Annotated in this window: 29 protein-coding genes; 10 read left to right on the top strand and 19 right to left on the bottom strand. The window is 64.4% G+C overall.

All coding sequences use genetic code 11. The features are described 5' to 3' along the window. From I5M_RS12055 to I5M_RS12025, 7 genes are all read right to left on the bottom strand, one after another. The coding region (locus I5M_RS12055) for an enoyl-CoA hydratase/isomerase family protein (RefSeq protein ID WP_244431986.1) at nt 1-449 on the bottom strand (449 nt) is incomplete at its 3' end. Continuing rightward, entirely contained in the window at nt 421-1140 is a 720-nt protein-coding gene (locus I5M_RS12050) for an ABC transporter ATP-binding protein (protein ID WP_022721637.1), read from the bottom strand. The genes I5M_RS12055 and I5M_RS12050, both read right to left, overlap by 29 nt. Further along, the gene (locus I5M_RS12045) at nt 1133-1858 is read right to left on the bottom strand and encodes an ABC transporter ATP-binding protein (protein ID WP_022721636.1); all 726 of its coding nucleotides are present in this window, start codon (nt 1856-1858) and stop codon (nt 1133-1135) included. The genes I5M_RS12050 and I5M_RS12045 overlap by 8 nt, the downstream gene beginning before the upstream one ends. Continuing rightward, nucleotides 1855-2886 carry a branched-chain amino acid ABC transporter permease gene (locus I5M_RS12040; RefSeq protein ID WP_083909567.1) on the bottom strand — a complete coding sequence of 344 codons (1032 nt, stop codon included), beginning with the start codon at nt 2884-2886 and terminating at the stop codon, nt 1855-1857. The genes I5M_RS12045 and I5M_RS12040 overlap by 4 nt, the downstream gene beginning before the upstream one ends. After that, entirely contained in the window at nt 2870-3739 is an 870-nt protein-coding gene (locus I5M_RS12035) for a branched-chain amino acid ABC transporter permease (RefSeq protein WP_022721634.1), read from the bottom strand. Before I5M_RS12035 ends, I5M_RS12040 begins: the two co-directional genes overlap by 17 nt. 207 nt (nt 3740-3946) lie before the next feature. Beyond that, a complete protein-coding gene (locus I5M_RS12030; protein ID WP_031336150.1) occupies nt 3947-4477 on the bottom strand; it encodes a flavin reductase family protein in 531 nt (176 codons plus the stop codon). An 88-nt stretch (nt 4478-4565) separates the two neighbouring features. Next, on the bottom strand, nt 4566-4910 hold the full coding sequence (locus I5M_RS12025; protein ID WP_244431985.1) for a VOC family protein: 345 nt from the start codon (nt 4908-4910) through the stop codon (nt 4566-4568). Nucleotides 4911-5477: 567 nt separating this feature from the next. On the opposite strand from I5M_RS12025, the gene I5M_RS12020 reads away from it, so the two are divergent. After that, nucleotides 5478-6101 carry an Lrp/AsnC family transcriptional regulator gene (locus I5M_RS12020; RefSeq protein WP_022721631.1) on the top strand — a complete coding sequence of 208 codons (624 nt, stop codon included), beginning with the start codon at nt 5478-5480 and terminating at the stop codon, nt 6099-6101. A 164-nt stretch (nt 6102-6265) separates the two neighbouring features. Next, complete coding sequence (ribB, locus tag I5M_RS12015; protein WP_022721630.1) at nt 6266-7342, top strand: 3,4-dihydroxy-2-butanone-4-phosphate synthase; 1077 nt, start codon at nt 6266-6268, stop codon at nt 7340-7342. Here the strand turns inward: ribB and I5M_RS12010 are convergent. Next, on the bottom strand, nt 7301-8239 hold the full coding sequence (locus I5M_RS12010) for a helix-turn-helix domain-containing protein (protein ID WP_022721629.1): 939 nt from the start codon (nt 8237-8239) through the stop codon (nt 7301-7303). The two genes, ribB and I5M_RS12010, sit on opposite strands and share 42 nt — an antisense overlap. A gap of 91 nt (nt 8240-8330) precedes the next feature. Here I5M_RS12010 and I5M_RS12005 point away from each other — a divergent pair, with 91 nt between their 5' ends. The 3 genes from I5M_RS12005 to I5M_RS11995 are packed head-to-tail and all read left to right on the top strand — an operon-like array spanning nt 8331 to nt 11499. Next, nucleotides 8331-10406, top strand: a complete 2076-nt coding sequence (locus I5M_RS12005) for an FUSC family protein (RefSeq protein WP_022721628.1) — start codon at nt 8331-8333, stop codon at nt 10404-10406. Next, the gene (locus tag I5M_RS12000; protein WP_022721627.1) at nt 10403-10621 is read left to right on the top strand and encodes a DUF1656 domain-containing protein; all 219 of its coding nucleotides are present in this window, start codon (nt 10403-10405) and stop codon (nt 10619-10621) included. Before I5M_RS12005 ends, I5M_RS12000 begins: the two co-directional genes overlap by 4 nt. Before the next feature lie 14 nt (nt 10622-10635). Then, nucleotides 10636-11499: an HlyD family secretion protein gene (locus I5M_RS11995; RefSeq protein WP_244431984.1), complete on the top strand. Its 864-nt coding sequence runs from the start codon at nt 10636-10638 to the stop codon at nt 11497-11499. A gap of 9 nt (nt 11500-11508) precedes the next feature. Here the strand turns inward: I5M_RS11995 and I5M_RS11990 are convergent, their stop codons facing one another. The 4 genes from I5M_RS11990 to I5M_RS11975 all read right to left on the bottom strand — a co-directional run bounded on the left by I5M_RS11990 (nt 11509) and on the right by I5M_RS11975 (nt 32204). After that, entirely contained in the window at nt 11509-12240 is a 732-nt protein-coding gene (locus I5M_RS11990; RefSeq protein ID WP_022721625.1) for a hypothetical protein, read from the bottom strand. Between the two features lie 38 nt (nt 12241-12278). Further along, nucleotides 12279-13856 carry a ShlB/FhaC/HecB family hemolysin secretion/activation protein gene (locus I5M_RS11985; RefSeq protein ID WP_307705638.1) on the bottom strand — a complete coding sequence of 526 codons (1578 nt, stop codon included), beginning with the start codon at nt 13854-13856 and terminating at the stop codon, nt 12279-12281. Nucleotides 13857-13961: 105 nt separating this feature from the next. Beyond that, nucleotides 13962-27134, bottom strand: a complete 13173-nt coding sequence (locus tag I5M_RS11980; protein WP_148287864.1) for a hypothetical protein — start codon at nt 27132-27134, stop codon at nt 13962-13964. A 24-nt stretch (nt 27135-27158) separates the two neighbouring features. After that, the gene (locus I5M_RS11975) at nt 27159-32204 is read right to left on the bottom strand and encodes a leukotoxin LktA family filamentous adhesin (RefSeq protein ID WP_159103993.1); all 5046 of its coding nucleotides are present in this window, start codon (nt 32202-32204) and stop codon (nt 27159-27161) included. A gap of 320 nt (nt 32205-32524) precedes the next feature. Here I5M_RS11975 and I5M_RS11970 point away from each other — a divergent pair, with 320 nt between their 5' ends. Beyond that, nucleotides 32525-34252: a winged helix-turn-helix domain-containing tetratricopeptide repeat protein gene (locus tag I5M_RS11970; RefSeq protein WP_022721621.1), complete on the top strand. Its 1728-nt coding sequence runs from the start codon at nt 32525-32527 to the stop codon at nt 34250-34252. A gap of 584 nt (nt 34253-34836) precedes the next feature. Here I5M_RS11970 and I5M_RS11965 read toward each other — a convergent pair. Further along, a complete protein-coding gene (locus I5M_RS11965; RefSeq protein WP_022721620.1) occupies nt 34837-35043 on the bottom strand; it encodes a hypothetical protein in 207 nt (68 codons plus the stop codon). Nucleotides 35044-35125: 82 nt separating this feature from the next. Here I5M_RS11965 and I5M_RS11960 point away from each other — a divergent pair, with 82 nt between their 5' ends. The 4 genes from I5M_RS11960 to I5M_RS11945 all read left to right on the top strand — a co-directional run bounded on the left by I5M_RS11960 (nt 35126) and on the right by I5M_RS11945 (nt 36679). Further along, the gene (locus I5M_RS11960; RefSeq protein WP_022721619.1) at nt 35126-35428 is read left to right on the top strand and encodes a hypothetical protein; all 303 of its coding nucleotides are present in this window, start codon (nt 35126-35128) and stop codon (nt 35426-35428) included. A 19-nt stretch (nt 35429-35447) separates the two neighbouring features. Continuing rightward, complete coding sequence (locus I5M_RS11955) at nt 35448-36125, top strand: SprT-like domain-containing protein (RefSeq protein WP_022721618.1); 678 nt, start codon at nt 35448-35450, stop codon at nt 36123-36125. Next, complete coding sequence (locus I5M_RS11950) at nt 36122-36385, top strand: hypothetical protein (RefSeq protein WP_022721617.1); 264 nt, start codon at nt 36122-36124, stop codon at nt 36383-36385. Before I5M_RS11955 ends, I5M_RS11950 begins: the two co-directional genes overlap by 4 nt. 96 nt (nt 36386-36481) lie before the next feature. Next, the gene (locus tag I5M_RS11945; RefSeq protein WP_022721616.1) at nt 36482-36679 is read left to right on the top strand and encodes a hypothetical protein; all 198 of its coding nucleotides are present in this window, start codon (nt 36482-36484) and stop codon (nt 36677-36679) included. On the opposite strand, the gene I5M_RS11940 is transcribed toward I5M_RS11945, so the two are convergent. From I5M_RS11940 to I5M_RS30910, 6 genes are all read right to left on the bottom strand, one after another. Further along, nucleotides 36676-37194: a dATP/dGTP diphosphohydrolase domain-containing protein gene (locus tag I5M_RS11940; RefSeq protein WP_148287862.1), complete on the bottom strand. Its 519-nt coding sequence runs from the start codon at nt 37192-37194 to the stop codon at nt 36676-36678. The genes I5M_RS11945 and I5M_RS11940 overlap by 4 nt on opposite strands. Before the next feature lie 143 nt (nt 37195-37337). After that, nucleotides 37338-38564, bottom strand: coding sequence for an oxidoreductase (locus tag I5M_RS11935; RefSeq protein WP_022721614.1), 1227 nt, complete (start codon nt 38562-38564; stop codon nt 37338-37340). Next, nucleotides 38564-38968 carry a hypothetical protein gene (locus I5M_RS11930; RefSeq protein WP_022721613.1) on the bottom strand — a complete coding sequence of 135 codons (405 nt, stop codon included), beginning with the start codon at nt 38966-38968 and terminating at the stop codon, nt 38564-38566. Before I5M_RS11930 ends, I5M_RS11935 begins: the two co-directional genes overlap by 1 nt. Beyond that, a complete protein-coding gene (locus tag I5M_RS11925) occupies nt 38968-39183 on the bottom strand; it encodes a hypothetical protein (protein WP_022721612.1) in 216 nt (71 codons plus the stop codon). The genes I5M_RS11930 and I5M_RS11925 overlap by 1 nt, the downstream gene beginning before the upstream one ends. Beyond that, complete coding sequence (locus tag I5M_RS11920; protein ID WP_022721611.1) at nt 39173-39622, bottom strand: hypothetical protein; 450 nt, start codon at nt 39620-39622, stop codon at nt 39173-39175. Before I5M_RS11920 ends, I5M_RS11925 begins: the two co-directional genes overlap by 11 nt. Nucleotides 39623-39628: 6 nt before the next feature. Next, a partial coding sequence (locus tag I5M_RS30910) for an N-acetylmuramidase domain-containing protein (protein WP_022721610.1) occupies nt 39629-40597 on the bottom strand: 969 nt, incomplete at its 5' end.

Raw genomic sequence — 40597 nt, 5'->3', positions numbered from 1 at the left:
CCCACCGCATAGCCGCGCACCGCGCAGACGATCGGGCCGGGATAGTTCTCCATTGCCACCAGGAGTTCGTGGAAGAGCCGGATGCGCGGACGCGCGACATCGATGCCGACGACTTCCTTGATGTCGCCCCCGGCGCTGAAGAAGCGATCACCACTCCCAGTGAGAACGATACCCGGCGGGTGCTCGTCTTCGGCAAGGCCCTTGATAGCGTCCAACAAGGCGACGATGAGCTGCGCGTTCAGCGCGTTGGCCGGCGGCCTATTCATGGTGATCGTGGCAATGTCACGATCACGTTCGATATAGAGAGAACCTTCGGCACTCATGATGGGGACCTCAGCAGGAGACGGCAGGATCTGCCGTGAGGGAAAGTCGATCGGTAACGGCGGTGCGCAGCGCTCGACGTCAAAGTGACCGCGCGCCTCACATGCCGAGGTAGGCGCGCTGGACATCAGGATTTTCGAGCAGTTCGCCACTCGATCCGTGCAGCACCACCGAGCCGTTCTCGAGCACATAGCCGCGGCTGCTCAGCGCCAGCGATTTCGCGACGTTCTGCTCGACGAGGAGCACCGTGATGCCCTGGTCGTTGAGGGATTTGACGACGCCGAACATCACGTCGGTGAGAGCCGGTGACAGCCCGATCGACGGCTCGTCGAACATCACTACTTCGGGCTTCGACATGATCGCCCGGCCGATCGCCAGCATCTGTTGCTCGCCGCCGGACAGGGTGCCGGCGAGTTGATGTCGGCGCTCGCGGAGCCGCCCGAACAACTGATAGACGAAATCCAGAGTGCCCGCCCGCTCTTGTTTGGCTCGCTTGAGCGAGCCGCCGATGAGCAGATTGTCCTCGACCGAGAGCGCGCCGAATATCTGGCGGCCTTCCGCGACCTGAGCGATGCCCAGTTCGCAGATGTCCCAGGGCGGTCGACGTGAGATTTCGATCCCGTTCATCCGGACGGAGCCACGAGACGACGGCACGATACCCGCGATCGACCGGATCAGCGACGTCTTGCCGGCGCCGTTGGCTCCGACAACACAGATCAGTTCGCCCCGGCCGATGTGCAGCGACACGCCGTTCAGCGCATTCGAGCCGTCATAGGCCACGCACAAATCGTCGATGGTGAGAAGCGCATCGTCAGGCATGGAAGCCGGCTCCCAGATAACTCTCCAGCACGGCAGGATCCGCAACGACCTGCGACGGCTCGCCCTCGGCGATCTTGGCGCCGTGGTGGAGCACCACGACCGTCGAGGCCACGTCCATCACGATCCGCATCACATGCTCGACCAGCAGGATCGTCAGTCCGTGCTCCGCGAGTTTGCGCAGTACGCCGACGACACCCGCCGCTTCGGTCGGCCGGAGCCCGGCCATCACTTCATCGAGCAGCAGCAGCTTGGGCCGGGTCGAGAGCGCCTTGGCCATCTCCAGCATTTTGCGATCAGGCAGTGTCAGTTGATCGGTGCGGGCACTGGCCTTGCCGGCCAGCCCGACGCGTTCCAGCGACTCATAGGCCTTGGACCGCGCTTCCTTGACGTTCGTGGTCCAACTGAAGGCGCCCACCATGGCGTTCTCCAGCACCGACATATCCTTCATCGGGCGGACGATCTGGAAAGTCCGCGCAATGCCCATGCGGCAAACCGCTTCGGGCGGGTTGCGCTCGATCGCGCGCCCCTCGAACAGCACTTGCCCTGCGGTCGGGCTCAGCGCGCCGGCCACGAGATTGAAGCACGTGGTCTTGCCTGCGCCGTTCGGGCCGATCAGTGCGGTGATGCGCCCCGCCTCCAGCGAAAAGCTGACGTCGTTGACCGCGACCAAGCCTTGAAACGACTTGGTCAGGTTCCTCACTTCGAGCAGCGCGGTCATTCCTCGACCTTCCGCAGTTGTGAAATCCGGCTGCGCGCCGGAAGCTGAACCGCCTCATAGAGGCGCACGACGGCCGGCCAGATGCCGTCGGGGAGGAACCAGACGACCAGGATCAGCACAGCGCCGTAGGCGACACTGTTCAGCCCGGGAATGCCAAGGCTGTCGCCGAGCGAACCCATGGCATGGTGCAGCGGAATTGCCGCCATCGAGCCGATCAGCGGACCGAAAGCAGTGCCCAGCCCGCCGACGACGGGGCCGATCAGCACATCGACCGAGATCCCCATGCCCATGATCGAATCCGGAAAGATCGAGCCTTGCACCAGGCCGAGCACACCGCCGCCGATCGCAGCCCCGGCCGCCGATATCGAGACCACGAGAACCTTGTGGCGAAAGGTCCGCACCCCCAGCGCCCGCGCGGCCTCGTCATCGTCGCGCATCGCCCGCCAGACGTAGCCCCAGTAGGACCGAGAGATCAGCTCTGTTCCCGCCACGCCGACGGCCGCGAGCACGAGCGCCACGAAGTAGTAGAACTGCGAGTCGCCGCGGAGCATCGCAAGGTCCATCGTCCCGCTCGGCGCCGGATAGAACAGCCCCTGCATGCCTCCGACATAATCCCATCCGCCGAACATGATCCGGGCGAATTCGGCGGCTGCGATCGTGAGCAGCGCGAAGTAGATGCCACGAACCTCGAAGCGGAAGCTCAGCCACGCCAGCACTGCGCCGACGACACCTGCGATCGCCGCCCCAAGCAGCAGACCGATCCACGGGGTGATGCCGTATTTGATGTTCAGGATCGCGACCGCATACGCGCCGATGCCCACGAACAAGGCATGGCCGATCGACAACTGGCCGCCGATCCCAAGCATGAGGTTCCACGATTGCCCCATGAACGTGAATAGCAGCACGATCGTCAGAAGAGAGATAACGTAGGCGCTCGAGACGCCTCCCACCACGGCGAGGACAGCAAAGACCGCAACGCCGGCGCCCCACCGCTTCGCGTCGCTGGCTTGATCAGATGTCCTTTGCACCGAAAAACCCCCTCGGACGGAAAATCAGGATGATGATCAGCAGCGCGTAAGGAAGTGCCGTCTTCATCGACGGCGTGAACATCAGCGCCGCGATCGCTTCGGCGACCCCGATCGTGAGGCCGCCGAGAAGAGCACCACCGAAGCTGCCGAGACCGCCGACGATCACGGTCACGAAGGCCAGCAACGTGAAGTCGACGGCCAGATACGGCTGCGCATCGAACAAGGGAGAGATCAACGCGCCGGCGACGCCAGCGCAGGCCGCTCCGATCCCAAAGGTCACGGCATAGACGCGAGGGATGTTCAGCCCGACGACCAGTCCACCCAATCGATTATTGGCCGCGGCGCGCAGCGATCGGCCAAATGTCGAATACTTCAGATAGGCGCCCAACGCGGCAATCAGCAGACCGGCGGTGGCAGCCGCTTGAATGCGTGCCCAATCGAGTGTGAGCGGCCCGACCTTGACCGTCTGGAACGAAAGCTGAGAGGCTGTCGGCCGCGGGTCCGGGCCAAATGACATCAGAAGCACGCCGCTGAAAAGCAGCGAGAGGCCGATGAAGACGATGAACTGATAGTGGTGCGGCCGATTGACGAACCGCTTGACGACAAGAGTCTCCAAAAGATAGCCGAACAGAAACATCACGACTGCCGCAATGGCGGCGGCGACAATGATCGGGACGTCCCAAATTCGTACGGTCCAGTATCCGATGTAGACCCCGAACACGACCATTTCGCCATGCGCGAAGTTGACCACGCGCATGACACCGAAAATGATCGTGAGGCCGAGCGCGACAAGCCCGTAAACCAGCCCGATCAGTACGCCGCTGGCGAGGACGTTGAGCCACAGCGACAGCATCACCGAAGGCCCGCCGACGGAAGCGCAAGGCGGCCTTCTGAAGTACATCCTCTCGCATGACGGCACATCGGCGCTGCCGTCTCGCGATACGCATGATCGAGCATCTCGCGACTGGCCCGACTGGAAAGGCCTGTTTTCCCGTGCATATCAATCGGCTCCGTTCAGACTGTAGCGGAAGCAGTATCGCGTCGAGGTTCGTCGCGTCGCTCAAAGAGCTCTTGGGGCTCCGAACGATCCATCGACATAAACGAGCGGTTCGCTGCCGGCTCTCGTGGTCTGAGCCACGACCTGGCCGGTGAAGATGGTGTGACTACCTGCGCTGTGCGCATCGACGACGCGGCAATCGAAACTGCAGATCGCTCCGATCAGACTTGGCGCGCCGGTTTTCAGACTGCACCACAGGCCGTCGCCGAAGCGGATATCGCCCTTGCTGCCATCCTGACCGGAAAAGGTCCGCGCCAGTCCGAGGTGCTCGACGCCCAGGATATTCCAGCAGAACGACTCGCTGCTGAGGATCGTGTCATGAGCTCCCGCAGACCGATTGACGCAAACGAGCACGCTCGGGGGAGCTGTAGACAGCGAACAGCCCGCCGTCAGCGTCAGACCATGGCGGTTCGGCGCCTGGCCCGTGGTGACGATCGACACGGCCCCCGGCACATGACGCATCGCAGAGCGGAAGTCAGCGGCATCGAACGGAACAGGCTCGGGCAGCAACGAGGCAGGCGCTGAGTTGGGCATGGCTCTCTGATTCATAGCAAGGATGCACTCTCTGTCGTCGATGGACGGGACGCGGGATCGTGCGCGCCCGCCCAGACGAACGTCTGGTCTATCTGGCGGCCTGGTAGAACTGGATGACGTTGCCAGCCGGATCGCGCAGCTTCACCGCACGGCCGTGACCGGCCATGTCTCTGACCGCATCGACTTGAGCACCCGCGGCTGCGGCACGCTCCATCGCAACCTCGAGGTTGTCGACATCGAAGACGAGAACAGCATCTTTCAGTTGTTCCGACACGGACTCCGATGGCCCGGCGACACAGAAGGCAGCGGGGTCGCTCACGAACTGAATCCACTTGTCCGGATCGGCGAAACGCACCCGCAGACCCAGGCCTTCGTAGAATTCGGCCAAGCGTTTGGGGTCGTCAGCTGTCAGATAAACTTGCTTGAGTTTCACGCTCGACAATCCAATCGTTCGCCGCCCAATGCGATCGATGAATAGTCGGCCCAACCTGTCAGCATTACTGCTTGAACAGCGGGTATCGCCGATCGTTCGTCAGCATATTATGCCGCCGCCACCTCCGGTCCGCGTGAGCTCGCTTTCCAATTGAACTCGGCGCCCCTGCCGACGACCGGGCGTCAGTTCAAATCGACCGAGGCCGCCGCTTCGCTTAGTCCAACGCGGCGGCGTGGTCGAAATCAGGTGTGATGCCGAAGGCCATCGGGCAGCGGGCCATCGCGGCCAGGGGCGAGTAAGAGACAAGCTCGCGCGAACAGCGCTCCTAATCGGTGCTCGATAGTCAATCTGCATCTCGCATGTGCAAAAAATGTTTCGAAATTAGGCAATCAAGTCTTTGGCCGCAATGCACAACGCTTAGTTTGACTGTTTTTCGATACAAGTCGGCGATTTGTCGAAATCCCACAAAAGGAATTGCGGTTAGCGTTTACCGCGGAATTGTCATCAACCCGTCAAGGCGGGGGTGGTGCAAGCCGAGAAAAGACTGCCAGACTTGGGAGACACGCGATGACCACAACCTCTCTTGATAGAATCGACATCAAGATCCTGACCGAGCTCCAACAAAACGCCAGTCTGACCAATGTCGAGCTCGCATCACGCGTCAATCTCTCGCCGTCGCCGTGCCTTGCGCGCGTCAGAACACTCGAAAAACTCGGCGTCATCGACCGTCGCATCGCCCTTCTCGATCCCGCCGTGCTGGGGATAGGCGTGACCGCTTTCATACAAATCAAGCTGGAAAAACAGATCCAGACGTCGCTCGAGAGTTTCACGCGGTCCATCGACCGTCTGGCGCAAGTCATGGAATGCTATCTAATGACGGGTGACAGCGACTACATGCTCCGCGTCATGGCCTCCGATATCGAAGATCTCGAGGACCTCATCGTCAATAAGCTCTCGCGCATTCCCGGCGTTTGCAGCATTAAGTCGAACCTCGCCCTCAAACGGATTTCCCACAAGACGGTCTTGCCACTCGACACTAATCGACCGGTCACCGTGAAAGCCTGCGGCAATCCATCTCGTCCGCTGGAGCGCACCGCGAGACCTCGATACGATGCAACCAGCGCGTCTCCACCCGAATCCCCTGTCGGTCTCAGCGCTCATTATCCCAGCTACAGCGTCGAAAGGCTCTGATGCGGCTGGGAGGCCGATCCGCGAGCTAAGGCCACGCGTCAATGATAACGACGACAGATCAGCAAGCGTGCCCGAGTTGCACTCCGCGCCTGAGAACCCGGACGTCGCGTCGACGAAGCACACCTGAACGTCAGGGATCGGAGTAATTTGGAGTGACTGCATCAATGACTGCATCGGTGAAAGCAGCACTGGCGGCATTCGCCGCGGGCGAAATTCTTGTCGTGACCGACGATGACGACCGTGAGGGCGAAGGTGACCTCGTTGTCGCCGCTTCGCTGTGTACGGCCGAGAAAATGGCCTTCATCATCCGCAATACATCGGGAATCGTCTGCGCACCCATTACGGTCGAGGACGCCAGACGCCTGCGGCTTGATTTGATGGTCCTCAACAACGACTCGGCGCACACGACTGCGTTTACCGTGTCGGTGGACTACAGACCGGATAACGGAACGGGAATCTCGGCCGAAGAGCGCGCGTCGTGCTGCCGCGCCCTCGCTAATCCCAACGCCGGCGCCAGCGATTTCTGCCGGCCGGGACACATTTTCCCCCTGATCGCAAAGGAGGGAGGCGTGCTGATGCGCTCCGGCCATACCGAGGCCGCCGTCGATCTGTGCAAACTGGCCAACCTCGAGCCGGTCGGCGTGATCAGCGAGCTGATGAACGACGACGGCTCGGTGATGAAGGGACCGCAGGTCGCAGCCTTTGCCGACAAGTATAAGCTGAAACACGTCACCATCGCCGATCTCATCCGCTTCCGGCAGGCTCGCGAGACGCTGATCGAGCGCGTCTCCAGCGTCACCGCGGACAGTCCCATCGGTCCGCTCCAGGGCTACTCCTACCGCTCACCGTTCGACCCCATCCACCACGTCGCCTACATCTATGGTGACTTGGGCGACGGCACCAACGTACTCACACGCTTCTACAAGCCGAACATTCTGCGCGATCTGTTCTCGGGCCAGGAACAGGCGAAGATGAATGTCATTCTGCAGCGTTTCAAGGATAACGGCAGCGGCGTGCTCGTCTATCTGCGCGACGGCGCAGCGGGTGTTCCGTCGGCGCCGCTGCGGCCGGTCGCCTCCCGTGAGGATGATCGAAACCGGGAATGGCGAGAGATCGGCGTCGGCGCCCAGATCCTACGGGATCTGAAGATCACCTCGATCCGTCATCTCACGTCTTCAACGCATCATTTCAAGGGATTGTCAGGCTTCGGCATCGAGATCATCGGAAACGAAGCGCTGTAGTTGCTGCAAGCGACGTTGCGAAAGCCCGTTGATCGCGTCGCGCATACCGGGCATCCGGCGGAGCTTGCAGTCGGTCTCCGGGCAAGTCTGTCCCGGGTTCGTCTGACCGGCTTCGCGCTCGGAGAAGTAGCGCGCCGGCGATTTTCCCAGCGCCTTCTTGAACATGGTGATGAAGGCGCTCACCGATTCGTAGCCCAGCGCCCCTGACACCGACTGAACCGTGTCACCGGCAGATAATCTCTGGATGGCGACGATGATCTGCAACTGTTGACGCCAGCGACTGAAGGTCATGCCGGTCTCGGCGAGCACGATGCGCATCAGCGTCCGCTCGCCGAGCGCGACGGCTTGCGCCCACTCCGCTACGGTCCGGCGGTCCGCCGGATCGTCCATCAAGGCATCGGCGATGATGCGCAGTTTCGAGCTCCGCGTGATCGGAAGATGCAGCCGTTCGGTCGGCATGGCGATCAACTCGTTGAGCAGCACCGCAGCGATCTGGGCGGTGGGGCCTTGAGGATCGTAGAGCGGCAGCAATGTCGCCATCCGGTGGATCAGTTCGTGCAACAACGGCGAGATCGACAGCGTGCAGCATTCCTGCGGCACGCTCGCTGCATCCATGTCCACATAGAGAAATAGCAGGCTGGCATTGCCGCTGACGCGATTGCTGTGGGGCATGCCGCCGGGGATCCAGACGCCGCAGCGTGGCGGGACCATCCACAGACCGCTCGGTACTTCGCACGTCACTCCGCCGCGCAGCGCCAGGACGAGCTGCCCCTTGCGATGGGTGTGAACCGGCAACTCGTCTTCCTGCTCCTGCGTATCCACCATCACTGCCACGATCGGACGGTCCAGGAGGTCAGGATCGAACTGTCGGTAGTGGTGGTGAAGCGTGCCGCGCATTGTCATCTCTTAGCAATTAATTGGCAGAGTATCGAAATTCTTGCGAGGCGCCAACCCCTATGGTCTCCGTGGTTCACGGACGATCAGCCCCATGCCCTCACCCTTTCTGTCCCGGTTTCTTGCAGCAGTCGCGCCCGGCCGGCTCGATCCGAAATGGGCGCTGTTCTCGGCGAACTCCTTCATCGCGGCGATGCTGGCGATCTATCTCGCCTTCCGTCTCGGCCTCGAGCGGCCGTATTGGGCGATGCTCACCGTCTACCTGACCGCACAGCCCTTCGCTGGAGCGGTCAGATCACGCGCGGTCTATCGTTTTCTAGGGACATTGCTCGGCGCCTGCGCGGCGCTGGCGCTGGTGCCGGTCCTGGTCGATCAGCCCATGTTGTTATCGGTTGCTGTCACGGCCTGGGCCGCGCTCTGCCTTTATATCTCCCTGCAGGATCGCACCCCGCGCAGCTATGCTTTCCTGCTGGCCGGCTACACCGCGACTACCATCGCGTTCTCGAGCGTCAACATGCCGGCGATGGTGTTCGAGACGGCGCTGTCGCGGGTCGAGGAAATACTGCTCGGCATCGGCTGCGCGACCCTCGTGCACACTCTGCTGTTTCCGAGCGACGTCACGACTCCTGTTTTGAAATCGCTCCGCACCGCTTTGTCGGACGCCTTCGCCCAGACCACCGACGTGTTGTCCGCGCGAGCCGGCAAAACCCCGGTGACGGATCGCTGGAAGCTCGCCGCCGACATCACGCAAATCGAAATCCTGTCGACGCATCTGCGTTACGACACCGCCGCGAGCAAGCCGGACCAACGTGCGATTAGCGCCGTGCAGGACCAACTTTCCTTGGTCTTGCCGCTCCTGCTGTCGGTCGAAGGCGGCCTCGCCGCGTTGAACCATCAGCGCTCGGCCAAGCTGAACGACCTGCTGGTCGAGCTCGCCGACTGGACGCGCGCGCCGGATCGGTCGCCTGACCGTGCGGACGATCTGATCAGACAGTGCACTTCGTTCGAAGCCGCCGACCGGGACGATCGCAGCGAATGGGATCGTCTGATCGAAGCCGGAACGGTGGCCAGACTAGCCACGCTGATCGAAGCGCTGGCTGCCGCGCAGAGCCTGTGCGGCGCGCTGCAGTGCGGTCATCGAACATCCGCCTGGAGCAAAGCTGGCCTCAGGCATCGTTCCGGACGGCGACGCCTGCACAGCGATCCCGGCCTCGCCGTTCTGTCGGTCGTGGCTCTTGTTGTCGCCGTCCTCGGCTGCTGCGTCGTCTGGATCGCGGCGGCATGGCCGGAAGGCGGCACCGCTGCGCAAATCGCCGCGATCGCCGCGGCACTCTACAGCAGTCTCGACGATCCCGCGCCGACGCTGATCTCCTACGCGCTCTGGACGTTGGCTTGCCTGCCGATCGCCGCGATCTATTTGTTCGTGATCTTCCCGGCCATCACCGGCTTTCCGATGCTGGTGTTCTCGCTGGCACCGACCTTTCTGGTGATCGGCTATCTGCAGGCCAATCCCCGGCATTTCATCAAAGCGCTGGCGCTCGGCCTCGGCCTAATTGGCGCGCTCGACCTTCAGAACAAATTCAACGCCGACTTCGCTGTGTTCATCAACAGCAATGCGGCTGCGGTCATCGGACTTCTCGCTGCGTTCGTTGCGATCAGGTTGCTGCGTTCACTGCCCGCATCAGGCGCGGCGCAGCGTCTGCTGCGCCATGGCTGGGCCGATCTGACGAGATTGGCCAACGCACGGCGGCCGATGAGCCGTGCCAGATGGACCGGCATTATGCTCGATCGATTTGGTCTGCTTATCCCGCGCCTCGCCAACTCGGGTGCGAAGATCGAGGTCGAGGCCCCTCGCTCACTGGCCGCATTGCAAATCGGCCTCGATCTGCTCGCGCTGAGACAATCCGCAGAGCATGATGTCACGCGCAGCGATCCTGGACTTCAGCAGCTTCTACCCAGGCTGTCGCGCGCATTCCGCTGGCTGGCGCGCGACAACGCAAAGCTGAAGCCCGACGATGCTCAAGCCCTTCTCGCCGCGATCGACAACGCCCTACGCGACACACCCGGCGACCCGATCAACCGCCGGCAACGAAAGCTCGCGTTGATCGGCCTACGCCGCACGATGTTTCCCGATGCCCCTGCCCCATCGTCCGGCGGGGCCTTGCGATGAACGAGGAAATCGCCATCGCCGGCGTCTACTTTCCGACGTTTGCCCTGGCCTGTGCTTGCGCGCTCGCGGCCTGCCTCATCGCCTCCGTGGCGAACCGCAAATTCATCGGCATCGATATTCGAAAGTATGCGTGGCACCCCGCGCTGTTCGACTTCGGCATCTTCGTCATTCTGGTCAAGATCTTCTACGTCGTTCTGGGAAAGCTGCCGCTATGACAATAATGAGTTCCATGTTTCCCCGTGTGATGCTCACTGTCCTGGTGGTGAGCGTCGCGGCACCGGTCGGCATCGGTATGTGGGAGCATTACGAAACGGCCCCGTGGACTCGCGACGGCCGCGTCCGCGCCGACATCATCGCCGTCGCTCCGGACGTATCGGGTCTTGTCGACGAGGTCCTCATCAAAGACAACCAACTCGTCCACAAAGGCGACGTCATGCTGCGGCTGGATCCCGAGCGTTTTCGCCTCGCGGTGAGCCAAGCCGAGGCCGCCTTGGCCAGCCGCAAAGCCGCAGCCGAAAAGGCCGGCGGCGATCGCGCCCGATACGAAAAGCTCAGCGAGGGAGTCGTCTCGCAGCAGCAGCGCGAGGCGGTCCGCGCCGCGGACCTGCAGGCAAAGGCGCTGTACAATCAAGCTGCCGCCGATCTGGCGATCGCACGTCTCAATCTCGACCGATCCGAACTCCGGGCGCCCGCAAGCGGTCGCGTGACGAATTTCGACTTGCGACCAGGCGCCTATGTTGCCGCCGGGCGCGGCATCATGGCGCTGATCGATACCGAAACCGTGCACGTCGAAGGCTATTTCGAGGAAACCAAGATTCCTCGAATTCATGTCGGCGACGTCGTCGATGTGAAGCTGATGGGTGGAGCTAAGCTGCGCGGCCGAATCGAAAGTATCGCCAGGGGTATCGAAGATCGCGACAGAACCCTCGGCTCAAGCCTGCTTGCCAGCGTCAATCCATCATTCTCGTGGGTCAGGCTCGCCCAGCGCATCCCGGTGCGCGTCCGGATCGAGAGCAAGGATATCGATCGTCTGATCGTGGGAACAACCGCAACGATCCAAGTCCATGTTCAAAATCGCGTACCACCGGGGTGACGAACGGACTCAGAACGAGCCCGCTGGCAGCCGATACACGTCCGGTGCCTTGGCGTCGGCGATATAGAACAGCAGGAGATTGCTCGGCGTCAGGATGCGCTGATTGTCGGTGCCCTGGGTCATCGCGCCCTGCAGAATCATCATGACGGTGCGATCCTTGGCGTCGCTGCCGCGGAACATCAACAGGCCGCCGGCGATCGGCATGTTGGTGGCGATGGTGTCCGGCTTGAACCCCTCACCGACGAAATGCGAGCGCAGCACACTGGAATTGGAGAACAGCTGCTCCGGCGTCATCTTCTCGTCGGTGGCCTTGGACCACGCCAGCGACACCTGGATCAGCTTCTTGGTCTGATAGCCGATCACATAAGACACTTCAGCCGTGCCGCCACCGGGCAGCACTTCCGGCACTTTGACGATCAGCACCTTGGTGCGTTCGCCCGGATTAGCCTGCTCCTTGATCGCATCCGGCTTGACGCCGAAGTCCTTGACGATCGCATTCTTCACTTCGGCCTCGTTCATGCCGAATTTGGCCGAGCGGAATCCGTCGACTTCGGCCTCCGCTCCGGCATCGACACGGGTCGGAGCGGACGGCGTCGCCGCGGAAGCCGCAGGCGCGGCCTGCGCCGGACGCTCACGCTTGACCGCCGGTGCAGCAGCCTGGCTCCGCGCCTCGCTCTGGATCCCGATCACCAGCGCCGATGCGGCGATCAGCAGGGACAGGCGTGAAATCTTCATGGTCATTGGTCGTTTCCTTTCGGTGGTTGCGCGCGAGCGCGCGATCATTTGACGTTCAGCAGGGCCAAAGGCCGGAAGCTGACGCGTCCGTAAAATTCGCCATGTGATTGATTGGGGACGACGGGCCGCCAAGGCACGCCGAAGCTCGCCTCCAGCGTCAGCGACTCGACCGGCGTCCAGGACAGCCCGGCGCCGGACGAATTCAGGATGGTTCGATGCGGCGCGGTCGAATACACCGAGCCGCCGTCGATGAAGACGAAGAGATCGAGCCCCTTTATCACGTCCGACATGTTCCGGTGCAGCTCGGCGTTGTAGTAATAGCCGCTGTCGCCGGCGACCACGTTGGTCGGGAAACCGCGCACCGTGGTCGGGCCGCCGACCGAAAACAACTGATCGCCAGGGACCAGCTTGGCGTAGGTGTACTGATAGCTGCCGAGCCCGACGGCGTAGAAGTCGAGCGGAAATTTCACGGTGCCGTTGAGCGTGCCGGTCGTGGTGTCGAAATTGCGCACGCCGCCGAAGATCTTGTCGGTCCAGACCACGTTGTTATAGGCCGGCGCGAAGGTGAACGAGTAATTGTCGCCGATGGCGCTGATCGAAACGCCGCCCGTCGCCTTCTGATAACGACCGCTGGTGATTGCCACGCCGGTGAAATCGGTCTCCGAGTTGCCATAGGCGTAGGCGCCGATCGCCTGCATCAGCCAATTCTGATTGGCGATGAACGGCTGCGACACGTTCACCGCCGCCTGGTCGGACTTGCCGGTGACGTTGAAGGATTCGAACGGACCGCGGATGACCTTGATTTTGCCGTCGGTGTAGCTGACGCCAACCCGACCACCCCAGGGATTGAACGGCATGTTGTAGGCGACGTTGCCGCTGAGATTGCCCTCCGACTTGATGCCGTAGAACGTGAAACGGTCATCGATGCCGGCGAGACCATGCAGCTTGTAGTAGACGCCGAGCTGGCCGCGGCCGGTGGTCTGAACGCCCTGGTTGTCGGCGAACAGCTGCAGCGTGTTGCGTGCCGGCTCGATGGCCGCGAGTTGCAGATCGGTGAGACCGAAATCGGCGCCCGGCTGCAGCAGTGCCTTGATCTGGACGTCGTTTGTGCGGTTGAACCAGGTGACGTCGTTGGTCAGCTTCGGCACATCGAGCACTTCGCCCGGCGGCGGATGGATGCTCCACTCGATGTAGCGCGTCGAGGTCTGCTTGTTGCCTTCGATGACGGCCTTCTGCAGCTTGCCTTCGGTGAGCGCCACCTTGATGGCGCCGGCAGTCGCAGTCTGCGGCGGCAGCGTCGCGATCGCGGTGACGATGCCGCGGTCGACATAAAGCTTGTTGACCTCGGCCACCATGGTCTGCAGCCCGGCGATATCGATCTGCTGGCCGATATACTTGGCGGCGATCGCGGCGAGTTCTTCCTTGGACAGGAATGCGGAGTTGTCGAACTCCACGTTCTTCAGCAGAAAACGCGGGCCGCCGCCGGGGATGACGATCGCGGGCGGCCGCGCGGGGCCGGTCACCGCCGGCCCGAGCTGCTTCGGCGCCTGTTGCTGCTGCTCGATGCGCTGGCGCTGACGTTCGACATCGCGCTCGATCTGGCCGGGATCGACCTGCGGCAAGGCCGACTGCGCCGATGCGGCGCAGCTCCACAGTGCGGCCGCTAAACCGACAAGCGGCCCTGCTCGCACGGGCCGCTGGATGGTTCGATGTGGCGACATCGTCGTCTATCGCACGGCGAATGCGACGTGCGCATTCCCCGGTTTCGGTTTACTCGCGCGCCGATCTCGAACCGGCCTGCGCTTCTCGCTCGGCCGGCCTCCGAGGTTCACCGCCGGGCCGCCGACCGGCGCCTCAACCGGCATCGCCAACGGCGACCGGAACAGCCCTTGCGGCCCGAGCAGATACAGAGTCGCAAGGCCTCCCTTCGCCTCGTTGCCGGCATCGAAGGCACCACCCTGGCGCATGTCCTGCACGGCGTTGCGGATGAACGAGGTGCCGGTGACGTCACCGCCGCTCCCAGCGTAGTTGATGATAATCGACGCTACTGCCGGGTCGTACCAGACGACCTGCGCATCGCTGATTGTGGTGCGACCAAGCTGACTCAAAGTGAACAGGTGACTACGCTGATACAATTGAACATTGACGTTATTGACCGGCGCCAGGCTGCGGTCGTCAAGCAGGATTAGTCCGACGGGCGCGGCGAGTAGCATATGTCCGTCGACATTGCCCTGTTCGAGAACGAATTGCTGGGCCGTCGTCGCGATTGTCGAGTCCACGACGCGGTAACGGCTGATCGTGACGGCACGCGTATCGATCGAGAGGTTAGCCGAGGTCGCCGCAACGTCGCCGAAGCCCGTCACCATCATCTGCAGCGGTGTCGGCGACGCGAGCTGCGACGCCGCGACGTCCATCGTATCGGCTGCCAGTTGCAGCGAGCGGCCCACTCTCAGCGAGCGAACTGAAATGTTGCGCGGTGTCGCAAGCTCCACGACATCGCCCTGCAGCAGGTCGAAGTCGATATCAGTCGCCGAGGCAATGCCGACCCCGCCATGCGCGAGCAGCTGTTTGCCGAGCACGTGGCCGCCCAGCGAGTGAATCGTGATCGCGCCCGGATCAGTGGCGGTGCCATCGGCCTGCAGCCGGTCGAAGGTGATATCGCCAGAGGCCAGCAGAACCTGACTACCCGCGCTCACCGCGGTGCCGAGTTCGATCGGACCGCCGGAGGCCACGGCGCCGAAGCGTCCGCCCGACTGGATGTTGTTCCAGCGCAGCAGACCACGGGCGAACAGCGCCGCGTCGCCATGCGTCGTTGTCAGACTGTTGCCGGTGTTGTCGCCCCTCCCGGCCGTCAAGGTCGCCGCGCCGTTGGCCGACACGCTACCGCCGGCGATCGAGGCATTGTCGGAGGTCACGTTGATATCGCCGGCATCGGCATTGGTGCCGGTGGTGGTGAGCTGGGCGAAGTTGATGCCCTGCGAGGCGTGCAAATTCTGCGTGCCGCCGCTGGAGGCGGTGCCGAGCTGAATCGCGGCTGCGGTCGAGTTGACCGCGAGCGCTGCGCCCGCGGTCAGCGACGTCCAAGTGATCAGGCCGCCGGCAGTCAAGCTCGCCGAGCCGCTCGCCACGCTGAGCGTGGTGCCGGTGAGCGTCGTCGCCGCGGCGAGATTTGCCGAACCGCTGGCCGAGACGCCGGTGCCGGTGATCGACGAGTTGTCCGAGGTGACGTTGATGTCGCCGGCGTCACCACCGGCGATGCCGGTCGTCGTCAGCTGAGCGAAGCTGATCGCCTGCGCGGCATGCAGCTTCTGCGTGCCACCGCTCTGCGCGTTATCGAGCTGGATGGTCGCTCCGGTCGAATTCACACCGAGCGTCGTCCCGGCAGTGAGCGATGTCCAGTCGATCAGCCCGCCTGCCGTGAGGCTCGCCGCCCCTGTGGCTGCGGCAAGCGTCGTGCCGGTCAGCGTGGTCGCTGCCATCAGCGTCGCCGAGCCATTGGTCGTAATACTGCTACCAGCGGGTGCGCCGGTGATGGCGCCCTGGTCCGACGTCACGTTGATATCGCCGGCGTCACCGCCCGGAATACCCGTCGCCGCTAGCCGCGTGAACGTCACGTCGTTGGCTGCGCGCAGAGTCTGGGTGCCGCCGCTCGACGTCGTACCGAGCTGCAGCGCGCCTGCGGTCGAGCGCGCACCGAGCGTGGTGCCGGCGGTGAGCGAAGTCCAGTCAATCAAATCACCTGCCGTCAGGCTGGCGAAACCATGCGTCGCGGCGAGCGTGCTGCCCGCGAGCGTCGTCGCTGCCGTCAGCGTCGCGGAACCGTTGGCAGAGACGCTGCCGCCAGCGATCGCCGCATTATCAGAAACGACATTGATGTCGCCCACGTCACCACCGGTGATACCGGTGGTCGCAAGCTGCGTGAACGTCACGTCGTTCGCCGCCCGCAGTGTCTGAGTGCCGCCGCTCGAGGTGCTGCCGAGCTGGATTGCGCCGCCGGTCGAGCGCGCGCCGAGCGTGGTACCGGAGGTCAGTGTCGTCCAGTCGATCAGGCCACCGGCTGTGAGGCTGGCAGGCCCATGGGTCGCGGTCAGCGCGCTGCCGGTCAGCGTGGTCGCCGCGATCAGCGTCGCCGAGCCATTGGCCGAGATGCTGTTGTTGGTTGCGCCGGTGATAGCGCCGTTCTGCGCCGTCACGTTGATATCGCCCACATCGCCGCCGGTGATGCCGGACGTCGTGAGCTGAGTAAACGTGACGTCGCCCGCCGCGCTTAGCGTCTGCGTGCCGCCGCTCGAGGTACTCACAAGCTGAATTGCACCGCCCGTCGAGCTTGCGCCGAGCGTGGTGCCGGCGGTGAGCGACGTCCAGTCGATCAGGCCGCCGGCAGTGAGGCCGGCGGAGCCGTGCGTCGCGGCCAGCGTGGTGCCGGTCAGCGTGGTCGCTGCAGTCAGCATCGCCGAGCCATTGGCCGCAACGCTGCCGCCGGTGACGGCGCCGTTATCGGACGTCACGTTGATGTCGCCAGCGTCGCTGCCGGTGATGCCGGTGGTCGCAAGCCGCGTATAGGTTACATCGTTCGCTGCCCGCAGCGTCTGCGTGCCGCCGCTCGACGTGCTGCCGAGCTGCAACGCGTCGGCCGTCGAACGGGCGCCGATGGTCGTGCCGGCGGTGAGCGTGGTCCAGTTGATGAGGCCAGCGGCCGTCAAACTCGCGAGGCCATGAGTTGCGGTCAAGGTAGCACCCGTCAGCGTCGTCGCAGCCGTCAAGGTGGCCGAGCCGTTGGCCGCCACGCTGCCGCCGCCGATCGAACCGCCATCGGAGGTCACCGTGATGTTGCCGAGATCGCCGTTAGCACCGGCGATGCCGTTGGTCGTGAGTTCAGTGAACGAGACGCCGCCGGTGGCATGGAGGATCTGCGAGCCGCCGCTCGACACCGTATCGAGCGTCAGCGTGCTGCTGCCGGCAATCGAAACCTGCGTGCCCGCCGTGATCGGATCCAGCGTCAAGGCGCCCTGCCCGTACAGCATGAACGAACCGCTCGCGGTGGCGCTGGTGATGTGGAGGCCTGACAGCGCGATCAGATAGACATCGGCTCCGCCGGAGAGATGCGTGAGCGGTGACGACATTTGCAGCCACGCTGCGCTGGTGCCGATCGCCCCGCTGGCCGTGAGCGACACGTCGGCGCTGCTGCCGGTCGCCACCAGATTGGCGCGGCCATCACCGTTGATGAAGATGCCGCCCGTGGTCGACGGGCCGCCGGCGACGATAGTGATCGCATCACCCGTCGCCAGAGCCGACGTCAGGCGGCCGATCGTCGCGTCGCCGGTGGTCGTCACTGAGATCGCGCCCGCGGCAGCGATGTCGGTGTAGTTGCCCATCGACAGCGTCGACGAAATCAGCGTGACCCCGGCGCCGGTGCTCTGCAGCGTCACCGGGTCAGTGACGAGGCCATTGCCGAACAGGATGGCGCCGTTGGCAATGATCTGCACCGCGCCGCCACCCTGAACGTCGCCATTGATGGTGATGCCGTTGCTCACCGAGTTGAGCGTGAGGGCGCCGCCGGCGGTCAGCGAGCCGCCGGTGGCGGTGCCGACGATCATGGCGCCGGTCGCGCGCAGGCTGAGCAGGCTGATGGCGCCGACGGCCGAGCCGGTGATCGGTCCGGAGACGTTGAGCTGCAGCGGCTGGAACGACGCGCCGTTGAAGCTGATCGAACCGCCGGCCTGCAGATCGAGCGAAGTCGCGACGATGTGCACCGCGTTGCGATCGGTGAAGCCGGCCTCGGCGTAGATGCTGCCGCTCGCCGAGAACTGGACGTCGGCGGCGTTGACGTTGCCGAGGATCAGGTCGCCGGTGGTCTGGCGCAGGTACACGCCCTGCCGCGCCTGGACCTGATCGACGACACCGTTGGTCGATCCGGTCAGCGCCAGCAACAGCCTGCCGTCGGTGGTGGAGGTCAGAGCCTGACCGATGCTGCCGGTGTCGGCGATCAGCGTCAGGCTGGCGATGTTTCCGGAGATCGCGACCTGCCCCGGCGTGCCGCCGAGAATGCTACCATGGGCCTGCAGCCGGACCTGACCTGGCTGCGTAGTCTGCACGCCGGCCGAATAGGCCGCGGTCATCGGACCATAAGACGACGTCGGAATGCCGCCGAGCGGCATGTCGCCGGCGCTGCCGAGATAGACCTGCGCCAGTGCCTTGGCCGACACCGGGCCGACGGCGTTGACCATCAGCAGGCTCTGCTGCTGGATCGTCACCGTGTACTGGCTGACGCCGCCAGCCCCCGCGACAGGCGCGGTCGTCACCGACAACTGGCCAGGACCGGCGGAGGCGAGCAGCGCCTTTTGCGCATCCGTCAGGTTGGAGGCGTCGTCGCTGCGGAAGCTGAACGTCACCGGCGTCGCCAGGCTGCCGATATTGCCGTTGGGGCTATAGAGCATCACCTGACGGCCGCTGACATTGAGCGGCAGGTCGCCGATGGCCGGCGCGGACACGCCGTTCTCCGGATTAGCGCCGGGGCTGACCGTGTAGGTGAGCTGATCGAGCGTCCAACGCGAGCCGGAGGTCAGGCTAGCGTAAAGCGTCGAGGTGGTCGGCAGCGTGTACGAGAACGTTGCGCTGTAGCCGCCCGGCGCCAATGCCGCCGTCAAGTCAGCAGTCTGCACCGCCCATTGGAACTGCGAAGTCTGGCCTGCCGAAGTGCCGAACAAGACGTCCAGCGACACCGGCAGCGCCGCCGCCACCTGCGCCTGCGAAACCTGAGCGACCGGAATGCCGAGCTGGGCCGCGACCTTCTCCGCCGTGATGCCGAGCAGATACTCGTCCTTGGCGAAGCGATTCATCGCCTCGGTCTCGATTTGAGCCGTGCTGATATGGCTTGGATCGACACCGAGCTTAGCGGCCAGCTGGGCGGCGATCGTCTGCGCGCCGAGCGGCGTGATGCTGTAGGTGCCGTCGGCGGCGAACGCCATGTTGCGCAGCTGCCAGTAGTCGTTATAGGCGGCGTTGATCATCGCCTGATACGACGTCACCGCGCCCGCAATGCCGGTGCCGAGCAGGTTGAGGTTCGCCCACACGCTGGCCAGATAGGCGCTCTGGTCGGCAGTCAGCCCACCCGTGGTGACGCCGTTCAGAATGCTGGCGGAGCGGCCGTCGGAGCCCATCGCGGCGAGGAACACCGCGCCGTGCGACGTCACCTGGCCGATGCGCAGGTCGCCGGACGACTGCACCAGGTATGTGCCGTTCTCCGACGTGCTGTTCAGCAAGCCGCCATCATAGTTGCCGTTCGACAGCGCCGTGCCGGTCGCCTGGATGACGATCGGATTGATGTTGGTGAGGACCAGCCCGGTGCTGTCGGTCGAGGTGCGGGCACCGATCGCGCCACCGGTCGTGTTGATGGTGATCGAACGACCGGAGATGACCGGATTGCTGACGTTGTAGGCCGACGCCGCGGTGATGTCGCCGGCCGCCGTGATGTAGACGTCGCCGCGCGGCGCGTTCCCGCTCACACCTGGATTGACGCTGACCTGGTTGATGTTCAGCGCGCCGGCCGCAGTCACCGCGATTTCGTGGTCGATCGAGCTCGCAGAGAACGTGCTGCCATAGGTCGCGATGGGGATGGGCGCGGTCGCGGTGCCGACGCCGCCCTGGCCGTTCAACGCCACCGACACGCCGGAGACGAACGGCGCAGCGCCGGCGACGATCGCCGAATTGGCGCCCGTGGTGGTGATCGCGGTGTTACCCTGCAGGTTGTTGATCGAGGCGTTGACGATCACGCTGGCGTTCGACGTCACCGCGATGTTGCTGGTGCCGCCGCCGGTGAAGCTGATGCCGATCGCGTAATTGGCCTTGACGCTGTTGGTCATCACCAGCTGCAGATGATCGAACCGCTCCTGGTACCAAGTGCCGTGGAAATCGGTGCCACAGCATTTGTCGGACCCGGTAGAGACCTGATAGCCGGTGTACGACCCGGTCGCCCACACGCTTTCCTGGAAATTGGCGCTCTGGGTGCCGGCCACGATCTGCGGCGCCGACCGCGACCAATAATTGTCGATCGTCTGGTACACCGATCCCGTCTGGTCGAAGTGCCAGCCGAACACCGACATGTCGTTGGTCGCGGTCCGCGACAGCGAGGCCGAGTCGGTCCATTGATACAGCAGATTGGCCGGCTGGTAAGTCAGCCCGGAATTGGCCGTGGTGACACCCTGCAGACCGGCGTAGCTGCCGGCAGTGATGCCGTTGGCCACATAGATCGTCACCTGTTGATCGGCCGGCGCACCGGCATTGTAGACGTACCACTTCGTCTGGTTCTGCCCATGATCGACGATCTGCACGACGCTGGCGGCGCTGACGCCGGTGTTGATCGTATTGGTGACCAGCGTGGTTCCGGTGGTGTTGTTGACGGTCACCGTGCCGGCTCCGCCGTGCACGATGATGTTGCCTTGGCTCGACCCGGAGGTCGATGTGCTGAGGATGGTGCCGTTGAGATAGACGTAGCCGCCGGTGCCCTGCACGACTGGACTCAGCAGGATCTGGTTGGTCAACGCGTCGTAGGATGCTGTGACCTTGACGTCGTTGGCATTGACGGTGGTGATGTAATTGGTGAGGTCGTAATACTTGCCGGCCGCGGCCGATGCTTGCGCGGCGGCCAGACGCGCCGGATCCGCATTGATCCATGCGATCTGAGTCTGCGCCGACGATCCGATATTGACCGAGTAGTTACTGCTCTGGCCGACTTCCAGGGTTCCGTTGACGTTGATGGCGGACGCCGACAGGATCAGAGCCTTCCCGGCCGTGACCAGCGACCCCGAGCTCGCAGTCGAAGTCGATTGAGCCTGAACGCCATTCACGACCTGGTTCTGGATCTGGACGACCTGGAAGAAGTTGCCGCCGGTCGCGTAGTTGATCGGTCCGCTGTCGCCCGAATAGGCCTGGTTCAGGTACTGGTTCCGAACCCACGACGCGGCGGTGCCGCCGGAGCTCGGCGTCACGCCCTCGCCCACCGGCAGGAAGATCCACGAGTACAGTGACGGGCTGCTATTGTTCGCGCCGTCGTAGTAGGCGGCCAGCATACGTGCGGTGAACACCGTGCTGGCATCGCACGCGCCGTTTGCGCAAGTCGAGGTAACGGTTGCTTGCGTGCCCGAATAGCCTTGCTGGTTGGTGTAATAATAATACGGGAACATGCCCCAGTTGCCGCCGATGGCGAGCGTGCCATCGCCGGTGCCGTACATTCCCATGTAGGTCGCCGCCGCATAGACCGCCGTCAACACGTCGGTCGGCCGATATTCCACACCGGTCCACTGCGCCGCGACGTCGTAGTTCGTGTTGTAGACGCTGTTGGCGCCGAGATTGCCGCCGATCAGGCCGTTCGGCACCGTCATCACCACGGTGCCGGCGCGAACGTCGCGGGTGATCAGCACATTGCCGAGCTGATCGACGATATTGAGCAGGCCGCTGACATTGGTAACGGTACCGCCGAGATAGATGTCGGGAGTCGTCGTCAGCAAATTGCCGTTCTGATCGACCGGCTGCCGGGCATCGTTGGTCGCACTCCAGCTCGCGGTGAGCGAAATCGTCGGCGTCTGCGCGCTCTGATCACGCACGATGGTGATGCCGTGGGTAGCGTCGCGGACGATGTTGCTCTCGTTAGCCAGCAGGAAATTGACGTTGCCGCCGGTGATGCTGCTCAGCGTCAGCTGCGACGTGAACAGGAAGTCGAGCCCCTGATTGTCGATGCTGATCTTGGCCGAATCCCGCGCCATCACGGTCGGGGTCACGCCGTTGACAATATCGCCGTGGAGCGTCGTCGCCAGGATCGAGACGTTGCCAGCCGAGCCAAGAATATTGCCGAACGCGTAGGCAGCACCGGTCTGGTCCGACATATACGGTAGCTGCTGGAGATAGGTCGCAATCTGCCGTTGCTTGGTGCCGGCGGCATCATCGTTCACGGCCGCGATGCTCTGGCCCGCCGCGACCGCGCTCTGCACCTGCGCGACCGTCAGACCGCTCAGGCTGGCGATCTGATTGAGGACGTCCTGCTTCGGATTGAAGCCGGGCACCAACGCATATTGGATGGTCTGATTGTTGTAGCTGACGATCGGATTGAACTGGGTCGGGTCCGACACCTGCACGAGGCTGAGCGCGCACAACAGCGCCGCAGCATCGCAAGGCGAACCGCCGGACGAATAGGTCACCTGGCCGCCGTAGCTGATGGTGATGATCTGCTGGTTGTGGATACCGGCCGCGACCAGGCCATCCATCATCACGTCGCCGGACGTGACCGGCGTCGCGCTCCTGTTGTCGCGATCGACCGAGGAGAAGATCGACAGGAACGGGCTGTACAGCGAACCCGAACCATTGGTGATCGTCGCGCCCGGATCGGCCCCGAGGAACACATTGTTGGCGCCGAGCACGGCGGAACCGGTGGCGAGATTGAGATTGGTGTAGCTGTTGGCCGTGGCCCCGCCCCAATGCGCGACCGAGGCCGAGACGATCGACGAGACGGTGTAGTTGTAGACCACCGTGGTGCCGTTCGATTTGATCTTGGTGGTGTAGCTGCCGTCGCCGCTCTGGCCGGCGTAGATGTTGATCAGGCCCCACGCCTGGATGTTGGCGGCGCCGACGTTCACCGCCTGCCAGGCGTTCTGCACCGCGTTGGCCGAAGCCGATCCGCCCGACACCAGACCGTAGAAATTCGCATTGGCATTGTTGTTGGCGGTCATGTTCGCCGCCGTGCCGATGGCGATGCCGCCGGCGCTGAACAGCCGCACGCCGTCCGAGATGGTGACGGTGTTGTGGGTCGTGGCGTCCATCGTCGAGGACGCTCCGCCGCCGGCGAACAGACCGCCGACGTTCATGCTGACCGTGTCGGTGGTGTTGAGGAAGTTGTACGCCTCGATATTGATCAGCGCGATCGAGGTCGCCGGATTGTCGTCCAGGCTGAGAATGGTGTTGTTTCCGATCAGCGCGTTGACCGTCTGAGTCACTGTGGCCTGGCTGATCGTCGCCGCGCCGGCCAGCACGCCGCCGGAACCGGCCCGCGCGCCGCCGCTGGTCTGATTGACCGAGTCGGAGGCGATCACGTTCATGTTGCCGCCGGCGGAATGCACGATCAGGTTCGGCCCGACATTGGCGTTGACGGTGGAGGTCACCGTGTTGGTGCCCTGCCCGCCGCTAGCGCCCACGGCTGACGCCTGATAAGCGTCGCCATTTGCCGCGTAAGTGGCGGTGTGCTGCGCGTTGATGCCGAGACCGGCGAGATACAGCGTGTTGGTCGAGCTGCCGCCGCGCAGCTCCGCAGTGGTGATGTTGTCGGCGCTGGTGGTGGCGACCGCAGCCGCGCCGGCGACGAAGCCGCCGGAGCCGGCGATCGAGTTGGACGTGTTGCTGTCGGCGCCGGTCGCGCTGATCGACAGCGCGCCGGTAGTGTTCGTCACGGCTCCCGTGTCGAGATAGGCATTGGTGCGCGTGTAGGACGACGTCTCCGCGACCGTGGCGCCGGCACCGATATAACCGCCTGCGATGCCCGTACCTGACGCATACTGATTGGTGTCGTTTTCTGCCGCGATGGTGACGTCGGCAGTCGGAAGATGAAGGTTCTTGCCGCCATACGCGTTGACGCGTGACGTGTTGGATGCCTGCACGTAAGTCGCCTGCAGGCCCAGCATCATGCCGCCGCCGCTACCGACCGCGGAAGCACTGGCCGAATGTTCGGACGTCGGCACCAGCGCCGAGGCGGTGATCGACAGCGGACCGCCCGAGATCGTCGAGTTGTCGTCGACGAAGGCGTTGACCTGAATATCGACGTTCGACATCGCCACCGAGGCGCCGATGCCGACATTGCCGGCCGCGACACCAATTGACGAACTCGACACGACCGGGGCCGCCGAGGCGCTGACCAGGAGGCCGGCATCGCCGGCTGTGATCGTCGAACCGGCGCCGACCTTGGCAAGAACGGTGACGCCATCGGTCGAGGTGGCCGAGGCGCCGGCGCCGCTGATGATGCCGGCTGCGCCCGCGACCGTATTCGAACTCAGCCCGCCGCCAGTGCTGGCGATGACGGTGACGCCTTCGAAATTGCTCACCGTGGTGGCGGCGGCGATATCCGCCGTCACCGAACTCGTCCGCGTCGCGGTGGCGAGCGACAGGCCGACTGCGCCGAGGCCGACGCCGAGGCCATAGCCCGATGCATTCGCGGTGGAATTGTCCGACGCCGCGACCGACACCGAACCGGAAGCAAGCCCCGTGGAGCCGCCGTTGGTCGTCGAGCCGAGTTCGGCAACCACCGTGTTGTTGATCTGCGCCTTGCCGACCGCAGCGCCCATGCCGACGTAGAATCCGCCGGCGCCGGCCGCTCCGATCGAACTGGCCGCGTAACCACCATGATTGCCGGCCGTGGCCTGGATCATGATCATCGGGGCGGTCAGTGTGCCGCCGCTTGTCTTGGCAGTGACCTGCTGGTCGACTTCGGTGATGGCGACCGCAGCGCCCTCGCCGGTGACGCCGACGCCGATCGCAAGCGCGCCGACCGCGTTCTGAACCGAAGTCCGCGCCGTTGCGCCGACGCCGATCGAGCTGGCCGTCACGTTGCTCGACAAGATCTGAGCCGAGATGCCGTCGACACCTCCGCTGACCATACCGACCAGATTGGTGCCGGTGGCGGCGCCGGCATTGCCCAGCGTGCCGCTGTTCGGGTCGTTGGAATTAGCGCCTGAATTAAGCACGCTCATGTCGTCGGTGGTGGCGCCGGAGCCGACCCGGACGATGCCCACGGTGCCGGCGAGACCGACCTGGCCGCTGAGACTCGCCACCACCGTGACCGGGTTGACGTCACGCGTGCTGAGCGCGCTGACGACGACCGCGCCGGGCGTGTTGAGCGTCGAACCGGCGATCTGCGCGGCCGTGCTGCTGTTCAGCATCACCAGATTGACCGCGGCGCCGACGCCGACCGTTCCCCCGCCCGACAGACCACCGACCACTGGGGCAATCGAGTCCGTTTCCGTCGCCGCGACTGTGGTGACAGGAGGCTGCGCGGCCGCTGACGTGATCGTAACCGTCGCGTTGTCCAGTTCGGCCGAGACGTTGTTGTCGACGAAGATGCCGGAGAATTGCGCGGCAATGCCAGCAGTGCCCCCCAACGCGCCGACGATCGCGTAGCTGTTCATGTCGGTGGTGTTGGAGGCGAGCACGCTCAGCGCGCCCGTCAAATTGATCGTCGTCGCTGCCGTCGAGGCGTCGCGGTCGCCGACCCGCGCCGTCACGGTGTTATCGAACAGCGCCACCAGCACGGTGGCGCCGATGCCGGCGGTCGAGCCGGCCGCACCCGCGCCGAGCGCACCGAAGAACCCGTTCTTGCCGTTGGCAATCACCGACAGGCTGCTGGCGTAGGTGGTGCCGTGATCGAACGTCGCGATCGTCGACGCCTGGAATTGGTTAGTCAGCGCCGAGCCGGCCAAGGCTCCGCTGCTACCCGAGCCGGCCGCGCCGACCACTTCGGTCGCCGTGCCCTGGAACGCGTTGGCGAACACGCTGACCGCCCCTGCCGCTACGGCAGCGGAGCCGATATTAGTGGAATCGATTTTTGCATAGGTGGTGCGGTTCATCATGTTGATGACGAGCGCAGCGGTGCCGCTGGCTCCGGAGCCGGAGGCGGAAATGCCGAGATCGAGATTGTTGCTGAACGACGCGCTCGACGCGAGCACGGAGACCGCCGAGACTTGGCCCGCGGTCAGATTGGTGTTGATGCTGGATGACTGGATCGACGCCTGCGTAAGGCCGCCCATGATACTGGTGACAGCGTTGGCCGATATCGCGAGGCCGGCGGTCGATGCAGCAGCGACCAAGGAGATCGTCTTCGCAGTCTGCTGCGAATTCGCCACCACGGCGACGCCCTGAACCGTGGTTGTGCCGTCCGCCAGTGACGGCGCGCTACCAGGATTGACGACCGCACTCGGATCGATGTCGGTCGCAAGCATGCCGTTGTCGATCGTCGCTGCGCTGCCGGCGGCATGCGCATCGACCGTCGAATTGGCGATGCCGGCGCTGGTCATACCGTTGATCGTATTGACCACGACGGACGCGCCGATGCCCTTGCCCGAGTTGATCGAGATCGCGACCGCGCCCGCATAGGCGGCGATGGTGTCGACGTTGGCGGCGGAGACCACGACGTTGTTGTTGGCCGCAACGGTCGAGCCGCGATTGTGGCCGCCCTGGTCGATGGTCGAGATCACGGCGGTCGATTCCGTGCTCATCGCCAGCGAGCCGGCGCCGGCCAGGCCGTTCGACGGCGGCTGCGGCGTGGACGGGGGCTGAGGCTGTGTCGGCGGCGTAATGCCACCGCCGCCGTAGCCGACCAGCGAGGTCGGCCGCGTCGGCGCCATCCGCTGCACCAAGCTCGCCAGATTCGCCTGCGGCGACGCTTGAGGCGAGCTGTTGCCGACCGACATCGCGGCGCCGATCGATACGCTGATGATGTCGGCGGTCGAGGCAGCGCCGACGATCACCGAGCCGGCCTGCAGATTGCCGCCGACAAATGCGGTGTCCGTCATGGCGTTGTCGGCCGTCACCGTCGCACCGAGGATCGAGGCCGACACGTAAGTGCCGATCTGGTCGATGGACGCCGACAGGCCGACCGCATTGGCGCCGCCGAAATTGACCGAGATCGCGCCGGCCGCCCCGCGAATTGTCGCGCCGTCTTGAGCGGTGACCGACACCGCCGCGGCGTCGACGGTCGCCGTATCGACACCGCTCGGATCGCTGCTGGTGACGCCGTGGCCGATCTGCGCCACGACCGCGTTGTTGATCGCGTTGTAGGCGATGGAGCCGTTGCCGGCGACCGAGCCGGTCGCCGCGCCGACGCCGATCGCGATGCCTATGATCTCGGAGTCATCGACAGCCGACACCACGACAGCGCCCGCGCTCGAAGTTCACGACGTGCTGTCGATCAGCGCCAGATGGCTGGTGCCTATCCGATTGACGACGATCGACACGCCGACATTGCTCTTTCCGAGCTGCACCAGGCCCGCGACCGCAATGATCGCGGCGCCGGTGGCGTTCGACGGCGACACCGCGCCGCCGCTGAAGTCGAGGCCGGAATTCCCCGCCGGCGCCAGCCCGCCATTGGCAGCGAGCGCAGCGCCGGCGATCAGCGCGTCGAGCGAGGGGATGGACGCGCCCGATGCGTTGACCAAAACATTGCCGCTGACATTGACCGTTCCGCCAGTGATCTCGGCGAGAACCGTCGGATCGATGTCGTTGACGATCACCACGCCGGCAAAGCCGTTGGCGTTGGCACCGCCGCCGACCGTCGCCGCGCCGGAGGCGATGCGGCTGGTCATCAGCGCCTGCACGGTGAGATCGTCGACGTTGCGGATCGTGGAGTTCGACAGCACGGCCGAGACGCCCGCGCCGCTCGACGGATCGCCGATCGACGCGTAGGTCATCGCCACGCCGACGCCGGTGCTCTGGCTGTTCGGACCGACCGTCAGGCCGCCGTACAGAGAGCCCGCGCCGATGCCGATATTGGTCTTCTGATCGGCGATGATCGAGACGTCGCCGACGCCGCTGCCGGTCGTCTGACCGACGGTCGAGCCGTCGATGCCCGCCTGCACGCCGTTGCTGATCATCGCGGCCGAGACTGAGGCCGCGAATTGCAGGCTGCTGTTGGAGGAGCCGCCCGTCACCGCGATGGCAAGTCCGATCGACGTATTCTCGCCGCCCGCCAGCGCCTGAACCGTGGTGTTGTGCGCTGAGACGGCCGACTGCGCGATGTTCGCCGTCGTCATGTCGCTGCTCATCGTGACCGCGACTGCGCCGGCCAGGCCGACGGTGTAGTCCGTCCCCGGCGCGCCCTTCGACAGCGCGGCCGAGCCGCTCGCCGTGTCGATGATCGTGTTGTTGAGCGCCTGCACCGAAACGCCGTTGACGTTGCCGGTGCCGTTCTTCAGCGTCGCGCCGCTGATCGAGGCGTGGGTGCCGAGCGATGTCAGCGCAACCGCGGCGCTGCCGGCGCCGGCGACGACGTTGCCGCCGTTGACCGGACCGGACACGTCGCTGGTCAGCTTGTTGTAGGTGTTGGTCAGCTTCAGCAGCACCGCGATGCCGCCATCGACGAAGAACGCCGCAATCGTCTGCAGATAGTCGGCGTCGCTCGGCTTGGTCGAGATGAAGGCCGGCGGGTCGGTGACGCTCGGCAGATTGTTGGCGGACTGCGCCGCCACGGCGACCGTGGTGAGGCGGCCGACGGTCAGCGCCGACACCGCGACGTTCTGTGCATCGACATAGCCGCTCGTTGCCGAACTACTGCCGGCGATACCCGACGCGCCGGTCAGCGACAGCACGGTCGAATTGTCACCGATGAAGGCGTTGGTGTCGGTCGACATCTGCGCCAGCGCGACCACCAGGCCGACGCCGGTCGCGGTCGACGAACCGACACCGCCGCCGACATCGAACGACGAAATACTCTGCTGCGCGTCGACCTCGAGCCGCTGCGCCGTGACCTGCGCCAGGTTGCTGACCGACGCCGAAGTGTGGTTGTCGATCTGCAGCACCGAAGCGATGCCGTTGAGGCCGAGGCCGGAGCCCGAGCCCGAGGTCGGCGCCACCGCATAGATCAGGTCGCTGGTGGTCGCCGTCACGTTGACGGTGCCGAGCGCACTGATCACCGCGCCGGCGCCGATGCCGGCGACTGTGTTGGTGTTGAAGATGTTGACGTTGGCCGATCCGCCGATGGCCGTGCCGGTCGGTCCGCTGGTGGTGCCGAAGAACTTCAGCCAGGAGAAATTGCCGCCGACGTTGATCGACTCGGTCGTGGTCGTCGCCGTCACGGCGACGTTGTCGCCCCAGCCGATCGAGGCCGGCGTGCCGCTCAGACCGGTGTTGCCGAGGTTGGTGGTCCAGCACGATCCGGTGCTTTGTGCGCAGGAGCCGGCGCCGGTCTGGTTGATGTGGGCGCCGCTGGCGATCCACGCGGTCGTATTATTGGTGATTTCGAAGTAGTTCACCGCGCCGGACAGCGAGGTCGGCGACGGTGCCACTGCGGAGCTGTCGAAAGTCGCGTTGGCGTAGCTCGTCAGCACCGTGCCGGACACGCCGAAGCTGCCGCTGATGTGAGACGTCACCGCCGAGAACGAATCGAAATCAAGCCAGGTGATCGTTATCGGAACCGTCGTCTCGGCGTGCACGCCGACCTGCGGCGCGGTGATCGTCACGCCGGACCCGATGTAAGCCGTCGAATTATGCGTCAGCTGATCGACATTGACCGCCATCGAGACGCCCGACGCGCTGCCGGAGCTGCTCGACGTCGGATCCGGCGAATTCACCGCCGAGCTCGCGCTGCCGCGAACGCCCGCGTCGGTTAGGCTGCTGATCACGGCGACGTTGCCCGAATTGATCGTCGGCGCGTTGCCGGCGGTGATCATGTCGCCGTTGGCATCGGGGGCGATATTCGCAATCGACGCCGACGAACTCGCCGATGTCAGATTCAATGCCAGCGTAATTCCGCCGCGCACATTGGTCAGGGTGCCCTGACGAGCAGCCGCCTGCCCGGCGCCGGTCGAGTCGAACGCACCGCCCGAGGACACCACGTTGCCGATCGAGGTCGGGCTCGAGAGCACACTGGCAAACCCGCCAGTGAACGCGTTGCTGCCGATAGTGGTCGAGGCAAACACCGCGTTGCTCGACGTGTTCGAGCCGGAATAGACGGTGACGAGCCCCGCATTCGCGGCCTGCGGCAGGCTGGCGCCGAGATTGGCGACCGCATTGGTGGTCACATCGCTGATCGCGACCGCAACGGCGGCGACGCCGGTGCCGGCCGCGATGCTGCTCGCCGAGGTCGAGAAGTTGTTATTGTTCTGCGCCGCGACGGTGACGTTACCGACCTTGTTGAAGACCACGCCCGGATCGACGGTGGCCTTGGTGTTGACGGTGCCGGTCGTGTAGGCCAAAGCGCCATCGATGCTGGCGCCGAACGTCACGACCTGGGCCAGCACATTGAGCGTGGCCGCGTTAGTGGCGGTCGCCGTGAAATTTCCGCTGGAAATCGTCGCGCCCGAAGCCACCTGGGTGGCGATGTCGGCGTTGACGATGCCGACCACCACGGCCGCTCCCGCCGTGCTCTGCAGCCCGGCGATCGCCGGATCGGTGGCGTTTTCAGAACCGACCGACGACAAAGTAATGGCGTTGGTCGCGGTCAGATGCGCCGTGCTCTGCACCGTCACCTTGGCGGTCGCCGTCGCCTTGATGTAACCGCCGGCAAGGCCGGAGACGGCACCGAACGCAACACCGGCGACAAGTTGCGCCATCGACTGCAGTGGATCCGAATAAGACGAGGTAGCGGTCGCCGTGGCTGTTGCGGAGATGTTGGCGGCCGTCATGGTGCCGCCGATGGTGATCGAAGCGCTGGCATTGGCCTCGCCCACCGTCTGGGTATCGCTACCCGTGGCAGTCATGGTGATGTTGCCGGCGGTGTAGCTGGTTCCGACGTTGTTGACGTCGGCGTAGATTTTGCCGGTGCTGCCGATATTGATCGTCGGCGCGTTCAGAGTGACGGACTGCGAGTTGCCGGTCGAAGCGCGGTTGGCCGATGACAGCAGGCCGTCCACCAGCGCGCCCGAATAGGAGCGCGTGTCGATGGTGCCGTAGATGTCGATCTCATTCGCCGCGATGCTGACATTGACGACGCCGCCGGAGCTGGCGGTGCGCCGGGCGTCGAGCGTGGTGCCGCTCGCCAGCGTAAAGGTGCCGTTGCACAGGCCGCCGCCGGTGCCGGCGCATAGAATCAGCGTGCCTCCGGCGTCGATCGCGTTGACCCAATTAGCGACGTCGGCCGTGGTGTAGTTGCCGCCGCTGCCGATGCCGATCGGGCTATCGGTGATCGTCATGGTGGGCGGATCGATCAGCAGCGTGCCGGCTTTGCCGTTCGGCGCCGTCAGCTTGACCTTGACGCCGCTCGGAATGTTGAGCCGGCCGAAGGCGCTGAGTTCGACCAGGCCGCCGTTGCCCTGCGCCGATGTCGTATCGAACGTCGCGCCCGGCTCGACAATCAGATCATGGTTGGCGACGACCCGGATGGTCCCGGCGTCGCCTTTCTTGCTCTTGGCGGACAGCACGCCGTAGCCGGCGACCTTGATATCATTGCCTGCATTGACGGCGATCGAACCACCCGGCCCGTTGCGCGAAGCCACTGATATGTCGGCACGATTTCCGATCGTGACGTTGTGGCCGGCGCGCGCCGAGATCGATCCGCCGCGGGCGTGAAGCTTGCCGTTGATGTGCGCGTCGTTGGCCGCGACAATCTGGATCGAGCCGTTACGCACCACGATCTTGCCGCCGGTCTGCAACCCCTTGCTGTTGACCGACGACGCAAACCGCGCCGCCTGCTCGCGGCTGGCTTCGCGCGGACCGACGGACACGTTCTGGCCGGAGAGCCGCACCGCATCCAGCGCGTTGACGCGGCCGCGAATGCGGATATTTCCTTCGGGCGAGATCGGCACGGTGCCGGCCAGCAGATTGTCGACCGCGCCCTGATTGATCTGTCCGGACTTGCTGACGACGCCATCGACGAATTCGCGCGTCGGTGTCGTAACGTTCAACGAGCCGACATTGACGGTGCCCGACGAACCGACGACGAAGCCGCCCGGTGCGGCGAAGTAGACGTTGCCGCCGATCTTGCCGTCCTTGTAGGAGTTCATCACGCCATTGATGACGGCCGGGTCGCTGCTGTTGATCAGGTTGATCAAGTTGCTGGTGCCGTTGGGCAGCACCAGATTCCCCGTCGCCCCCCGCCCGATCTGAAATTTCGAGAAAGAGTTGAAGGCGTTGGCACCGGATATCGTATTCGTTGTGACCGTGCCGACCGCACCATTGGTGGCGACCGAGGTCGCGGTGCGGCCGTCCGGAACGATGTTGACCGCGCCCGGCGGCACGCTCTGGGCGAAGCTGATGGCCGGCGCGAGCGTCATGACGAAAGTCATTGCCGCCGCCGTGACCCGGAGCGAAATTGCGTCGATGCACATCCGGGGCGCCGCCGGCGCAGCCACGGCGGCGCGATGCATCGCATCGCGGCCCGCAGCTCTTTGCAACCGTTCCTTGGCTCCGTTCGGAGTCTGCAACTTCGAACTCCCCCCGCCCGGTTGTGCACAGCACCGGGACAAAATGGCCGTTAACCTTTTGTTAACAGGGTGATAGTTGCAGGAAACGGGGTGGGAAGTCCTGAACCAGTTGCGATGACTTTCTGAAAAGATTCTGATATTACCGCCCAAAAGGGGCACAAACAGACGGTTTTGGAGGATTTGTGCTTCAGTTCGCCGGCTTCGAGCTGGACATCGAACGGGTCGAACTACGCCCGGCGAACGGCGAAGTCATTCGCCTGCGCCCGAAGACGTTCGCCCTGCTGCACCTGTTTGCGACCAACGCCAATCGCCTCCTCAGCAAGCAGGAGTTGATGACGGCGGTCTGGCCGAACGTGCATGTCGGTGACGACAGCCTGTTTCAGTGCATCCGGGAAATCCGGACCGCGCTGGGCGACAAGGACCGCCAGATCGTCAAGTCGGTGTCCGGGCGCGGCTATCTGTTCGATGCCGACGTCGTGGTCGTTAACCGATCGCCGGCCGACTCGCCCCCGCATACAACCCCGGAGGCGGAAGCAGCCGCCCTGTCCGACGAAGACGTGCCTGCCCCCGTCTTACAGCCGCCGCCGCTCGCCCCAAAAGAAGACGGTTCTGCTGCTGCGGGCGCCATCAGTCGGCCGCGCCGGAGGCTGATCGCCGCGGTTGTGGCCGTCGTGGCCATCGGCGTCACGCTCACCGCTACATTGTTTATCCAACGTGCCTCGACTCCAGAGACGCGGACGATTGCCGTCCAGCCATTTGAAATCAAAACGTCCGACCCGGCCGCCGCCGCGATGGCTTCGACGGTGTCCGACCGCCTCACTGATGGGCTGTCCAAGATCAGCAACGTACGCGTGCTGGCTCCGGAGGCGCAGCCGGTCGTCGCCAACGTCGCAGCACCGCCCAGCGCGAAGGCCGATCTCGTCGTTCGCGGCGAATTGCAGCGCGAAGACGGCAACTGGCAATTGCAGGCCCGGCTGATCGACTCGCGCACCGGTCAGGTGCAATGGGCGGGCGGCATCCGTGTCCCAGTCGATACGATCAGCGAACGTTTGCAGCAAAGCCGATTGACGGCTGGCATCGGCGCCCCGCTGGCGCTGCGTATCAACGCTCTGACTCAGCGCGCGATGCCACCGGAATCCAAGATCATCGCCGAACAGGCCGCGGCATTTTTGAATCAGACCAATCGCGAGCGCTTCAAGGTCGCTCAGGAGCTGCTCGAGAAGTCGCACGCTGCCGCACCGAACGACGTCGAGATATCGGCAGCGCTGTCGGCCCATCTGATGCGCGGCGTGGCGATGGTGTGGTATCCGCCGTCCGAACTCGAAGGCATCGAAAAGCGCGCCAGAGATCTGCTCCGAGACGCAGTGAAGACCGAGCCGAGCTACATTCCTGTGCTTCAGGCGTATTGCCGGCTGCTGCAGAACACCAACCAGTTTGCCGAAACGCTGGTGGCCTGCGAGAACGCGCTGCGGTTCGATCCGTGGGACGGTCTGGTCATGTTCCAGATCGGCATGGCCCAGCTTCGCCTCGGCCGCTATCAGGATGCGCTGGCGACCTTCGAGCGGGCCGACGCCGCCGATACGCCCGAGGTGTCGCGCTGGACCTGGCTGCTCGGCGCCGGCCTCACGCTTGTTTTGATGGAGCGTTACGACGACGCGCTGACATGGCTGCACCGCTCGCGCGCGATTACTCCGGCGACCGGCCGCACCGACTTCATGATCGCAACCTGCTATCAGGCCATGGGGCGCCATGAAGAGGCTCGCGTCGCCGTCGCCACCGGCCTGCGGCTACGGCCGGGCACGACCGGCGAAACAGTCGGCCTGCCCCCTAAAAACGAAAGCCCGCGCTTTCTCGCCGACTCGGCGAAGGTTCGCGAGTTACTTGTGGCGGCGGGTCTGCCGCCGAAATAACAAGCTCAACCTATCAACTCGTCATTCCACGTTCGCGCTTTCGGCGCGCCCCTGAATGATGACTGTTGAGGACGTGAATTTGCGCGAATGGGCCTAGCGCAGCCCAACCCCTTCCCATTGATCGGGAAGATCATTGATGGCCTGAAGGGCAGACCTTCATCGGCAACGAGCGGCGGCGAGGCCGGGGCGAGGCCGGGATGTCGATCGCGGAGGAATCGAAAGCGGCCTCATCGGCGCTTTCAACATTCCTGTTTCGGACAACAAGGCCGAACCGGTCGAGGTCGGAGCCTGGGGACCCAGCCCGTTTGGCCTTCAGAACCACGTCGACGTGCCGCCCACGTCCGGACCGCGCTGTACGTCCTCCTTCAGCCAGCCGAATAGGTCAGCAGCCATCGCCCAAGCCGCCGCTTCGTAAGGGCAAGCTCTGAGAACGACGCCGACTTGATCGTGACCAGTTACGGAAGATGTCGTACAGGACTTCGTCCGGGCCGGCTGAGCGGATTCCGCGAAAGCGCTCAAATCAGAGCTAAGTATTTGATTTTGCTTTGGTAGCGGGAGAGCGCTACCGCCTAGACCCCCCCGCCCTATTCGTCATTCGCGCCGCTTGATAGAGCGCGCCGAATTTCCGACAGCGCGACGGCGGTGATGGCTATGGCGAACATGCACGCGCCAAGGCCAATCAACGCGCCGAGCGGGCCAGCTATTCCGGCGGCGCCGGCAATGATTGCCAGGGCACCGAGCACGATGCCGAGGCCTGGGCCGACGTAACTTTCAGATTTATTTTTTGCCATGCCGGCAACTTAGCACCGGAACGGTTGACGACTCGCTGCGTTTTTGTTTTTGTATCGTACGAAACAAAACGAGGCCCGACCAGTGAACACCATCGCGCAAACGATCCTTGAACAGCTCGGCGGCCGGCGCTTTGTCGCCATGACAGGCGCTAGGAATTTCCTCTCCCACAATGACGGCGCGCTTTCCTTCGCCCTGCCGTCCAACTTCGCAACCGCCGGCATTAACCGCGTCAAGATCACCCTGACGCCGACCGACGACTACACGATCGAGTTTGCGAAGGTCCGCGGCGTCTCGATCAAAACCATCGCCTCGGTTGACGGCGTTTATGCCGATACCCTGCGGGACGTGTTCACCGATCGCACCGGCCTTGATACCAGCCTCTAAGGGAGCCGCAGCCGTGACCATGCAAGCCGCCCTGCCCTTGCCGCTCGCCGACAACCCGACGGCGCACACCTACGGCGGCCTTGATCGCGCCTATGCGTTCTTCAACAAACGGCTGTTCGGCGACACCCTGCCGCCGTGCCTGATCACGATGCAGCGCCATAAGGGCGCCTATGGTTACTTCGCCCCGCAGCGGTTCGGATCGCGCGACGGCGGCACCATCACGGACGAGATCGCCCTCAACCCGTCGCACTTTTCGGAGCGCGACATCCGCGCCACCTTGTCGACGCTGGCGCACGAGATGGCGCACCTCTGGCAACAGCATTTCGGCAAGCCGTCCCGGTCCGGATATCATAACAAGGAATGGGCAGCGAAAATGCGCGAGATCGGCTTGCACCCGTCGAGCACCGGCGAGCCGGGCGGAAAAGAAACCGGGCAGCGCGTGTCGCACTACATCGTCGACGGCGGCGGTTATGATCTGGCCTATGCGGCTTTTGAGGCCGAAGGCGGCGCCGTCGACTTGCTCGGCGACCGATGGAGCGAAGACGAAAAAGCGGCCAAGACGCGCGCCAAAAAGGCCGCCAGCAAAACCGCCTTCGAATGTCCTGACTGCGGCCTCAAGGCGTGGGCGAAGCCCGACGCAAAGCTCATGTGTGGCGAGTGTGAAATCCACATGGAATGTGAGGCAGTGGAAGCATGACGCCGCCAACCGAGGACGACCTGCTCGCCGCCGCTTACGAGGCGGCAGCCCGGATCAACACCGAAATTGCGGCCGCCGAACTGGCCGCTTTCGACGACATCCGCCGACACGGCGACCACAATCGAACCTATCGCGCCGCCCGGCGCGCAAGGTTCCTCACCGAGACAGCTACACTGCGCCGCGAGCTGGAACGTGTGACCGCCGCAATAGTCGATCATCGCAATTCGGCAAACGCGCTGCGCTGGCCGCTGGCGCGATAAAACGGCCCCGGTCGCACCGACCTAGCTTGCACCCGGAATTAACGCACAGCGGGCCGCCCTATTGAGGCGGCCCGATCGTTTTGTTACGCGTGGCACATGGCGACAGCACCCGACCCCTACGTCCGTTATTCCTTCACCATGCGGATCGCCGAGGCGCGACAGCGCGCGCGCGCCTACTTCAAAGAGTTCCCAAAAGAGACCTTTGAAACGATCGTTGAGCACCACGAGGATTTTCAGGGCAGCAATATACGCGTGACGATGCGCCGGCTCAAAGTGCCGCGACCCTCTCCCTAATCCGGAAGGATACGGCCCGGCCCGCGCAAGCCGCCGGCCAGATAGCGCGCCACGGGATCTGCGTGCGTCTCGCCGAGCCGCTTCATCTTCTCATTGAGATCAGCCAGGAAGCCCGCCGGCGCCGGCGGCGGGCGATCGTCGATATAGCGGCCGTGGATTTGCGCCGCCCGCAGCACCGCCAGCGATGCAATCGCCTTCGAAATGTGGTGCAGCCCCGCGCCGCTTTCGGCGTCCGTTTCCTCGCCCAAATTCCAGAACTGGAATACGTGCCGCGCGCAGGCGTCGACGTACACGCTCGCGCGAGGCTCGGCGACAAGGTAGTTGTGACCGCCGTACTTGAACCCGCCCTCGGCGAAGGCAAGGGCCAGCTCGAAAATCACTTCCATCGGAATCCACGACAGACACGCCTTGAGCGTGCCGAACGCGTCCTTCGGATTGCTCGCCTTGGCAGCCGCCGGGGCGCCAGGCGACGCCGGCGACACCGCAAGATCGGCGAGCGGGCAGAACGTCGCCATTCGCGCCTCGGCGTCGGCCGCGGCCTCGAAATCCGCAGGCGGCATCACGCTGGTTTCGGCATGACGCGGCGGCGGCGCGACGGTGAAATCCGGCAGCGGGGTGCGGCTGCGCAAATCCTCATCATCCCATTTTGCCATTGTCGTTACCTCATACTCGGCGGCGGAATGTTGACGCGCTGGCGGCTATCCTCGCCGTTACGTCTGTGCAGCGTGATCACTTGCAACGCTTGCGCGGATCGCCAGCCGCCGCCGGCGGCGTGGTTGTCTTTGTCGGCGATCGTCGAGAATGCTTCGACTCGCACGTCGCCGATCGTGTCGAGCTTGTCTTTGTGGATATGCCCGAACAGAAACCAGTGATAAGCGGTCGCGCCCCATGCTTCGCGCTGATCGACCGCCATCGCCATCGCCATGCGGCCAGGCGTGAGCTTGTCGCCATGCGCGGCGCCGAATAGCGTGTTGCCGAAACGGCGGTAATAGAGATCGGCCGGGAACGTGATTTTGACTCGGCGGTTGCGCTCGTAAAAACCCGACAGCGCGAGCGCAAGCGCGGCGCCGGCCTCAGGATCGTGGTTGCCCGGAATGTTGACCACCTCGACGCGCTCGTGCTTGGCAAGCGCCATATCGATGATCGAGCGAAACACCCGGACGCCGGCGCGCTGCACCTTGAACCAACGACCGTCAACGTCGAGCTGATGCTTTGACTTCGGCGTCACGTTGCGCTGATCGTTGGCGTGATACCAGTCGCCGAGATTGATGATCGTCGCCTCGCGCGCGCGGTCCGCCTTCGCCACGATCGACGACGCACAATCGAGCATGCGCTCGGATGCAATCTTGAGATCGTAGTCGGCGCCCGTCTGCGGCCGCCATGACAACATGCCGATATGCGGATCGGCGATCGGATAGACGGCCAGCAAGTCGCGTTCGGTGCGGCGCGGTGCCGGCACGATATGCGCGCGGCCGCGATAGGCTTCGAACTCGGCTTTCAGCGCGCCGATCAGCTCGGGCGCGGCGCTGTCCGTGCGCGTCTTGATCCATCCGGACCGCCACCGCCCCTCGTCGTCGACGTAGGCCGATATACCCTTAAGGATTTGCCCGCTTGGGATTTCGAACTTGTCGCCCGATTCCTTTCGCTGCTGAATCCATTCGCTCTTGGTGCCCCCGTCGCCGTTGCGATTAGTCGCAATTTGCTTGATGGCGAAGCCGGGCAACACCGGCTTAAAGCCAAGCATGCCGCGCTCAGCCGCGCGGTGCAGATGCAGCTTGAACGTCGAACGCGGCAAGCCGAGCGCCGCCGCCGCCTTGCGCTCCGATCTGTGCTCGGCCTGCGCAGCGGCCGCGCGTCGGCACTGTTCGTCTGATAGCGATTGCATTACGAAATCCTGAGAACGCGCAGGATCAGCGCCTTAAACTCGGCGCCGAACATATGCACGAAGTACATGATAAGCCCGATGGCGCCGGTTGCGATTGCAACAGCGGTCGCGGCCTTGCGCGTGAGGTCGGAAACTTGCGGCTCGATCTTGGCGAGCCGGGCCGCCAGCGACCGCGGGTTTTTCGGATCGTCGATCGCGGCGACGCGTTCGGCGAGCGGATCGATAGCGCCGACTTTCATCGACATATTGGCGAGCTGGTGCCGCACCTCTTGGCGGTACTTCGCGCTTTCCTGCCGGTCCTGTTCGCGCTCGGCGCGATCACGTCCGACCGCGTCAATGTGAGACTCCAGCTTGCCTTTCAGCTCACCAAGTAGCAGCACCAGGCTTTGCGACTCGTCCGCCATCAGGTGCCGCCACTTTCCAGCGCGTCGCGCTGTTTATCTTCGCAGCGATCACGCGCCACGATGCGACCGTTAGCCGTGGCGGCCGCGGCGCGGTTCTCGGCCGCCAGCACGCCGAGATCAGCCTTGCGCGGCGCCGGCAAAGGCACCGGCTTGCCCAGCGCCTTGCATTCGTTCGGCAGGCGCGGTGCCGGCGGCGCCGGACGATCACCGGGCAATATCGCGCAGCCGGCGAATGTCGTCGTCAGTAGCAAGGCGGCAAGCCTTGCCGTCAGTTGCTTTCGCATAGTCGGACACCTTCGTTTGCATTGCGTCGGCGTGTCGCTCGATCGCAGTAATCGCGAGATCGGTTTCGGTGCGCGCCGCGGCCTTCGCCGCGGCCTCGCGTTGACGTTGCGCGGCGAGGCGCAACGCATCGGCGTCGCGCCAGGCGGCGCGAACCTCGGCTGATCCGTGAATGTCGCCGGACACGTAGCCGGACGCGAACAGCACGAACGCCAGCGCCGCCGCGCCGGCGATCTGCCCAAGCGGCGAGCGCAGAAACTCGATCGCCGTCTTGAGGCCGAACGCCACGCTCGGCAGATACATGGCGGCGAGCGCGAGCCCGCCGCCTCCCGTCGCCAGTCCGGCGACGGTGGTGAGAAGCGAGATCAACATGCGCGATTACTCCGCAGGCCCGGCATGCACGCCGCTGATATGGTCGGCGACGCGGCGCGCCTTGATGCGCTCGGCGATCCAATAGACCGCCGCACCGGAGCCGATCAGGATCACGCCGGCGACAATGATCGCCGGATCGGCGAGGATCGGGCCGACCAAATCCTTGAGCGCCTGCATGATGCCCTTGGCTTGGTTGATCTTGTCGATTCCGTTCTGCGCGGTATCGAGCAAGCCCGTCACCTGTTCGGCGCCGCCGCCGGCGACGAGCAAGCCGCCGATCAGCACCTTGCCCTTGCCGATCAGTCCGCCAGTGTTCGCCGCCTTGACCGTCTGCGATCCGGCGGCCGCCAGATCGTCGGCGGTGACGAGCTGGCGATCGACCGGCTGCGGCACCGGCACCGCACTGCGCAGCGCCTCGATCGTCGCACCGTCCGCCGCGCCCGTGACCGGCAGGCCTTCATGCGCTTGGAATTGCGACAACGCCGCAACCGTCTTGCCGCCGGGGCTGCCGTCGGGCTTGCCGACGGCGACGTAACCGAGCGCGCGCAGCTTGGATTGCAGCACCTTGATTTCGGCCGCCGACAAGCCCGGCGCCGGATCGTGAGCCGCCGGCAGCGCAAGCTTGCGCTGCCAACGCTTATCGGCATCGGCAAGCCGAACGTCGTAGTTGTTCTCGGCATACTTCGGCCCGTTATAGGTCCGCGCGACGGCGCGCCACTCACCGCGGTTGAGCGCGTCGACCAGGTGCTTGTTCTGCAACTCGCGCACCATCGCGTCGATCTGCACCCGCAGATTGCCTGTCATGCGATCGACCATGTCGCAGGCGCTGGCGAACCCCAGCTCCTCGGCGAGAAATCCCATCGTCTGCCCGGCGCCCCACGACGCCGATCGATTGGCAACCTCGGCGTCGACGCTACGCGCCTTTGCGATCAGCGCCAGGCGGCCCGCGCTGGTGCCTTCATCCTTGTACTGCGT

Source organism: Rhodopseudomonas sp. B29 (assembly GCF_000333455.1).
Lineage (GTDB): Bacteria > Pseudomonadota > Alphaproteobacteria > Rhizobiales > Xanthobacteraceae > Rhodopseudomonas.
The sequence above is the reverse complement of the archived record's forward strand: the minus strand, read 5'-3'. Positions and strand labels throughout refer to the sequence as shown.

Excerpts from the sequence above, each read along its gene's own strand:
- I5M_RS11990 (WP_022721625.1), bottom strand. The coding sequence starts at position 12,240 with ATGACCATGAAGATTTCACGCCTGTCCCTGCTGATCGCCGCATCGGCG.
- I5M_RS11995 (WP_244431984.1), top strand. The coding sequence starts at position 10,636 with ATGTTTCCCCGTGTGATGCTCACTGTCCTGGTGGTGAGCGTCGCGGCA.
- ribB (WP_022721630.1), top strand. The coding sequence starts at position 6,266 with ATGACTGCATCGGTGAAAGCAGCACTGGCGGCATTCGCCGCGGGCGAA.
- I5M_RS11940 (WP_148287862.1), bottom strand. The coding sequence starts at position 37,194 with ATGGCGACGTTCTGCCCGCTCGCCGATCTTGCGGTGTCGCCGGCGTCG.
- I5M_RS12035 (WP_022721634.1), bottom strand. The coding sequence starts at position 3,739 with ATGCTGTCGCTGTGGCTCAACGTCCTCGCCAGCGGCGTACTGATCGGG.
- I5M_RS11935 (WP_022721614.1), bottom strand. The coding sequence starts at position 38,564 with ATGCAATCGCTATCAGACGAACAGTGCCGACGCGCGGCCGCTGCGCAG.
- I5M_RS11945 (WP_022721616.1), top strand. The coding sequence starts at position 36,482 with ATGGCGACAGCACCCGACCCCTACGTCCGTTATTCCTTCACCATGCGG.
- I5M_RS11930 (WP_022721613.1), bottom strand. The coding sequence starts at position 38,968 with ATGGCGGACGAGTCGCAAAGCCTGGTGCTGCTACTTGGTGAGCTGAAA.
- I5M_RS11975 (WP_159103993.1), bottom strand. The coding sequence starts at position 32,204 with ATGACTTTCGTCATGACGCTCGCGCCGGCCATCAGCTTCGCCCAGAGC.
- I5M_RS11965 (WP_022721620.1), bottom strand. The coding sequence starts at position 35,043 with ATGGCAAAAAATAAATCTGAAAGTTACGTCGGCCCAGGCCTCGGCATC.
- I5M_RS12045 (WP_022721636.1), bottom strand. The coding sequence starts at position 1,858 with ATGACCGCGCTGCTCGAAGTGAGGAACCTGACCAAGTCGTTTCAAGGC.
- I5M_RS12020 (WP_022721631.1), top strand. The coding sequence starts at position 5,478 with ATGACCACAACCTCTCTTGATAGAATCGACATCAAGATCCTGACCGAG.
- I5M_RS11950 (WP_022721617.1), top strand. The coding sequence starts at position 36,122 with ATGACGCCGCCAACCGAGGACGACCTGCTCGCCGCCGCTTACGAGGCG.
- I5M_RS11920 (WP_022721611.1), bottom strand. The coding sequence starts at position 39,622 with ATGTTGATCTCGCTTCTCACCACCGTCGCCGGACTGGCGACGGGAGGC.
- I5M_RS12050 (WP_022721637.1), bottom strand. The coding sequence starts at position 1,140 with ATGCCTGACGATGCGCTTCTCACCATCGACGATTTGTGCGTGGCCTAT.
- I5M_RS11955 (WP_022721618.1), top strand. The coding sequence starts at position 35,448 with ATGCAAGCCGCCCTGCCCTTGCCGCTCGCCGACAACCCGACGGCGCAC.
- I5M_RS12000 (WP_022721627.1), top strand. The coding sequence starts at position 10,403 with ATGAACGAGGAAATCGCCATCGCCGGCGTCTACTTTCCGACGTTTGCC.
- I5M_RS12005 (WP_022721628.1), top strand. The coding sequence starts at position 8,331 with ATGCCCTCACCCTTTCTGTCCCGGTTTCTTGCAGCAGTCGCGCCCGGC.
- I5M_RS12010 (WP_022721629.1), bottom strand. The coding sequence starts at position 8,239 with ATGCGCGGCACGCTTCACCACCACTACCGACAGTTCGATCCTGACCTC.
- I5M_RS12030 (WP_031336150.1), bottom strand. The coding sequence starts at position 4,477 with ATGCCCAACTCAGCGCCTGCCTCGTTGCTGCCCGAGCCTGTTCCGTTC.